This window comes from Rhodoflexus caldus, assembly GCF_021206925.1.
Lineage (GTDB): Bacteria > Bacteroidota > Bacteroidia > Cytophagales > Thermoflexibacteraceae > Rhodoflexus > Rhodoflexus caldus.
Genome location: NZ_JAJPRF010000010.1, coordinates 57,672 through 109,722, shown reverse-complemented (window position 1 = coordinate 109,722; position 52,051 = coordinate 57,672). Strand labels below are relative to the sequence as shown.

At 46.9% G+C, this 52,051-nt stretch carries 80 protein-coding genes (2 of these 80 only partly in view); 73 read left to right on the top strand and 7 right to left on the bottom strand.

Annotated features, from left to right (window positions below):
- The 21 genes from NDK19_RS11930 to NDK19_RS11830 form a co-directional block, all read left to right on the top strand.
- On the top strand, positions 1-266 hold the 3' portion of the coding sequence (locus NDK19_RS11930; RefSeq protein WP_250632118.1) for a hypothetical protein. Its footprint begins 142 nt before the window's first position; only the last 266 of its 408 coding nucleotides appear in the window; its start codon lies off the left edge, out of view; the stop codon is at positions 264-266.
- 4 nt (positions 267-270) lie between these two features.
- Positions 271-1,605, top strand: a complete 1,335-nt coding sequence (locus NDK19_RS11925; RefSeq protein WP_250632117.1) for a flagellar basal body-associated FliL family protein — start codon at positions 271-273, stop codon at positions 1,603-1,605.
- Positions 1,602-2,987, top strand: coding sequence for a hypothetical protein (locus tag NDK19_RS11920; RefSeq protein ID WP_250632116.1), 1,386 nt, complete (start codon positions 1,602-1,604; stop codon positions 2,985-2,987). The genes NDK19_RS11925 and NDK19_RS11920 overlap by 4 nt, the downstream gene beginning before the upstream one ends.
- On the top strand, positions 2,980-3,501 hold the full coding sequence (locus tag NDK19_RS11915) for a hypothetical protein (RefSeq protein WP_250632115.1): 522 nt from the start codon (positions 2,980-2,982) through the stop codon (positions 3,499-3,501). The genes NDK19_RS11920 and NDK19_RS11915 overlap by 8 nt, the downstream gene beginning before the upstream one ends.
- Positions 3,435-3,800, top strand: coding sequence for a hypothetical protein (locus tag NDK19_RS11910; RefSeq protein ID WP_250632114.1), 366 nt, complete (start codon positions 3,435-3,437; stop codon positions 3,798-3,800). The genes NDK19_RS11915 and NDK19_RS11910 overlap by 67 nt, the downstream gene beginning before the upstream one ends.
- The gene (locus tag NDK19_RS11905; RefSeq protein WP_250632113.1) at positions 3,800-4,699 is read left to right on the top strand and encodes a transglycosylase SLT domain-containing protein; all 900 of its coding nucleotides are present in this window, start codon (positions 3,800-3,802) and stop codon (positions 4,697-4,699) included. The genes NDK19_RS11910 and NDK19_RS11905 overlap by 1 nt, the downstream gene beginning before the upstream one ends.
- A gap of 5 nt (positions 4,700-4,704) precedes the next feature.
- Positions 4,705-5,127 (top strand): hypothetical protein, encoded by a 423-nt coding sequence (locus NDK19_RS11900; RefSeq protein ID WP_250632112.1) that lies wholly within the window; start codon positions 4,705-4,707, stop codon positions 5,125-5,127.
- On the top strand, positions 5,124-5,270 hold the full coding sequence (locus NDK19_RS11895) for a hypothetical protein (RefSeq protein WP_250632111.1): 147 nt from the start codon (positions 5,124-5,126) through the stop codon (positions 5,268-5,270). Before NDK19_RS11900 ends, NDK19_RS11895 begins: the two co-directional genes overlap by 4 nt.
- Positions 5,270-6,046: a DNA adenine methylase gene (locus NDK19_RS11890; protein ID WP_250632110.1), complete on the top strand. Its 777-nt coding sequence runs from the start codon at positions 5,270-5,272 to the stop codon at positions 6,044-6,046. Before NDK19_RS11895 ends, NDK19_RS11890 begins: the two co-directional genes overlap by 1 nt.
- A complete protein-coding gene (locus NDK19_RS11885) occupies positions 6,034-6,198 on the top strand; it encodes a hypothetical protein (RefSeq protein WP_250632109.1) in 165 nt (54 codons plus the stop codon). The genes NDK19_RS11890 and NDK19_RS11885 overlap by 13 nt, the downstream gene beginning before the upstream one ends.
- A gap of 2 nt (positions 6,199-6,200) precedes the next feature.
- Positions 6,201-6,977 carry a hypothetical protein gene (locus tag NDK19_RS11880; RefSeq protein ID WP_250632108.1) on the top strand — a complete coding sequence of 259 codons (777 nt, stop codon included), beginning with the start codon at positions 6,201-6,203 and terminating at the stop codon, positions 6,975-6,977.
- Positions 6,977-7,963, top strand: coding sequence for a hypothetical protein (locus NDK19_RS11875; RefSeq protein WP_250632107.1), 987 nt, complete (start codon positions 6,977-6,979; stop codon positions 7,961-7,963). The genes NDK19_RS11880 and NDK19_RS11875 overlap by 1 nt, the downstream gene beginning before the upstream one ends.
- The gene (locus NDK19_RS11870; protein WP_250632106.1) at positions 7,951-8,478 is read left to right on the top strand and encodes a D-Ala-D-Ala carboxypeptidase family metallohydrolase; all 528 of its coding nucleotides are present in this window, start codon (positions 7,951-7,953) and stop codon (positions 8,476-8,478) included. The genes NDK19_RS11875 and NDK19_RS11870 overlap by 13 nt, the downstream gene beginning before the upstream one ends.
- A gap of 83 nt (positions 8,479-8,561) precedes the next feature.
- Positions 8,562-8,765: a hypothetical protein gene (locus NDK19_RS11865; protein WP_250632105.1), complete on the top strand. Its 204-nt coding sequence runs from the start codon at positions 8,562-8,564 to the stop codon at positions 8,763-8,765.
- Positions 8,765-9,187, top strand: coding sequence for a hypothetical protein (locus NDK19_RS11860; RefSeq protein WP_250632104.1), 423 nt, complete (start codon positions 8,765-8,767; stop codon positions 9,185-9,187). Before NDK19_RS11865 ends, NDK19_RS11860 begins: the two co-directional genes overlap by 1 nt.
- Positions 9,184-9,705: a hypothetical protein gene (locus NDK19_RS11855; protein ID WP_250632103.1), complete on the top strand. Its 522-nt coding sequence runs from the start codon at positions 9,184-9,186 to the stop codon at positions 9,703-9,705. The genes NDK19_RS11860 and NDK19_RS11855 overlap by 4 nt, the downstream gene beginning before the upstream one ends.
- A 2-nt stretch (positions 9,706-9,707) precedes the next feature.
- On the top strand, positions 9,708-10,169 hold the full coding sequence (locus tag NDK19_RS11850; RefSeq protein ID WP_250632102.1) for a peptidoglycan-binding domain-containing protein: 462 nt from the start codon (positions 9,708-9,710) through the stop codon (positions 10,167-10,169).
- Between the two features lie 4 nt (positions 10,170-10,173).
- A complete protein-coding gene (locus NDK19_RS11845; protein ID WP_250632101.1) occupies positions 10,174-10,341 on the top strand; it encodes a hypothetical protein in 168 nt (55 codons plus the stop codon).
- Positions 10,342-10,431: 90 nt separating this feature from the next.
- Positions 10,432-10,854, top strand: coding sequence for a hypothetical protein (locus NDK19_RS11840; protein ID WP_250632100.1), 423 nt, complete (start codon positions 10,432-10,434; stop codon positions 10,852-10,854).
- The gene (locus NDK19_RS11835; protein ID WP_250632099.1) at positions 10,854-11,648 is read left to right on the top strand and encodes a LamG domain-containing protein; all 795 of its coding nucleotides are present in this window, start codon (positions 10,854-10,856) and stop codon (positions 11,646-11,648) included. Before NDK19_RS11840 ends, NDK19_RS11835 begins: the two co-directional genes overlap by 1 nt.
- On the top strand, positions 11,645-12,088 hold the full coding sequence (locus NDK19_RS11830; RefSeq protein WP_250632098.1) for a hypothetical protein: 444 nt from the start codon (positions 11,645-11,647) through the stop codon (positions 12,086-12,088). The genes NDK19_RS11835 and NDK19_RS11830 overlap by 4 nt, the downstream gene beginning before the upstream one ends.
- Here NDK19_RS11830 and NDK19_RS11825 read toward each other — a convergent pair.
- The 3 genes from NDK19_RS11825 to NDK19_RS11815 all read right to left on the bottom strand — a co-directional run bounded on the left by NDK19_RS11825 (position 12,078) and on the right by NDK19_RS11815 (position 13,937).
- Positions 12,078-12,287: a hypothetical protein gene (locus tag NDK19_RS11825; RefSeq protein ID WP_250632097.1), complete on the bottom strand. Its 210-nt coding sequence runs from the start codon at positions 12,285-12,287 to the stop codon at positions 12,078-12,080. The genes NDK19_RS11830 and NDK19_RS11825 overlap by 11 nt on opposite strands.
- A gap of 56 nt (positions 12,288-12,343) precedes the next feature.
- Complete coding sequence (locus NDK19_RS11820) at positions 12,344-12,772, bottom strand: hypothetical protein (protein ID WP_250632096.1); 429 nt, start codon at positions 12,770-12,772, stop codon at positions 12,344-12,346.
- 64 nt (positions 12,773-12,836) lie between these two features.
- Positions 12,837-13,937, bottom strand: a complete 1,101-nt coding sequence (locus NDK19_RS11815) for a phage integrase SAM-like domain-containing protein (protein ID WP_250632095.1) — start codon at positions 13,935-13,937, stop codon at positions 12,837-12,839.
- 49 nt (positions 13,938-13,986) lie between these two features.
- Here NDK19_RS11815 and NDK19_RS11810 point away from each other — a divergent pair, with 49 nt between their 5' ends.
- On the top strand, positions 13,987-14,217 hold the full coding sequence (locus NDK19_RS11810) for a hypothetical protein (protein ID WP_250632094.1): 231 nt from the start codon (positions 13,987-13,989) through the stop codon (positions 14,215-14,217).
- Here NDK19_RS11810 and NDK19_RS11805 read toward each other — a convergent pair.
- Entirely contained in the window at positions 14,196-14,594 is a 399-nt protein-coding gene (locus NDK19_RS11805; protein WP_250632093.1) for a helix-turn-helix domain-containing protein, read from the bottom strand. The genes NDK19_RS11810 and NDK19_RS11805 overlap by 22 nt on opposite strands.
- A gap of 118 nt (positions 14,595-14,712) precedes the next feature.
- Between NDK19_RS11805 and NDK19_RS11800 the strand changes: the two genes are divergently transcribed.
- From NDK19_RS11800 to NDK19_RS11685, 25 genes are all read left to right on the top strand, one after another.
- A complete protein-coding gene (locus NDK19_RS11800; protein WP_250632092.1) occupies positions 14,713-14,979 on the top strand; it encodes a hypothetical protein in 267 nt (88 codons plus the stop codon).
- Between the two features lie 2 nt (positions 14,980-14,981).
- Positions 14,982-15,146, top strand: coding sequence for a hypothetical protein (locus tag NDK19_RS11795; protein WP_250632091.1), 165 nt, complete (start codon positions 14,982-14,984; stop codon positions 15,144-15,146).
- Positions 15,146-15,391: a hypothetical protein gene (locus NDK19_RS11790; RefSeq protein WP_250632090.1), complete on the top strand. Its 246-nt coding sequence runs from the start codon at positions 15,146-15,148 to the stop codon at positions 15,389-15,391. The genes NDK19_RS11795 and NDK19_RS11790 overlap by 1 nt, the downstream gene beginning before the upstream one ends.
- Before the next feature lie 10 nt (positions 15,392-15,401).
- Positions 15,402-15,650, top strand: a complete 249-nt coding sequence (locus tag NDK19_RS11785; RefSeq protein ID WP_250632089.1) for a hypothetical protein — start codon at positions 15,402-15,404, stop codon at positions 15,648-15,650.
- Positions 15,651-15,789: 139 nt separating this feature from the next.
- On the top strand, positions 15,790-16,371 hold the full coding sequence (locus NDK19_RS11780; protein ID WP_250632088.1) for a hypothetical protein: 582 nt from the start codon (positions 15,790-15,792) through the stop codon (positions 16,369-16,371).
- A gap of 119 nt (positions 16,372-16,490) precedes the next feature.
- Complete coding sequence (locus NDK19_RS16905; RefSeq protein ID WP_262910319.1) at positions 16,491-16,619, top strand: hypothetical protein; 129 nt, start codon at positions 16,491-16,493, stop codon at positions 16,617-16,619.
- A gap of 117 nt (positions 16,620-16,736) precedes the next feature.
- Positions 16,737-16,919 (top strand): hypothetical protein, encoded by a 183-nt coding sequence (locus NDK19_RS11775; protein ID WP_250632087.1) that lies wholly within the window; start codon positions 16,737-16,739, stop codon positions 16,917-16,919.
- On the top strand, positions 16,916-17,254 hold the full coding sequence (locus tag NDK19_RS11770; protein ID WP_250632086.1) for a hypothetical protein: 339 nt from the start codon (positions 16,916-16,918) through the stop codon (positions 17,252-17,254). Before NDK19_RS11775 ends, NDK19_RS11770 begins: the two co-directional genes overlap by 4 nt.
- Positions 17,251-17,526, top strand: a complete 276-nt coding sequence (locus NDK19_RS11765) for a hypothetical protein (RefSeq protein WP_250632085.1) — start codon at positions 17,251-17,253, stop codon at positions 17,524-17,526. The genes NDK19_RS11770 and NDK19_RS11765 overlap by 4 nt, the downstream gene beginning before the upstream one ends.
- Before the next feature lie 527 nt (positions 17,527-18,053).
- A complete protein-coding gene (locus tag NDK19_RS11760) occupies positions 18,054-18,266 on the top strand; it encodes a hypothetical protein (RefSeq protein WP_250632084.1) in 213 nt (70 codons plus the stop codon).
- Positions 18,263-18,568, top strand: coding sequence for a hypothetical protein (locus tag NDK19_RS11755; RefSeq protein ID WP_250632083.1), 306 nt, complete (start codon positions 18,263-18,265; stop codon positions 18,566-18,568). The genes NDK19_RS11760 and NDK19_RS11755 overlap by 4 nt, the downstream gene beginning before the upstream one ends.
- The gene (gene dnaG / locus NDK19_RS11750; RefSeq protein WP_250632082.1) at positions 18,555-21,713 is read left to right on the top strand and encodes a DNA primase; all 3,159 of its coding nucleotides are present in this window, start codon (positions 18,555-18,557) and stop codon (positions 21,711-21,713) included. Before NDK19_RS11755 ends, dnaG begins: the two co-directional genes overlap by 14 nt.
- Positions 21,714-22,057: 344 nt before the next feature.
- Positions 22,058-22,564: a hypothetical protein gene (locus NDK19_RS11745; RefSeq protein WP_250632081.1), complete on the top strand. Its 507-nt coding sequence runs from the start codon at positions 22,058-22,060 to the stop codon at positions 22,562-22,564.
- Between the two features lie 54 nt (positions 22,565-22,618).
- Positions 22,619-22,975 (top strand): hypothetical protein, encoded by a 357-nt coding sequence (locus NDK19_RS11740; RefSeq protein ID WP_250632080.1) that lies wholly within the window; start codon positions 22,619-22,621, stop codon positions 22,973-22,975.
- A gap of 2 nt (positions 22,976-22,977) precedes the next feature.
- Positions 22,978-23,244, top strand: a complete 267-nt coding sequence (locus NDK19_RS11735) for a hypothetical protein (protein ID WP_250632079.1) — start codon at positions 22,978-22,980, stop codon at positions 23,242-23,244.
- Positions 23,245-23,472: 228 nt separating this feature from the next.
- Positions 23,473-23,943, top strand: coding sequence for a hypothetical protein (locus NDK19_RS11730; protein ID WP_250632078.1), 471 nt, complete (start codon positions 23,473-23,475; stop codon positions 23,941-23,943).
- Between the two features lie 29 nt (positions 23,944-23,972).
- The gene (locus NDK19_RS11725) at positions 23,973-25,211 is read left to right on the top strand and encodes a S49 family peptidase (RefSeq protein ID WP_250632077.1); all 1,239 of its coding nucleotides are present in this window, start codon (positions 23,973-23,975) and stop codon (positions 25,209-25,211) included.
- 33 nt (positions 25,212-25,244) lie between these two features.
- Positions 25,245-26,198, top strand: coding sequence for a hypothetical protein (locus NDK19_RS11720; protein ID WP_250632076.1), 954 nt, complete (start codon positions 25,245-25,247; stop codon positions 26,196-26,198).
- 2 nt (positions 26,199-26,200) lie between these two features.
- Positions 26,201-26,536, top strand: coding sequence for a hypothetical protein (locus NDK19_RS11715; protein ID WP_250632075.1), 336 nt, complete (start codon positions 26,201-26,203; stop codon positions 26,534-26,536).
- Entirely contained in the window at positions 26,529-27,113 is a 585-nt protein-coding gene (locus tag NDK19_RS11710; RefSeq protein ID WP_250632074.1) for a hypothetical protein, read from the top strand. Before NDK19_RS11715 ends, NDK19_RS11710 begins: the two co-directional genes overlap by 8 nt.
- 65 nt (positions 27,114-27,178) lie before the next feature.
- Positions 27,179-27,781 (top strand): hypothetical protein, encoded by a 603-nt coding sequence (locus tag NDK19_RS11705; protein ID WP_250632073.1) that lies wholly within the window; start codon positions 27,179-27,181, stop codon positions 27,779-27,781.
- A complete protein-coding gene (locus NDK19_RS11700; RefSeq protein ID WP_250632072.1) occupies positions 27,765-28,352 on the top strand; it encodes a hypothetical protein in 588 nt (195 codons plus the stop codon). The genes NDK19_RS11705 and NDK19_RS11700 overlap by 17 nt, the downstream gene beginning before the upstream one ends.
- Positions 28,339-28,626, top strand: a complete 288-nt coding sequence (locus NDK19_RS11695; RefSeq protein ID WP_250632071.1) for a hypothetical protein — start codon at positions 28,339-28,341, stop codon at positions 28,624-28,626. Before NDK19_RS11700 ends, NDK19_RS11695 begins: the two co-directional genes overlap by 14 nt.
- Before the next feature lie 52 nt (positions 28,627-28,678).
- The gene (locus tag NDK19_RS11690; protein WP_250632070.1) at positions 28,679-29,188 is read left to right on the top strand and encodes a hypothetical protein; all 510 of its coding nucleotides are present in this window, start codon (positions 28,679-28,681) and stop codon (positions 29,186-29,188) included.
- A 19-nt stretch (positions 29,189-29,207) separates the two neighbouring features.
- Complete coding sequence (locus NDK19_RS11685) at positions 29,208-30,713, top strand: hypothetical protein (RefSeq protein ID WP_250632069.1); 1,506 nt, start codon at positions 29,208-29,210, stop codon at positions 30,711-30,713.
- A gap of 27 nt (positions 30,714-30,740) precedes the next feature.
- Here NDK19_RS11685 and NDK19_RS16900 read toward each other — a convergent pair whose 3' ends face one another.
- Positions 30,741-30,875: a hypothetical protein gene (locus NDK19_RS16900; protein ID WP_262910318.1), complete on the bottom strand. Its 135-nt coding sequence runs from the start codon at positions 30,873-30,875 to the stop codon at positions 30,741-30,743.
- A 58-nt stretch (positions 30,876-30,933) separates the two neighbouring features.
- Positions 30,934-31,134 carry a hypothetical protein gene (locus NDK19_RS11680; protein WP_250632068.1) on the bottom strand — a complete coding sequence of 67 codons (201 nt, stop codon included), beginning with the start codon at positions 31,132-31,134 and terminating at the stop codon, positions 30,934-30,936.
- Positions 31,135-31,374: 240 nt separating this feature from the next.
- Between NDK19_RS11680 and NDK19_RS11675 the strand changes: the two genes are divergently transcribed.
- The 26 genes from NDK19_RS11675 to NDK19_RS11550 all read left to right on the top strand — a co-directional run bounded on the left by NDK19_RS11675 (position 31,375) and on the right by NDK19_RS11550 (position 51,759).
- A complete protein-coding gene (locus NDK19_RS11675; RefSeq protein ID WP_250632067.1) occupies positions 31,375-31,812 on the top strand; it encodes a hypothetical protein in 438 nt (145 codons plus the stop codon).
- A gap of 76 nt (positions 31,813-31,888) precedes the next feature.
- Complete coding sequence (locus tag NDK19_RS11670) at positions 31,889-32,791, top strand: ArdC family protein (RefSeq protein WP_250632066.1); 903 nt, start codon at positions 31,889-31,891, stop codon at positions 32,789-32,791.
- The gene (locus NDK19_RS11665) at positions 32,766-32,993 is read left to right on the top strand and encodes a hypothetical protein (protein WP_250632065.1); all 228 of its coding nucleotides are present in this window, start codon (positions 32,766-32,768) and stop codon (positions 32,991-32,993) included. The genes NDK19_RS11670 and NDK19_RS11665 overlap by 26 nt, the downstream gene beginning before the upstream one ends.
- The gene (locus tag NDK19_RS11660; protein ID WP_250632064.1) at positions 32,974-33,180 is read left to right on the top strand and encodes a hypothetical protein; all 207 of its coding nucleotides are present in this window, start codon (positions 32,974-32,976) and stop codon (positions 33,178-33,180) included. Before NDK19_RS11665 ends, NDK19_RS11660 begins: the two co-directional genes overlap by 20 nt.
- Positions 33,181-33,649: 469 nt before the next feature.
- Positions 33,650-34,351 carry a hypothetical protein gene (locus NDK19_RS11655; RefSeq protein WP_250632063.1) on the top strand — a complete coding sequence of 234 codons (702 nt, stop codon included), beginning with the start codon at positions 33,650-33,652 and terminating at the stop codon, positions 34,349-34,351.
- On the top strand, positions 34,348-34,494 hold the full coding sequence (locus NDK19_RS11650) for a hypothetical protein (RefSeq protein ID WP_250632062.1): 147 nt from the start codon (positions 34,348-34,350) through the stop codon (positions 34,492-34,494). Before NDK19_RS11655 ends, NDK19_RS11650 begins: the two co-directional genes overlap by 4 nt.
- 287 nt (positions 34,495-34,781) lie before the next feature.
- Complete coding sequence (locus NDK19_RS11645; protein ID WP_250632061.1) at positions 34,782-35,102, top strand: hypothetical protein; 321 nt, start codon at positions 34,782-34,784, stop codon at positions 35,100-35,102.
- The gene (locus NDK19_RS11640) at positions 35,099-36,415 is read left to right on the top strand and encodes a hypothetical protein (RefSeq protein ID WP_250632060.1); all 1,317 of its coding nucleotides are present in this window, start codon (positions 35,099-35,101) and stop codon (positions 36,413-36,415) included. The genes NDK19_RS11645 and NDK19_RS11640 overlap by 4 nt, the downstream gene beginning before the upstream one ends.
- On the top strand, positions 36,412-37,371 hold the full coding sequence (locus NDK19_RS11635) for a DUF6712 family protein (protein ID WP_250632059.1): 960 nt from the start codon (positions 36,412-36,414) through the stop codon (positions 37,369-37,371). The genes NDK19_RS11640 and NDK19_RS11635 overlap by 4 nt, the downstream gene beginning before the upstream one ends.
- Entirely contained in the window at positions 37,368-38,078 is a 711-nt protein-coding gene (locus NDK19_RS11630) for a hypothetical protein (protein ID WP_250632058.1), read from the top strand. The genes NDK19_RS11635 and NDK19_RS11630 overlap by 4 nt, the downstream gene beginning before the upstream one ends.
- A complete protein-coding gene (locus NDK19_RS11625) occupies positions 38,071-38,499 on the top strand; it encodes a hypothetical protein (protein ID WP_250632057.1) in 429 nt (142 codons plus the stop codon). Before NDK19_RS11630 ends, NDK19_RS11625 begins: the two co-directional genes overlap by 8 nt.
- A 68-nt stretch (positions 38,500-38,567) precedes the next feature.
- Positions 38,568-38,741 (top strand): hypothetical protein, encoded by a 174-nt coding sequence (locus tag NDK19_RS11620; protein WP_250632056.1) that lies wholly within the window; start codon positions 38,568-38,570, stop codon positions 38,739-38,741.
- Entirely contained in the window at positions 38,741-39,127 is a 387-nt protein-coding gene (locus NDK19_RS11615; RefSeq protein ID WP_250632055.1) for a hypothetical protein, read from the top strand. Before NDK19_RS11620 ends, NDK19_RS11615 begins: the two co-directional genes overlap by 1 nt.
- Positions 39,127-42,657, top strand: coding sequence for a hypothetical protein (locus NDK19_RS11610; RefSeq protein ID WP_250632054.1), 3,531 nt, complete (start codon positions 39,127-39,129; stop codon positions 42,655-42,657). Before NDK19_RS11615 ends, NDK19_RS11610 begins: the two co-directional genes overlap by 1 nt.
- Complete coding sequence (locus NDK19_RS11605; RefSeq protein ID WP_250632053.1) at positions 42,654-43,079, top strand: hypothetical protein; 426 nt, start codon at positions 42,654-42,656, stop codon at positions 43,077-43,079. Before NDK19_RS11610 ends, NDK19_RS11605 begins: the two co-directional genes overlap by 4 nt.
- Complete coding sequence (locus tag NDK19_RS11600; RefSeq protein ID WP_250632052.1) at positions 43,076-44,113, top strand: hypothetical protein; 1,038 nt, start codon at positions 43,076-43,078, stop codon at positions 44,111-44,113. The genes NDK19_RS11605 and NDK19_RS11600 overlap by 4 nt, the downstream gene beginning before the upstream one ends.
- 44 nt (positions 44,114-44,157) lie before the next feature.
- Positions 44,158-46,440: a hypothetical protein gene (locus tag NDK19_RS11595; protein ID WP_250632051.1), complete on the top strand. Its 2,283-nt coding sequence runs from the start codon at positions 44,158-44,160 to the stop codon at positions 46,438-46,440.
- A complete protein-coding gene (locus tag NDK19_RS11590; RefSeq protein ID WP_250632050.1) occupies positions 46,437-46,892 on the top strand; it encodes a DUF5675 family protein in 456 nt (151 codons plus the stop codon). The genes NDK19_RS11595 and NDK19_RS11590 overlap by 4 nt, the downstream gene beginning before the upstream one ends.
- Positions 46,892-47,383: a hypothetical protein gene (locus tag NDK19_RS11585; protein WP_250632049.1), complete on the top strand. Its 492-nt coding sequence runs from the start codon at positions 46,892-46,894 to the stop codon at positions 47,381-47,383. Before NDK19_RS11590 ends, NDK19_RS11585 begins: the two co-directional genes overlap by 1 nt.
- Positions 47,383-48,102 carry a hypothetical protein gene (locus tag NDK19_RS11580; protein ID WP_250632048.1) on the top strand — a complete coding sequence of 240 codons (720 nt, stop codon included), beginning with the start codon at positions 47,383-47,385 and terminating at the stop codon, positions 48,100-48,102. Before NDK19_RS11585 ends, NDK19_RS11580 begins: the two co-directional genes overlap by 1 nt.
- 15 nt (positions 48,103-48,117) lie before the next feature.
- The gene (locus NDK19_RS11575) at positions 48,118-48,510 is read left to right on the top strand and encodes a hypothetical protein (RefSeq protein WP_250632047.1); all 393 of its coding nucleotides are present in this window, start codon (positions 48,118-48,120) and stop codon (positions 48,508-48,510) included.
- 34 nt (positions 48,511-48,544) lie between these two features.
- Complete coding sequence (locus tag NDK19_RS11570) at positions 48,545-50,017, top strand: hypothetical protein (protein WP_250632046.1); 1,473 nt, start codon at positions 48,545-48,547, stop codon at positions 50,015-50,017.
- 54 nt (positions 50,018-50,071) lie between these two features.
- Complete coding sequence (locus tag NDK19_RS11565) at positions 50,072-50,647, top strand: hypothetical protein (protein WP_250632045.1); 576 nt, start codon at positions 50,072-50,074, stop codon at positions 50,645-50,647.
- Positions 50,647-51,168 carry a hypothetical protein gene (locus NDK19_RS11560; protein ID WP_250632044.1) on the top strand — a complete coding sequence of 174 codons (522 nt, stop codon included), beginning with the start codon at positions 50,647-50,649 and terminating at the stop codon, positions 51,166-51,168. Before NDK19_RS11565 ends, NDK19_RS11560 begins: the two co-directional genes overlap by 1 nt.
- Entirely contained in the window at positions 51,165-51,404 is a 240-nt protein-coding gene (locus tag NDK19_RS11555) for a hypothetical protein (RefSeq protein WP_250632043.1), read from the top strand. Before NDK19_RS11560 ends, NDK19_RS11555 begins: the two co-directional genes overlap by 4 nt.
- Positions 51,405-51,471: 67 nt before the next feature.
- Complete coding sequence (locus NDK19_RS11550; protein WP_250632042.1) at positions 51,472-51,759, top strand: hypothetical protein; 288 nt, start codon at positions 51,472-51,474, stop codon at positions 51,757-51,759.
- Between the two features lie 39 nt (positions 51,760-51,798).
- Here the strand turns inward: NDK19_RS11550 and NDK19_RS11545 are convergent, their stop codons facing one another.
- On the bottom strand, positions 51,799-52,051 hold the final stretch of the coding sequence (locus NDK19_RS11545) for a hypothetical protein (protein ID WP_250632041.1). It continues 377 nt past the right edge of the window; 253 of the gene's 630 nt are visible here — the last part of the coding sequence; its start codon lies beyond the right edge, outside the window; it ends in the stop codon at positions 51,799-51,801.

Here is a 52,051-nt window from a genome sequence, read left to right as displayed (position 1 = left end):
TGTCAAATAGCACTGTAACTGCTACAATTCAGGCGACATCTCCGCAAATACAACCTGTTATGTCATCTGGTAGGTTGGAGGATGCAGGTGCAGACTTGCGCACTACTACTTCAACAGCACCTATCATTAACGATACATCGGCAACTCCAAACAATAGAGGTTCAGAGGCAGATAACGACAAAACCTTGCTTTATGCAGGCTTTGCCGGAGGTGCGCTGTTGTTGCTATTAGTTCTCGTTTTGGCTTTGAAAAAGAAGAAAAAATAATCATATGTCAAGATTTGCCTTGCCCGTCCGCAACGGACAGGCCATTGAAGCCGGTTCTATCCGCAGCCACTTCCACCAGCCTATCGGTGAGGAGTATCTGGTAATGACAAAAGCACAAATGCTCACCCATTATCAGCAAATTTTGAATTACATGGGGGATGTTTTTGAAGGCAATCGCAGCGAGCGATTCCCGTTGGTCATTCAAACGCAGGACATCGAGCGCTGCTTGGATGTGCTTTGCGACAGATATGAGCATTACACAAATTGCCGCATAGTCGTTGAGCCAACTGTTATTGCCGGCGGTCAAGCAATTAACCCTTTCAACGCATCTGTGCCCGTTGGCGCTGAAGGCATTGCTTTTTTTGTGCGACTGCAAGGTATTCTTGTCAGTACTAACGAGCGCCCATCTATTACGGGTGGTTCAATGCAAACTATTGATGGAGCTGGTTTTATTTACGCAGGCATCAATGTTCGTCAATCTACTCGTGAATTGGTGCAAAACATATTGATGAAGTTGCGGCCTTATCAGCGCCATACTTCAACGCAAGTTGTGATTAATCCGAGCACACCTATCAGCAGCACTGCGGGCAGCGCAGGCACGGCTGGCAATACAACAATCAACGAAGAAGAAATTAGGCGACAATTGGCAGCATCCCTCGCTGCCGAACAAGAGCGAGCGCGGCAGCAAGCAGAGCGCATGAGGCTCGAGGCAGCAGCAGCAGAGGCAGCAGCACAGGCAGAAAGACAGCGACTTGCAATAATTGCCGAAGAAAACGAGCGCCGGCGAATTGAGGAAGAGCAACGCCGTCTGCGCGATGCGGCAACGCAAATACAGCAGCAAGCTCAACAGACATATCAAGCGCAGTTGCAGGCACAGCGTGCAGCGCAAGAGCAGCAGGCAAGGCAACAACTCCAGCAGCAAGCTACAATTGCAGCCATGCAGCGTGCTGTTCAGGAAGAGCAGGCACGTATTCAGGCGCTGCTCAATCCGGCAACTGCAAACAGAAATGTACAAATTCAGACAATGCCAGGTAATCCAAACCTGCTGAATCAATTGCCGGCAGGTTTAAAGCCTGAACAAAGCAATACAGTAGCTGAAGCAACCCCTGAAATTTTAGACAGGGATACGTTTTCTAACGCCCGAAATGAAGGCGCTGGTGAAGGATCGTCATCTGGAATCAAAACCCCAATATGGAAAAAATGGTGGTTTTGGCTGGTTATCGTGCTATTGTTGGCCGCTATTGGTGGTGGTGCATGGTTCTGGTACAAAAAGAAAAAAGCCGGTGGGAAGGCTGGCAAAGGAAAAGAAGTAAAAACTCAAAATACTGATAAGAAATGACAACATTCAGAACGCCCTTAGATGATTTTCAACAGCAGATAGACGCTATCAGTCAAAGACTGATTAAAGAAGTGAACACTCCTTCGCAGGAGATTTATAATAGGATGCTTTTGGCTGAAAGCAGATACAATGCCTTTTTTAGCGCCAATCCCTCACTGAAAGAATGGCTGTCAGCAGGCAATAGCCTGACTGCTGCAAACGTGCCTTTTTCTGAAGCAATCAGAAATGCGGCAATTTCAATACTTAGTGAATTGGAAAGAGCCAGAGCGGAAAACGCTACCATGCAAACAATCTTCCAACAGCAGGCTCAAAGTTTACGTGAGCAAATTGCGAGGATTCGAGACTCGGCACAATTTAAAGATGCGCAGCGCCTACAAGATTATATCCTTAAATGGAGATATGATCCTACCCCTGTTTTGAATGGTATTTTGGACGGATATTCAGGTAGTCGTTGGCGTGAATTTCTGAAATATTACGATTTGCTCAGGTCTGAAAACCGGCCTGTATCTGCTGCCGTTCAGCGCTATCATTCCTTTGCAAAAAGAGCAGCCGAATTGCTGGAAAGCACAAGTGTGTCTCCGTTGGAGAAATTTCAGTTTTTAATGACTTGGGAAACAGAGATTAGCAATCCGAATTTTCCGCATCTGCGCAGATTGATTATTGAGGGAGCAAACCTTCCACAAGAAATAGGCGCAGTAATTACCATCGGTAGAGCGATTGAAGAAAGAAAGGCTATTGAGGCACGTCTTGCAGCCGAGGCTGAGGCAGCTAAACAAGCCGCTTTACTGGCTGCGGCACAGCAACCTCCTGTCAGAACTGCTGATCCTGCGGGTAGTATTATCGTGCCTACACCCGCGCCGCAAATTTTAGGCGCACCGGATGCTCCAGCATTGGACACGCCAGCACCAGTCATTGCACCGGCTGTTCAGGTAACAATTCAGCAGGCTGCAACTGCTATCCATCAGCAACCCAAAGCGGCGGACGGACTTACCAAAGCCGATTTGCAGGTGGCTATTACGCAGGCAGTTGCGGCTGCGGAAGCATCTCGTCCGGCAGGCGCAACGCCAGAACAGGTGCAAGCCGCTATTGCTCAGGCCGTTGCTGCTGTAAAATCCGAGGCAGAAGCAGCTAACAAAGCGTCAAAACCTGCGCTTACAGTGGAGGACATTCAGGCGGTTGTGGCATCTGCCGTGAGCCGTGCGAATGAAAAAACCGCATCGGAAGTAGCAGCAACGCCAACTATCAGCGATTTGACTGTCCCTGATAACTGGTTTATTCAAAAAAATGCAGGTCTGCCTAATTGGGCGTGGGTAGCAATTGGCATAGTGGCTTTTGCAGGCATTGGTGGAGGTATCTGGTACACAACGAAAGCCAATGATTAGCCTGCTGAACGTAGAATGTCGTGCAGACGGTAACTGCTATGGCACTGAACGCCTGCCCAGCGGCAGCGGTCGCACGCATTCTTTTACACGCAGCCAAATCGGGCAGTACAATATTCAAACATGGTCGCCAAACACAGTTTGGCAACCGCAAAATGCGACTACAACCATGAATAATACAGTAGCTAATACAGTTATCAGACCACTGCCAACTTTGCAGGCAGGTGTTGGTAATTTGGCACTCCCGACCATAGACATCGGGCAGCATTATGCGCAGCGCCAAACTGAAATCAAGCAAAGCATGACCGATGCCCAAAAACGGATAAATGCTGAAACAGCCTCCATTTTTGAGCAGTCTTTAAAAGCACAAATTGCGGCTGCTAATGCACCTAATTTAGGTGGTGGTGTACTTCCATCTAATCCAGGTATCACTCAGCAAGGGCTGCCTTCATGGGCAATTTATGCCGCTGGCGCACTGGTTCTATTAATAGCATTATTTTTCCTGATGAAAAAATGAGCGACCGCAGCAAAATAGGGACTTTCCTTTTTGAAGGGGGAGCCAACAAAATTTTAGGAACAGCAGGAACTGTTCTTGGGGCTGTTCAACAAATAGACAGCATGTATCGCACACAGCCGATCAATCAGCAGGACGGTGGAGAGCAGGCTAAGTTTGCCGCAGAATTGCAACGCCTGCAGGCAGAAGCTGCAAGAGAAGAGGAGGAAAAACGCCGCAGAAAACAGCAACAAATGCTCATGTACGGTGGTGTAGCAGTCGTTGTCCTGATTCTGTTTTTTGTCATAACCAAGAAAAAATAATGGCATACGCAAAAAGTACTATCGCTACCATATCTCAGGTGGCTGCAAGGCCAGCCATGAGAGAACAGGGCTTTTTACAAGGTGTAGAAGACATCGCAAAGCAGTATAACATCCCTGCTGACTGGATATTAATGGTTATGCTCGGCGAGAGTGGGCTAAGTCCGGCAGAGCGAAGCTCATCCGGAGCCGTCGGCCTGATGCAATGGCTGGAAAAAACCGCATTTGCCGAAATCGCACAGAAAGTCGGACGCACGTACACCGCAGCGCAGGTACAACGCATGACAGCTGTACAGCAGCTGGCAGTAGTACGCGATTGGATTCGTGTGCTTTCTAATATTGCCGGTGGCCGTATTCAGTCGTTTTGGCATTTGTACTTGCTGAACTTTCTGCCGTACCAGGCACACAAATGGAATAGTGATTTTTCGATAGCTAACCAAGGAACGGTGAGTTGTCAGGGGCAGACACACATGCTTACGCGATGGAGAGCTTTTATTGAATTTAAAACCTGTCGCCTGCGCGATGCTTACAGAGTAACAGCACCTTTACCACCAGCATTTATGACTGCTGCAGCACCATCTGTTGGCAATCCTGTCAGTAGTGCGCCGGTCGGTAATATTCGCCCTGTTAGCCTTACTGCTGCTATTGTTCCTTTACCAACGTTAAATCCTGTTCCTTTGCCGGTTGTGGCTGTTTCAGCTACTCCTTTGCAACAGCGTAGCGGGTTTTTTAGCTGGTTTAGCAATTTGTTCTCTTCACGCCGCAGCACTATGAGCGCTTTTGCAGGCGAACCACCCAATAATAACCCTAACCAAGAAACAACCAGAACATGCTTTATTTTATTGACCTTCTGCTTCTCAGCATTATTACTGTTTGCAGTTTTGTCCAAAGAATCCCGCTAAATCTTATGTTCAAATTTGAAGCACTACCCATTGTTGTCATCGGGCTAATAAGTGCAATAAGCGCCTATGTATTGGCTATTATTGCCGACATAGATGCAACAGCTTTGAAGGGGATTAATGAATTAGGAGTTACTGCCCTGCTTGGTTTTTTCGCTATTCAGTTTTTCAGAGCAAACAAAGAACTGATGACAACCTTCTCTACCTCAATTAAAGAGGTGGTGGCCTCGTTTGATAATCGGATTGAAAAAATGCGCGATGAGCACGCAAAAGAGCGCAAAGAACTCATAGAGCAAATGAACAAAGAGCTGGCAGAAGAGCGCCTTCACAGCATCAAAATCACGGCAGCAATCATGGGCGTAAGCGGCAAAAAGTTTGCGCAAGCATACAAAGAGACAGAAGTAGACACCTTTAACGAACTAAAAAAATGATTGAAATTCAAGACGAACAATGGCGGTGGGTAGGCCGGCTGGCAATGGTGCTGGGCATCGTTACTGCTATTTTTTCAATTATGAATTACTTTGAAGAAAAAGCCTATCGTCGCAAAATGGAAAATAAAAAAATTATCATCTGATGAAAACGCCGATAACTTACTATGGTGGTAAGCAAAAGCTGGCGCGTGAAATTGTCAGCATGATGCCTAAGCATGAACAATATGTTGAACCTTTCTTTGGGGGGGGCGCAGTATTTTTTGCCAAACCTCCATCAAATCATGAAGTAATCAACGACCTCAACGGCGATGTAATCAATTTTTGGCAGGTGCTGAAAACCGATTTTTCAAAACTCAAAACTAAAATTGATGCCACGCTGCACAGTGAATCGCAGCACCGATTGGCAAAAGAAATATTGAAAACTGTCAAAGGAGATAAAGTTGCCCGTGCGTGGGCATTTTGGGTGCAAACGAATATGAGTTTCACTGCCAAAATAGGCGGAGGATTCGCTTTTGATAATTTAGGGCAAACAACTAAGAGAATTAAAAATAAGTCGGAAAATTTCACAAAAGAATTATCCGACCGACTGCGTCGCGTGGAAATATTTTGTCGCGATGCGGTTGATTTAATCAAACTGAAAGACAGCAAAACAACCTTTTTTTATTGCGACCCTCCGTATGTTTCATCTGAACAAGGACATTACAAAGGCTACACGGAAGCAGACTTTAAAAATCTATTAGATGCGCTGGCACGCATCAAAGGTAAATTTTTACTGTCTTCTTATAACGAAACCATCCTGCGCAAGTACAAGGCCAAGTACGGCTGGAAGCAAAAGAAAAAAACGCAGATTATCTCTGCGCACAAAGACAGGCTCAAAAATGTAAAATACAAAGTGGAGGTACTGACATGGAATTATTAAAATTTGATTACGAATGGGAATATTCCTTTGGCAATAAGCCCTTTCCGGTTTTGACCGACAAGACAGAAAAAATTGCGGGCATTGCATGGCCGCAGTTTTTTGCCCTTGCCATTGGCTTTGTTTCAGTTATCATACTGTTTGTAAAACAATAGCTATGCAGCAGTTTGTCGTACAAACTCCTCCACTCAGTCATAAAGCAGTTTTCACGGCAGATGCACCAGCACCTGCCGTTTTGCATATCACTTGCAGTTCAGGTGGTAATACCTATATGCGCAGGGATTTGCGGTTGCAGGCAGGGCAGCACGATTTTACCGTGCCCTTGTCCTATTTGCCAACAAAATATCACATTAGCATTGAGCGAAAAGAGGGACTTCCTGTGCTTCTGCGCAGCTACGATGTGCAGCCTGTTTTGTTTGAAAGCAATAAACCAATAAGCGAGCAAGACAAAAAATTCATTGGCTTTGCTCTTTGGATGGCAGAAAATATGCCTAAACTTGGTTACAAAACCTATCAAGACGGCAACGGCAACTGCATTCATTACATGCCCAAGGTGCGAGACCTGCATACAGGGCAAATCATAGAAACGCCTGCCCGCGTGGACAGAAGCACAGGTGAGATATTTGTTTCGGCAGATGATTTATTGCCTGCTACCGTACCGATGCGAATTTTCGTACTGCTCCATGAGTACGTGCATTATCGCAATCAAACCACTAACGAGTTTGAATGCGACAGGGAGGCTGCTAACCTATATCGTGCGCAAGGATGGCCAAAAATTGAAGCACTCTACGCCCTCACAAAGTTTTTTTCAAAACCGATGGCAGATAGTCGCTTTTCAGAAATTATGTCCTTGCCTTTGGCAGGTATTGAAGGCACAACCGAGCAAGAACGCAGAGTGATTGAACTCAAAAACCATATTGAGCGCAACCTGTAATGGAGTTTGTTTATCCGATAGTAAATCCTACCGACCAGCCGCATGTAATTCGTGTGGGTGGCGGTGGTTTGATACCGGTTGAAGATGGCAACTTCATATCTGTAAACTTTACCAGAGAGCCGGAAGGCAGCGCAACAGGTTACATGCCTGCTGCCGATTTGCCCGATGGCATACTACTCAGCACACATTTCACTTTTACTAAACATACATGCCCAGAACTGCAAGCGCAGTTTGTTACTCAGATTCCGCAGCCTTCGCTGCCGTCCGGATGGCGCTTTGGAATTGCTATTGCTGATGCCGATACAACGGTCAGTATATCCGATTTTGAGCAGGTACAATCGGCTGTTTTGCCTTATCAAATAGTTTCAAACGGCTCGGAAGTTTACGAATACAGCCGACTTTCTGCCAGCCCCAAATTGCTGACAAATGCAATCAATTATGCTTATTTTATCCGCTTTCCTTTGCTCGCGGAAAGAGAAAATTTGGAAGACGGGAAGACATATCGGCTGTATTTTTTTGCAGTTGGAGAATGGCAGATGACGCTTTTTTCAAATCCGGCCTTCCCAAATTATCCATTGTTTGTCAATCCTGATGCGGTATTGCCACCTGCTGTTTCCGAGCAAATCGGGCGAGATGCAAAAGGCTGCTTCGGTGCAAACGCAAGGTTGATTGAAGAGTTAATTATCAAAGCAGATAACTATCGCGATATGCCGATTATCCGTGTTATCCGCGACAATACCGATGGCAGCAGCACGGTAAGGCAGATTCATTTACCTCCGAGCAATGACGGTGCGCAAGTTGCTTCCGTAGAATTACATCCCGAAGAAGCTGTTCTTAACATTGGGTATCGCATAGAGTTCATAGCACCTCCTAACAGTTCTTTTCAAATTCAAGGCAAGGCATCGGCCAGCCTTGCAGAATGTCTGTTGTGCATCATGCGTCAAATGTCCAAACTTCAAAAACAAGGTAAGTTATGTATCAATTAACCGATTTTGATTCACCCGATGCGCAAGGTTCGGGCGAGCGCTACATGGACAGAAATCACGTAGCAATGCTTAACCGTGCCGGAAAAGCAGCAGGTTTTTATCCAAAAATAAATTCCGGATACAGGACACCGGCGCACAATGCAAAAGTAGGAGGAGCAGAAAGCTCATGTCATATGGAAGGCAAGGCAAGCGATTTGAGCGTGCGCACTCGTTCGGATTTCGACCGTATAGCACCTGCGCTGGTGGCAGTTGGTTTCAGGCGCTTTGGTGTTGCTTCTACCTTTTTGCATGTGGACAATTGCTCGCGGTCAGAGGCAGTTTGGACATACGGCGGCGGTGCTGAAATAGACTATCGCAATAAACGCATACGTGAACTGCTTGGGCAGCAGTGGTACTTGGCTGACATGCTTGGAGAAGAGGAACGTGGCGACCGGCCTTGGCTGCGGGTAATCCTTCTCGTGTTGTTTGCCGCTATGCTTTATTACTACTTTTTTGTGCTGAAAGGCCGTTTTTAGACCTTTTACGCAGCCAATTTTGCGCAATTTTCCCTTGCCTGCCGGATGCGCGGCCAATACTTTTGTCAGTAAAAAGTTCAGCTATGAAACCTCTTTTATTGGCAGCAGTTAATGTTGGTCTTTCGGCACTTGCGAGCTTGATTCGCGATGCAAAAAACCCGCGTGTACGTGAATTTTTGATGTCTGAAAAAACACAGCGAACAATTGGCGATGTCTTTCAGGCATACACCAATTTGGTGGCAGAATTGGACGACGACCCCAACACTAACCCAACTCCTTTGCGCTAATGAGCAGCAGTGTGATGGCCATACCTGCTTTTGACTCGTCTTCTGCGCGCTGGATTGAATGGCACAAAGCCTTAAAGAAAGCCGTCGGTAAAGATGAGGCTAATGCTTTGTTTATTGAAGCGTGGGAGCTTCGAGTAGGCAAGCAGGCAGGCAATGCTGATAGCGATTTGCGTGGTTATATGCGCAGCCAAGGTGTGGAAATGGCAGCAACACGATGGGAAAAGCTCTATGATTCAGCCAGCACAGGTTTTGATTTTTTGGCAAAAATAGGGATTACAGTAGGCACGGGAGTCCTGATTTTTCGAGTCGTCATACCTGCAATTTTATCGCTTGTGTTTACCTATTTAGCCATCCGCACAAGTTTCCGTTTTGACAGCATTTCTGCTGCATTTGAAAGCGAAGTAAACCGCAGATTGAAATGAACCTGAAAAAAGTAAGCAAGCAGGAAGCATGGCTAATTGGTGGTATCGTCGCAATTATTGTTGCGTGGGTAGCAGCTATGATTGTCAGAAATCAGCGTGAAAAGCTGGTAGCTGATATTCGTGCAGCCATACGTGCAGGCGTAGGCGATAGCGGCATTTCAGGAACAATAGGAAGCAATCCGGTTACTTTTGAAAATGTAAACAATGCCGAGCGAGATAAATATGCAGCCAAAGCTGCCGCAGATGCGCTGGCACTATGGATGTGCGACGGAGATAACCGACCTCCTGCTTCTCCCTTCCCGTTAGGTGGCTTGTTGCCTAATTTGGATGACGATGCAAGAGCTTTTGAAATATTGAGCAGGCAGACCAAAACCTCCCTCCGATGGCTCGATTTCGCTTTCAATAACTTATACAAAATGAGCATAGATACTTTCCTTCGCACACGTCTGTTCAACGATTTTGGGGACTCGTCTAAGCTCCAGCGTGCTTATGAAATTGTAAGAAATTTACCTGATTAGCAATGAAAAAAGATAATAAAAAAACCCTTGTCCTGATAGCAATCATTGTTTTGTTAATCTTGGCAGGATATACGGCTTTGGCTTCAAAAAAACAAACGCATCCTAACGAAAGCCCTTTTAATCCATCGCCCACACCATCTCCTTATCCTTTCCCTTCGGGCGGCGGCGGAAGCAGCAGTGGTGGTGGAATTAGTAGCGGTGGCGGCGGGAATACAAATTGGACTGCGTCGGGCTGTCAAAACAATTTCAGTTCTCGTACCGAATACGTCAAAGCGCTACAAACTTACCTAAACACCGATGCAAGATTTTACGGCAGCCAAAAGTTAGCTGTTGATGGCATATACGGTGCAAAAACAGATGCAGCCAGCCGCAGAGCAATGGATGTACTTAAAATTGATGCCGGACAGTTGGCTTGCAAAGTTGCCTTCCATGCCGGACGTATAACCTTACCTTTACCTTACTGATAAAATGGAACAACTGCAAAACATCCTCGGCGTAATTGATAAAAACGGCATTAAAACAAACGTAACCGTACAGCTAACGCCTGAAACATATCGCAATTTGGCAGGAGCAATAGTTTTCGCTTTTTTGCTTTGTGTAATGATTTGGTTTGCCTTTAAAAAGCTGGCAAAATGAGAATTTACGAAAAAAATACACAGGTAATTGAAACCCTGTATTCACCTTGCAGCAACATTACATACTAAGTTGCAAACCTGATTTTCAACAATGGCAGATTTACAATTTTACAGCAACATCAATCTCAATAAACAGCAAGTTAAAGGGCAGCGTATAGAAAACGTTACTGCTGCCGAGGAAACAGCCCTTGCAGGAACGCTGGGCACAAACGACAAAGGTCTCGTTGTTTTCAATACTACCAGCAATACCTTCAAAATTTGGAACGGGGCAGCATTTACCACCACCTCAGTGGCAGGCTTGCTGCTTTTCTCCACTACCGTAAACCTGACGGCGAACACCCCGCTAAGTATAACGCCTACCGGAATTGTGCGCCCTTATCAGGTAGAAGTAAGGAACTCGGCAGGCGAAGCCGTATTCCTGAGCGTTGTGGAAAACAACGACAATACACTGACGCTGCGCAGCAACGTATCGGTGAATAATTTGTCGGTTCGTGTAATTGGTAATGCAGCCTAATGAATAAATATCTGTCTTATCCCGAACTTCCACAAGTTAGCGGCGTGGACAACCCAGCTGCCGGCTTTGCACGCTTGTACATGCACGAAGATGGCACTGTGCGCAGGCGTAATCCGGATGGTAGTGAGGTGATTTACAGGCCGTTCACAGTCGGTCTTGATGGCAATTCACTGCAACGACTGGCAGAGGTCTTTCAGGATTACGGAACTTTCGTAACGCAGTCTGCGCCGTTAGGTTCTACAACTTCATCTAATACTTTCAGCACAGTTAAAGAGAATGGTATTTATGGCGTGCGCCAGTTGGCTACATCCGGTACTTTTACCTCAGGTAGTATCACGTTTTCTTCAGGAGCAGAAATAACAGATTCGGATGGATATGTAATTTTTAGATTTCGCATCCGATTTGTTAATAACGGCTTAAAAAAAACAAGCATTTTCGGTTTCTCGACCACAGGTGTAACCTACAGCAATACAAGCATACTCCCGACTAATGCAGCAGGCTTTTGGTTTAATTTTGACAATCCTGCTGCACCTGTTGTAGAAATTATGACTGCTGCTGCAAATATCAGAACCCGAACAGCGATTTTATGTAATCCTTACAACTGGAATACATATGAAATAAGAACAAAGGCTGGTGGAATTGATTTTTATTTGAATGATGTATTGGTAGGCACAATTACTACCAATATTCCTACTGTAGCGCTACAAATTGCTCATTTTGGGCATCAGGAGAATCCATCTGCCGGTACAGCTATTCTAAGGATAGATTATTATTACATAGCACCAAACTTATGAGAGTAGAGTATTTGCATATTGATAGGCAGGAAGTATATTCTTTCAATCGTGAAGCAAATGAGCAGGAACTTGATGCTTTCCAAAGTTCATCTGATCCTTTGGTATTAGGTTTTAATTTTGAAAGAGTACATGTTTCTCCTACCCCTCCGGCTTTTGAGCCGATGCCTTCTACTGCAGAACGAATCAACTTTCTGCGCGACCTGAAGGCACGCATTTTGGATATTACTACCGAATTAAACCTGACACCAACAGAGGTGATGGCACTTGCGCAAACGATGACACCTATCACTGCGCTGGTAGATATTGGTGCGGACGAGACGTTGTTCCATGCCATCAGCAACCTGCCACCGGATGACCCGATTATCAACGGCAGCCTGCGCGATATGATTCTGACCGAATTGCAGGCATATATTAGCCGATACAAGGCATTTAATCCGTAATTGTATTATATTTGCCTACCTGATTTGAACCATTGAAGGGCGTGTAGGATATTTGTCTGATGACCACTTTCAGTACCATGTGTCCAATGATGAGGCATGACGGTCGGGAAACCTGAGCGTGCGAGGGCAGAAAAAGTAAGCGCCAATACAGCGAAGATAGCAGGGGCAGTTCCGAAAGGGGCTGCCTTCTGCGTTTCATCAGATACCAACAAAAAAAGGCTGCCCGAAAGAGCAGCCTTTTTTTCGTGGGTATGTTTAGACGCGTCTTAAAATGAAAAAGTAACGGGTATTGCCGTCAAGCTCTACATAACTTAACAGGCCGTCGGTGATTTTTACTTCTGTGAGAATCACCTGGTCTCCTCCGCCACTAATTACTAACGTTGTCGGGTCGGTTAAGCGCCAGTCGGCTTCAATCACATTCTGTGCAGTAGTCCAAGTTAATTTGCCCGATGTTTTGTTTGTACCTAAACGATACGTGTAACGCATTGCACGGTCTTGATTGGTTAAAACTTGCAGCTGGCCGTTGATTTGTAAGGTGCTGATTTGCCACGTGCCTTGCACCAATTGCGCAGCAAGCTGTTCAGCCGGACTCGGCGGCGCTGGGTCGCTTTCTTTGCTACAGCCGAAGGCAAAGAAACTTAACAGGGCGATTAATAATACTTGGTTTCTCAATAACTGTTTCATTTTTTCTGAAAGGTTTAAAGGTTGGTGATTTGTTAGGCAATATTACACAATTAAACAGACATTCCTATACTGCCAGCCGCAGCCTCGCGTAATATTGCCGCGTGGTTTCAATTTTTGAATGCCCCAGCCGGAAGGCCACCTGCTCATAGCTCAGGCCGGATGCCAGCCACAAGTGCCCTGCCGTTTTTCGGGCAAGGTGCGTGGTGAGCTTTTGCCCGATACCGACAATCTCCCCTACTTCTTTCAGGTAGCTGTTGTATTTGGCCAGACTGATAACGGGCAGCAGGTTGGCGTATTTAGTGAGTAGCCCAAGGGTACGCTCGCACAGCGGAACCACGGCGGCATCAGTCGGGGACTTTTGGCGTGGCATATACAGGTAAACCTCCCCCCCTGCCCTTTTCAGGTGTATATCGGCATTGAATTTGGCCATATCGCAATAGGCCAGCCCCGTGCCTATTTGGAACAAAAACAAGTCTGCTACCTGTTGCAAGCGCTCTGAAGCGAAACGATGCGTCGCTATGCGCTCTACCTCTTCCGCAGTCAAAAAGGCAGGCGGTGCAGGTTTTCGGCGCGAGTAAGTGAATCCTTGCAGTGGCACATCCTGATGCGGACGGACGGCTGCCCGCAGTATTTCCATTTCTTTGGCTATGGTATTACGGCTGTTCCCGACCTTATCTCGCAGGTGCAAAGCGTATCTTTCCGCAAAGTCTTTGCCCACCTGTGCTGCCGGCAGTGCTTCCTGCCGCGTTTGGCGGATAAAAGCCTGAATTTTTCTTACGCCTGTTTCGTATTTGCGCTTTGTCCGCTCTGCAAGCTCATTGTTTGTTTCTACGCTATCCAGCAATTGCTCCAGCACTTCGCTGATGGTAGGCAGGCTGCGCTCTCCTTTGTTCAAAAAGGTATCTCGCAGGCTTTGGGCATTCGGTTGTTCGCCTGCGTACAGCATACGGTTGAGAACGGCACGAACATCCTGCGCAATTTGCCGCAGCACCTCATTGGCAGGTTCGTTACCACGAACACGCTGCTTTTGCTGCTCCCATTCGTTTTTCTGGCACGTAATGCCCGTAAAAAACTCCGATGCTCGCTCTGAATTGAGCGTGATACGGCAGTAAATACTCACTTTGCCGAATTGTCTTGCGCGTGCACGAAAAAGCACGTAAAGCATTTTTTTTGGATAAAAGATTTTTGAAACATTCGCTAATAAGGGATTGATAGTGCCCCTCAAAATCAATATTGCACCTGACGGTGCACCTGCGCTGCGGGAGCTAACCGCCGAGAAAACACAAAAAAACCATCAGGATGGCTTCCTGATGGCTTGGGTACATGGTTTCGTAGCGAGGGCAGGACGTATAAAAATGGCTTCCCATTTATGCCTACCCACTTTTTTCGCCGACAGTGAGCAAAATGTACACCCGAACCAAAGCTATACGGCTTTGGCAGGCTGATAATCAGCAGCCCTATTCATCGGAATAATGACCGCCTCGGGTTGACTATCAGCCGCGAGCTTTAGATAAGACATCTGGTCGGATAGCAACCCCTTGAGAAACTCTACTTCCTTTTCCAGAAATGCAATGTATCTGTCTTTGTCATAGTCTGTCAAATTGAAACTGTCAGTTTCAATTTTGATATGAGTACCTAATAGTCTTTCAGGCGTAACCCCTAATGCAACAGCGAGCTTTTGAATGATTCTTTGCTGTCCGTTGCCTCTTCTCATTACATGAAATAGCGTGCTATGCGCTATACCTGCCTTCTTTCCAAGCTCTGTAAGGCTTATTCCTTGAGCGTTACAAAGCGTCCTGATGTTGTTCTCTAATGTATTCATGATTCATTTATAAAATTTTCAGTACAAAAACAGTTTCATTTATTGGATAATTGAAACTGTTTAGTTTCCTTTGCAGTACAAAGTTATCCAAAACTATCCAAAGTTATCCAAAAAAAGTATGAAAGTAGCATTCAAAACATTATCCACCCAAGATGCGCTTGAGACCCCTTACTCAAAAGATTTAGGCATCCGAAATATTCATCAACTGATTTTTATCGGACTCGACCAAATCCGCCGCGAGAGAAAATTTAATACCGTTAGCCACACAGTACGAATTGTGCTGGAAGAGGCGCTACAAGAGTTTTGGAAGGCCAATCCTCACCTGGAAGAGGAAGCCCTCCAAGAGTTCAATTCAATTATTAACAACCCTCAAAACCCTGAGTAATCATGGAAAATCTGATTTATGCGTTTTTCGCGCTGTGTGCAACCCTTGCCCTCATTTTTGGTGTTTGGGCGATGCAAAAGGAGAAACCCTCTAACCATCCACCCTACAAACCACACCACCAGAAAGATAAGCCCATGTCGGTAACCCATAAAAAATGGAATGAGTAATGAGTTGCCAAAAAAATTACCTGTTCGCGGGTAATCTGTTTATCAACCTGAGCCAGATTACTTATGCCCGCCTGTCGCCTCACAATGAGGCAATTGAAATTTACTTCGGTGCGCAATTCCTGCACATCACACCCGGTAGCACAAAGCACTATGATTTGCTCAAAAGCGCTTTGTTTCCCAACAAAAAAGGCGATGCCGCCGAAGCAACATCGCCTGAGAGTACGCAAAATATTAGGTTCAACTAAAATTTACGCAATGCAAAAGTACGCAAAAATTATTGCTGTTAGCATCCTCTGCCTGATGTTAGCAAGCTGTTCGCAGCGCATTAAGCCGCTGCGCCCCTACCCGCTCCCCAATGGGCTTGCCATAGAAGCCACGCACATGGATTTCCTGTTCCTGTACGACCCTGTAAACAAGCGCATTATTAAAGTCATTACCACGCCCGGCAAAGAGCGCGTGTATGTGATTGATTCAACCCTCACCATGAGAGGAGGTGCGCAATGAAACGCAAATTCAAAAAGGAACACAGGCCGGAGACTCACAAGTCCCCCGACCCTTTCAAAGTGAAGCATCCAGCCAAGCCAATAAGCCGCGAAGAAGCGGCAGCAACTATCCGTGAAACCCGTCTAAAATATTCTGCCAAATGAAAGCATTTATTGAAACCATCAAAAACGAGACAGGCCTGTCTATTCTGTTAGTGTTTTTCCTTCTCGTTGAGGGAAGCAATTTTGAAAGCATGTTCTTTAAGTTCATGCTCCAGTTTCGCCCCGACTGGGGAGCGTTTAACCATGTCGCCGCAACTTTCCTTTCTGCCGGCATCCTTTCGGCAATTGTTATTTATGGCTTACGGGAAGAAGCCTTGATTTCGTGGGGCCTTGCTTTTCTGGCCGTGGCTATCAGCCTGGGCGTTTATTCTCAAATCAATACCATTTCATGGACTTGGGGCAGCTGGGGCATGGAAAATATCGCCGTTGTCATATTGGGGGTGATCATACCATTGATGGTAGCACATACTACCCACAGCATTGTCAGATGTCGCAAAAAGCGTAAACAGGCAAGTGTGCACCTAATAAACGCACAAATCGCGATGCTGGAAGAGCAAGCCGCCAAGATGTCTGCCCCACCCCTGCAACGCTACGCCAATCCCCCTGTAACGCCGCAAGCCACACCCGTTGCACCGCCGCCGATAACCGAGCAGGAGCAGGAGCAGGATTTTTTTCAGTAAGCCGCCCCGCGCCTGAGGGCGGCGAAGAAACCCGAAACTGTCTGCATTGCGGTACAGCGTTTACGGTACGAACCCCGCAGGCGAAACGCATTAAAAAATATTGTTCGGACGAGTGCCGCATGGAAGCGGCCAGCATCCGCAACGGCAGAGACTTTACAAAATTCATCAACAAGTATGGCAAAGAAACGGAAATGCAGCTGGTTCAACCGATCAGTAACCACGCAGACGCTGGCGATTTGGGCGATTAACTATGCCGCCAGATTTAAGAACTAAAAGTGAGGTTTTTTTTCACACGTAGCAAAAGGGCGGTGGTATCCGCCGCCCCTTTCTGTTTCTCTGCCATACACGATTAATCGTGTACGAAAATGCAACCAGAAACCTATCATGTAACCATCACGGCAGCCCCATACCAGGGGTTTGAGGGCATCGCCGAACGAGTACGCGACACGGATATATACTTCGTCCGTTTTTTGAACCGCCCTTGCGACTGCATACAGGGCGATATTTTCAGAGCCAATCAATTCACCATTAACCATGTAGTGTCATGATTACATTCAGAATTTCATTTGACCAGTATAAAGAGCCTGCACTAATAGAAGCTGCAATTCACTTCACACAAGAAGAGGTATCATTAAAATTTTTAGAGGCTTACCAATTCACTAAAATTTACAAGGATTCCAAGATTGAGCAATCAAACTATTATAGTGTGCATCCATATACTCTGATTGTAACAGAGTTTATTGCTGAAGGTGAACATCCTACATTTAAAGAACTTTTAGACAATTTCCACATTTATTGTGAGAGCCTTTACTTATCTATCAAAGAGGAGTATCAGCGCTTCAGGCTTTATGAATTAGCTATGAAGAAAGGGGGTGCGCAATGAGCGACCTTCTTTTAAAGCGCTATGAAATCGCATATGGAAAAAGCAACAGGCTCTTCCAAAGACCCGACGGCACGAAGTATATAAAGTTTGCGGGTATGCGCAAATGCGTAGAGTGTCCGCCTGATAGTGCAAAGCTGATAGAGCTGACAACACCGGAAGGAATAGCCGTATATGAGCTTGGTGAAGCAATCACAGCTATAGACGTGATGATTGCCAACAAAAGCGTAATCGCTGTAAAAGCGATTGATGTACCGGAAGGAGGTGCGCAATGAAACTTACCGTAAGCAAAGTAATATTTGAATTTGCCGACATAGGCAATTGTCAAATCGTTTACATCAGGTTCGCAGAGCTTGGCCGCTACGCAAAAGACATTTGCCAGCATAGCGGAAACCCCAATAAACGTAGATGGTTTGTAGGTTGGAAAACAGCTAATCAATCAGCTATCTACCCGCTTGGTTGGACAGACAGCAATCCCAATCAAACCAACGCATCCGGGTGGATTGAGGAGTTATACACAAAGGCCAAAACTTTAAAGGAGGTGCGCAATGATAATTAGCAGACGAAAAGCCAGAACAAAAATTCGTGCTATTGCATGCAATGTATATGATGAAATAAAATTGCTTGCCGAATCAGGAAAGGCTTACACATGTCTTTACGCCATTCCAAATGGAAGGCGGCTTGCAAGATATTCAAGAGCAGCAGGCTACAGGCTTGAAGTTCATTCTATGTTTGGTAGGGTAATAGGGTTTGTTCTCTTGGGAAAGAGAATCCGTAAAGTAGAAATGGAAGGGGGTGTGCAATGACCATCACCTTAGCACGCCAAACAGCCCAGGAAGCCAAACAATTTGAAGCCTTCCTGCGGCAGGATTCAAAAGCCTATCCGGGCAAGTATCATTACGAGGTACAAAAGCACTATTCCAGTGGCGGAGCAGTCTTCCGCATTCACTTCCACAACGCATCTGATGTTTACTTTTTCGCGCGACGCGAAGAAAAATCACACCACGGCATATGACACTACGCGACATACACCCTGACCAGTTCATCATTGATTATGAGCTGATAGATGGACAGATGCAATTTACCATTGCAGAGCGGGCGCATCCTGATAGCAAACAACCACTTCTGGCAGTCATTAGGCGCATTTTTGCAGGTTCTGCGCTTCTGAAAGCGGCAGAAGAAATGCGCACAGCGCAGAAAAATTACTTCGCCGCAAAGGAACAATTGGGCAAAAAGCAATGGCTGATTGAGGCGAAAAACAAAGAGTTCAAGTTTGATTCACTCTTAGCGCTCACCAAGGATTATGAAAATAGCTGATGCAACCATAGACGCGGTGCGGCAACTGCCCGCCGATACGGTCATCGGCTACTACCAGACAATCAAAAAACAGTCCGGTGGCAGGTACACCGGACTGTGCCAGTTCCACGATGACCACAACGAAGGTAGTTTCTATGTATTTGAGCGCACCAACTCTTACAAGTGCTTTGCCTGCGGAGAGGGCGGCGACCCGATAAAATACGTCATGCAGCTAAAACGCATGAGCTTCTACGAAGCAATCGCCGACATAGCAAGCAATGCGGGCATCGCGGTAGAGTATGAGCAACGACCAAACGGCACCAGCCCGGAAGAGTATAAGAAGCAGCAGCAGGTACGCGCCAAAGCCGAAAAGGCACTTGCATATGCGCAAGAGTATTTTACCAAGCACAAAGCAGCTGCCGCCGAGTACCTGAAAGGGCGTGATTTTACCGATGAAACGATTGACTTTTTCGGTATCGGCTATGCGCCCGAAGGCAGCTTTTTTACAGACCTCAAAAAAGAAGTTCTGAAAAAGGTTGATTTGGTGCGCGAAAAAGAGGGTAGGAGCTACGACACCTTGCGCAACCGCGTAACTATTCCGTTGCACGACCGCAACGGAATGTTAATCGGTTTTTCGGGTAGAGCGATTGCGCCAGACGCAAAGGCAAAGTATATCAACCCGACCGATACCCTGCTGTATCGGAAAAGCTACACGCTGTACAACCTCAACCGCGCAGAAAAAGCCATCCGCGAAAAGGACGCTGTCTATATTGTAGAGGGCTACCCCAACGTGTGGCGCGCACATCAGGAAGGCATACACAATGTTGTAGCAACCTGCGGCACTGCCCTCACCGACGAGCAAATCAAACTGCTGTTGCGCTACACCAAAAAGATTGTACTGGTGTACGACGGCGACGAGGCAGGCGCAAAAGCCTTTGAGCGTTCGCTCAATCTGCTGCTTGCAGCCGGTGCCAATGTGCGCATGATTCCAATGCCTGCGGGTATGGATTTAGACGACGTACTACGCAATCCGCTTGCCGTAGAAGGTTGGAATACCGTGCTTGCCCAGAACGAAATCACCTGGTACGATTACTACATCAGGCGATGGAAAGCAAACCAAGCCAACGGCGAAGACGTAACCGCAAACATTGAGTTCATCAATCACCTGGCAAATTTGCTGTTACTCGTCCCTGATCTGACAGCGGCCAACGCCTATGCCGACAAACTGTCGCAGGAAATCAAAGGTCTGAAAACGACCTACCGCGCGCGAATCAAGGAGAAAGAAGAGCAGCAAAAGAAGCAGGCAAAAAACGATGCGGAAGAAAACCGCCGCGTTATCAGCTCCGAACTCGGCACATGGATTATGAACAGCAGAGGCAACATGCAAAAGGTGTCTGACTTCAAAATCAGCCTGCTTTATCAGCTTGTCATCCCGAACACGGAAGATTGCGATTGGGTACTGGAAGTAAAGCGGCAGAATCAGGAAGCTGAAATCGTGGTTATCAACAACAAGGATATTATTTCCACGATTGCGATTGAAACCGCCTTTTACGCCAAGCGCTACGCGATTGATATTGACGCGAAACAAGCACGCTACCTGCGTGCATACCTCTTGGAACAGGGTTTAAAAGTTGCCCTTCGGGTAGATAAGTTAGGCTATGACCCAACATCAGGCTTTTTCTTCTATTCCAATGTTGCGTATGATCCGGTGAACCGCAAGCTGTTAGCGCCCAATGCGCTCAACATCATCGACACGCCGAAACAGGGCTATTTTATGCCCTATACAGACGAGGAAAAGGCAGGCAAAGACAAGGTGATTATCCGCCACGAGGACAGCGCCCTGGCATTTGACGACATCGCACGATTTATCGTGGAGAGCTGGAGCCGCACAGAGTCACTGGCGCTTTGCTTCTATGTGGCTACTGTCTATATGGACATTATCATCAAACGGCTGCGCAACTTCCCGATTCTGTTTTTGAAAGGCCCTGGCGGTTCGGGAAAGTCAGAGCTTTCAAAGCTGCTCATGGACTTTGCAGGCCGTGGGGTAGGTGATAAGCTGTCTGTCGGTGCAAACTCTTCTACCGCAGCAATGAAAGAACTCTTCGCCGCTTACAGTAACATCTGCGTGCATTTGGAGGACTACTCACGCGCAAGTAACATCGGCGAGCTGTCGGACTTTCTTGTACTGCTGTTTGACCGGAATTTCCGCAAAACCATGGACATGGAAAACCGCAAGTCCGTAAAGCTAATGGAGCCGGCAGCAAGCTGCGTAGTATCGTCAAACAAGCCGCCGCTCGAGGATGGTTCAGAGGCCTTGCAAAGCCGCCTGATTTACATTCAAATGAAGCAGAACGTCCGCGACCCTGAAAGCAAGTTGAAGTTTATCAAGCGCCGCGAAGACTTGAAATCAAAATCATGGACAACGGTTAATAACTACCTGCTGAATCATAGGGCAGTTGTAGAAAAGGAGTTTGACAAACTCTACCGCCACTTTGTAGACATGATGTCCAAGCACTTTAAGCGCAAGGATATGGCCGTTAATGACCGCGTGATTGCTTCGTATGCTACTATTCTTTCACCGATTTCTGCGCTGGAGTCTGCGGGGTTAGTGCCCAACTTTTTGGGCGGCCACACCCTCACCGAAGAGCTGTTTTACATCGCGCTTGAGAACGTAGAAAAGCAATATACCAGCCTGATGGAGCAATCGCCGCTGCAAATTTTCTGGGAAACCGTGCAGCAGTTGGTGGAAGAGTACCGCACCGCAGAGCGGCAGGCGGCCACGTGGAAGGACAAAGACGGCAACGAGCGCACCAACAAAGTGCCTTACAATGTGGCTCTTATCTATCCGGGTAGTCATTACCAGATTTGGAGCTGGCACGAAGTGAAAGGCGAACGCCTGATTGATGAGGAAGTTTTGCGCTTCAACATCAACATTCTGCACTCAAAGTACGAGCAGCGGATGAAAGCCCTGGGCAAAGTGCCTGCCACGAAAAACCAACTCAAAGACATGCTGCGCGAGCACAAAAGTTACGTGCCGGACGTATCGGAGCACTACATTAAGTACAAGAAGCTGCCCGAAGAAGGCGGCGGCGATGCGTCGCTGATGTCGTACATCCTGAAATACAAGGACTTACAAGAAGACTTCGGGCTTGACCTGGGGTACTAAAAAGGCGATTCAAACCGCCTTTTTTTAAAAAGCTTTCAAAAGTGAAAGCTAAAAAACAACCGAAAAAAACCACAACCTGACAACCTGAGTACCTTGATATATATATTATATTGATAATCAAGTAGTTATATATATATAGTAGGTTGTAAAAGAGGTTGTTTGAGGTTGTTTGAGGTTGTGAGGTTGTGAAATACAACCAAATACAACCTCGGACAACCTGAATACAACCGACCAACAACCGCATAAGCGGCTGTTAATCAGTTGGTTACGCGAAAAAGTTGTGAGGTTGTGATTTTCCCGCTGAATTTTTCACGATTGAACAAAAACAAAAAAATTTCTAAGCCATGGAAAGGACTCTTTTTAAAGGAAAACTCAAATCAATTCCGAACGACAAAGACAAAAAAGTCATGTTCGAGCAGTGCTTTTGTGTGATGATTCGCGAGTGTTTCGCGATTTACAAAAAGCGCTTCGGCACTATGCCCAAAGGCTTAAGCAATATCCATAGGGGTATGCCTAAAGTGTACGCTTCGCCTGATATTGTCGCGCTTGCTACGTCTTTGCTGGCCGCTTCGCTACGCGATGTAACTCCTGCAGAGCTGCACCCGCGCCTGTTTACGATTCTGTTTGCGTGCTTTGGTGAATTAGTCAAGCATAGCAACGTGTACACTACCGGCTATGCGCACAAGGGTATCGGTTACCTTGCCGACCATTTTGTCAGCAAGTATGCCCGCGGCAAAGACGAACAGGAGTTCGACGAAATCCTGTATGAAAACTTCTCCATTTTCGGCAACCTGGTACGGGGCTACGTGGAAGGAGACTATATAGAAGTAATCAGCGCACCTGCGCAGTAATGTTTTTACCACTAAATCCAATTTCCAAATTTTAGTATGACACGGATTATTCATATGAGCATTGACATTAAAGGCATACTTAGCCTTTATCAAGGAAAGGAAATCAACTTTTTACTTGATGCTGACGGCAAAGAGTATAGCGACAAAGAAGCACGCCAAATATTAGCCGACCTATTAGCGAAAGGTCATAAACTAATTCCAATGACCCAATGCGAAGGCTTTGACCCTTTTGGTGGCGGCTGTCCCGGCCATCCTATTGATGAAGATGAAGCTAAATCTGATAAGTTCAACCTAAAAAAGGCATTAAAGCAACAGAAGCGAAGTAGGGACAGAGTTAAACAGATTGCTTCTTACTTGAAAGAAAATGCTCCTGCGCTGCCCAAAAAACCTGAAAACTTAAACCTTTTTTAACTATGGATCATACCGAAGTAATAAGGTGCCCCCGCGAAAATGCCAATTTAGTAGTCGCAGAACTTGCATTGTTGTTAGCCTTTGAGGCTGGCAGATTAGCCGGGCAAGTTGACTTAGAAGAATCTTACGATTTAAGCCAAATGGCTGATTGTGTAATTGAAGTTGCATACAGTCAAAAAAATGCGATGCCATTAAAATCAGCATCAGTAGGAAGGACTGTTACAGTTAACTTAAGGTCAGACACTTGGCGGCAAGAGCAAGGAAATTGAATTTTATTCAGAAGCCTTTTTTAGAGCTGACATGCTAAATGAATTGTCAAGTAAAACTCAGAAGAAATAGTTTATTACATTATCATCCCCCACAGCCGCCCCAATCGGGCGGCTTTTTTATTGCCTGACAGTTCAAATATTTATACTGATTGGTTCAAAAAATTAAACTGTTTGACCTTAAACCGATAACTTTATGCTTTGGAAATTACCTCAAACATACGTCTGATTATGAGCAAGATAGAGGAAATACCTTTGAGCATGAGCAAGAGAGAAACCAAATCCGTAAAAAGCTACATCAACACTTTCATTCGCACCGTTTTTGGCAAAAAATACCGCATACAAATAGACACGCGCAACGAGGTTGGGCTTGATCTGTTTGAGGACGCGATGATTGATGTTACCATCTCCGACAATGCAGAGCCGCTGTACGAGCGCTACGGCCTTGACAACAGCCTGTATCAGCGCATTTTTGTACGCATGATGCTGGGCTTTGTAGCCGGGTATCTGTTGGCGGCCAATCGCCGCGGCGGCTGTACGCTGATAGAAGCGATTGAAGCCTACTACCAATTTTGCGGCATCAACGAGCTGCAATACCCCACGGACAACGCGCTGAAAATGTGGTATCGGCACGCGCCCAAAGAGCGCTTAGACATGCTTTTGCACAAAAAGCAAACGAATCAAAACCAATTGTCCTTTTAGTTCAAAAATTTAGTATATGTATTTGCAGCATGATTCAACTCATGCGCGATATAGCTTCGGCAGAATGGGCGATAGAACCGCACTTTGCCGAGCAAATACTAAATCAGCTCATGGCAGAGCAATACACATTTGAGCCTCTTGCCGACGAGTCCCGCGATACTGTTCGCCTGGGTGCGCACCTGGCAAAAGTTCGCGCCAAATCCTTTTATCAGTGCGAAAGCACGGCTATCATCAGCATCAAAGATGTCATCAGTTATGAAGACGACTGGTGCGGAAAGCCGGGCAGCCAAACCATGTGCGGCTACATTGCTGAAGCGGTAGAAGATGCTTCGGTAGAAACAATCCTTTTGTTGTTAGACACTCCGGGCGGCATGGTCAAGGGTACTCAAACCCTTGCCGAAGCCGTCGCAGAAGCGCGTAAGACAAAGCCTGTCAAAGCGCTTGTTACAGGGATGGCCGCATCGGCAGGCTATTTCATTGCTTCGGCTGCTTCTGAAATCATGGTCGCCGAGCCAAGCTCACAGCTGGGCAGTATCGGGGTAATGGTAACGCTTGCTGATTATACCAAAATGCAGGCGGAAAACGGCATTAAGGTTCACCGCATTTACGCAGAGCAATCACCTGATAAGGGTAAGTCTTATGAAGATGCGCTCAAGGGCAGGTACAAGGCCTTACAGGAAGAAACCCTCAACCCGATGGCGCAGAATTTCATTGACTTCGTGCGCCGCATGCGTCCACAGGTCAGTGAGGAAGCCCTGACCGGGCGTTTGTTCGTCGCAAATGCCGCTATGCAAATGGGCCTTGCCGATGGCTACGCCACGCTTGACAGTATTTTAAAATCCACAAATAAATCATCGTCAAATTTCAAATCAACTACCATGACCTGGAAGTCAATTACCTCTGTATTCGGCTGGGAGCCGAAGGCAGACCAAAACGGCGCGACCATCCCAAACAGTGAGCTGGACAGGATGGACGCAAAAGCCGCAGAGTTGCTGCAATTGCAGAACAATATTGCCCAAGCGCAGGAGCGCATTGCCGCGCAAGATGCTGAAATCGCAGCCTTGCAGGAGCAACTGGCACAGGCTAATGCAGCCGCTGCAAGTGCTAAAAACGAGCTTGAAAACGTCCGCAGAGAGGTTGCCACGCAGATTGTGGGCAGGGAAGCCGCTACTGAATCCGCGCCAGTGGTTACCGCCGCCGATGTGATGGAGCAAGAGCCAAAGCATGAGTATGCAGGCAGCGACTGGGCAAAAAACATGATGCAGTAAAAACTTAAAACTTAAACTTTATCACATCTTTTTATGATTAACATCATGCAGTTGATTGCGGACTTTGGCGCATACTACCGCCCGGGGACGCAGAACGAGCGGAATCTGATTGCGCGTTTGTATCGCAGTCAGAAGAGTATGTCGCAGGTGCTGTCGCAAATGACGACAGAATTTACCCGTTTCGAAGTTGCAAACGTGGCTATGAGCGAAGTATTGCAAGGCTATCAGGATCAGTTTACCCCGAAAGGCCAAGCGACCTTTACGCCACATGTAATTGATTTGGACAACCTGAAAATTGACTATCAAATCAATCCGAATACGCTCAAGTACTCTTGGCTGGCATTTATGGAGCAAAACAACAGAAATCCAGATGATTACCCGATTGTGGCCTATGTGGTTGAAGAGCATTTGATTCCGAAAATGGAGGAAGAGCTGGACAACGCACTGTATGCGGGAGCGAAAGTTACACCTGTGGCAGGTACGCCAACCACTTCGCTGGGCAGCATGAACGGATTGCGCCGCAAAATCAATCAGGCAATCACGGCGGGAAAAATCACGCCGATTGCTACTGGTGCGCCTGATGCTACACCTGAGGGATTTGTTGAGCAGATTGAAGCCTTCGCGCGTTCGGTAGATAAACGCTACTGGATGCAAACAATGACTTTAAATATGAATGAAGACTTAGCGATGCGCTTTGCGACTGGTATGCGTTTGAAGTACAACCAACAGTATTTTCAAGAAAGCGATTTGTACCGACTGCCGCAATTCAATATTACTGTACGTGGTCAAAAAGCCATGCTGAACAGCAATAAAATCTGGATGACTCCGACAGGCAACGCGGTAGAGCTGACCAAGAAGCCAGCAGGACTTTCAGGCTTCAACGTGCAGGTATTTGACCGCTTTGTAAAGTTCCTGACTGACTTCTACAAAGGTGTAGGTTTCCTTGATGAGAGCATTGTATTCACAAACGACCAAGACTTAGTGTAATCATGGCAAAGTCACAGAAAAACATAATCAATACAGCCGATTTCAAAACACTGGAAGAGGCGCAGGCGGCACTGGCAGAACTTTCAAAGCTCTATGCAGATGTGCAGGAAGAAAACGCAAAGCTGAAGGCTTCCATAGAAGCGGCCAAGCAAACGGGCGTTGCTATGCCTACGGCAGAGGTCGGCGGCAAAATGTACCGTGTCCGCTCAGGCATTTATCATGAGGGCAAGTCGTACAGTGCGCAGCAAATTGCTGAAGATGACGCACTGTTGCAATGGCTTATCAGCAAAGGCAGTGGCATTGTAGAGCTGGCAGAGGAAGGAGGCAACGATGCTTAACTTTTTGAAAAGCTATGAGGGGATGGAGGGGAAGGAGAACATTTCTGGCGTTGCCCCGCGGATCTGGATTGCTCCACTTACGTGGATGACTACTGTTGCCGATACGCTTTGGTTTACGCCCCCTGTAACGCCCGGCAATCCGCCTGTGCAGCCGCCTATTGGCGACTTGAACCGCATCACGGGGGATCACATTTTTGCAACCGGTAAAGGATTCATTGAAATCCAGACGACGTACGATACAGGCGTTATCAACTGGGAGCAGATGACCAACCGCGACCAAAGCGGCGGCACATTCGTTGCGGAGTTTTTCTACCCCGGTACCAACAATGCTTTCAATGAGTTTATCCGTTTCGGCAAAACCCTGAATGTGATTGCCTTGCTGGAAGATACCAATCGCAAACCGGAAGACGGCAAGTATCCTGTTTATCAGGTTGGTAGCCGTCAGCATCCTGCGCAGATTACTGCGAATTTCAGCACAAGCAACATTACAGGCGACCGCAAGGGTTACTCTTGCACGCTAAATGCGTTCAGCCCCGGTATTATTATGTATGAGGGCCTGATTACGCTACACCCATAGATTTCGTTTTCCTAATTGGTGAATTGTTAAAGCCCGGTAAATCTTTTATCGGGCTTTTTTGAAAGATGGATAAAGCAAGCATTATTTGGGTTTTGCAGCACTTTGATTACGCCAAAGCGCTCGAATTGTACCTTGCCAGCGGACACGCAAGCAAGGTAAAGGCAATGGTATTACAGCAACGCTCACCGCACCACGAGAGGGTACTGCGCGAAGAGCTGCAACGCATTGCAGAGCTTGAAGCGGCACCGGAGCAAGCGTACCAGGTCAAAGAAAAGCTGGCGGACTTTTACACGCTACCGCATGAGCTGCAAGCGCTCATTGCACGACGCAACGAGCTTCGCAAAGACAATGATTTTGACTTTATCCGTATGGTGAATGTGCCGGAAGATGAGAATTGCCCCGAACTTTCCCAGGCCATTGTTCGCCGCCACAAAGAGATTACCTCTTTGCAGGAGGTGATTGATTATTTCTACACACATGGCAAAATGCCTGAACGTAAAGAACCTGTCAAACCAAAGGTTGACAGTCTTTCACAGGCAGAATTACTCAAGCGTCGTAACACACTGCGCACGTACATCAGCCGAACAAAGGACGAAGCACGGCGCAAAGCTTTTGCGGATGAACTTGCCAAAATTGAAGAGTTATTGAAAAATGCTGTTGCAGCCTGAACATATCGCTATACCTGCGCCTGATGCAGATTTGCAGCGTTTGCAACGTCTGCAAAGAAGCTATTTGCTGGAAATGGATAGTGAAGAGATGCAAGCGGCTATCAGCAGGGCACAGGAAGGCGATTTGATACGCTACTGGACACGTGGCAGGTATTCAACACACAACCTGATTGCGCTTTGTGCGCAACGCCTGGGCAAGTGCGATTTGTACTTTTCAACATGGGCGCTGTCGCTACCGGCTGTGGAAAGAATCGCAGCTATGCAGAGTAGCGGGATGATTGATAAGGTTGTTTGCCTGCTTGACTATCGCACGAAAACGAATGCACCAGACGCTGTGCAGCTGCTTGAAGGAATTGCAGAAAGAATTACGTATCGCAGGACACATGCGAAATGTTACGTGTTGCAAAATGAACATTTCGGATGTGCAATTATTTCATCATCCAACCTGACGACTAACCGCCGCACTGAAGGCGGTGTAATTCTATTTTGTAAAGAATCTGCAACCCTTGATGCACAGTTTATTTATGGTAACTCAAATTCAACTAACGACCGAACAGATGGAAGCTGTTGAAAAGTACGCAGCTCACGGATTTAACTTGATTGAAATTGCAATTGCAATTGATGTAAACGCTTATGAATTTCTGATTGCTTGCGGCGTAGATGAAGCCAAAGCACGAGTTAAGACAAAAGAAATCAGCAAGATGTCTGATTTGAAAAAAGCATTTTGGAAAGGTATGCTCACGGCTGAATATCAGTTGCGGGCAAGTATTTTCAAACAAGCAACAATGGGCAGTACGCCTGCGCAATCGGAAATGCGTAAGATTTTGCAAAATCAGAAATTGTAAAATGGGCAACAGGGTAACGCAGAAATCAAATCACAAAAAACTATTAAGAGTGATGAAAACAGGCATAGGCGAAGTGTCAGAGTCGGCAAAAAGTAAGTTTGAAAAAATGGACTTTTGCCGCAAACTGATTCAGCAATTTGAACCGAAAAACGAAGTTCTGAAATCACTTATGGAAGAGTATGGCGTTACCCTGCCTACTGCGTACAAAATCTACAACCGCACTGTTCAGTTATTTGATTTGAAGACATTGCACATTGAGGCAGTTCTACAGGAGATTTATAAGACGAAACAGGACGCACACGACAGCAAAGTCAAAGCGCTTTGCGATAAAAACTTAGTGCTGGCAGTATCTCAATTGCACAGCATAGAAAACAAAGTAAAAGAGATTCAGCCGCCGCCTGTAGAATTGGGATTCTTCCCTGAAATCTTAGAAATAGACCTACCGTCAGAAGACAAAATAGAAGAGTTCAAAAAGCAGATTTACGCTGCCATTGAAAAGGACGCAATAGATACAGACTTTATCGTCGTGGATGAAAAGCAAGCTGATTCAGAAAGGGAATAGGGTCGTTTCCAGAATACACTTGAACCCGGCACAGCTTTATAATAAAGCGGTTGATGCGCGTATATCCGTAAATGTCTGCGGACGGGGGACAGGCAAAACAGAAGGCATTACAGGGCCTTGGCTGTTGGATAGATTAACAGCTATGCCCGGTTGCGTCGGCGGTCTGATGATTCCCGACTACAAGGTCGAGGAAAAGATACTCTCAGGCGTTTACTTATGCTTTGAGCAATTTGGGTTCAAGCGCGGAGTGCACTACAACGTGGGTACCACGCCGCCCGCGCACTTCAAACGTGGCCGCCGATTTCCTGAAAAAGATTTCGCGCATTTCGTCAGTTTCTACAATGGCTCGGGGTTTTATATCCTAAGTGCCAGAGCGAAGCACAATGGTAGCAATTTGGACTTTTTGGCCGTTGAAGAAGGGAAGCTCATACCCGAACAGCGATTCAGAGAAACAGTACTTGCCGTTCGCGGCAATGAAGATGTATTCGGTAAGCTTTATCAGCACAAATCAATATTGATTGTATCAGACATGCCCCGTCCCTGGGAGAAAGAGCATGACTGGTTTTTGCAGTTTCGCCCGAAATCTACACCCAACATCTGCAAACAGATATTGCAGATACAGGCGATTCTGCAGCAGGACGAGCGTAGAGCCGACGCAGAAGAGTTGCGCAACATGGTAAAGGAGTTGCGCAAACGTGCTGTTTCTTTCAACACAGCAAGTACACTGGATAATATACATGCGCTTGGGCTAAACTATATCCGCACGATGATTGCATCCATGAGTAAAGCGGATATCGCTACAAGTGTACTGAACTTAGAAGCAAGACAGGGCGGTAATGCTTTCTATCCGTTATGGTCAGAAAAGAAGCACGGCTACCGGATAGGCTACCATTTGCCGCACGATGACCGAAACTGGCTAACCGACAAAGATTATTTCGCAACCGAACCAATCCATATAGCCGCCGACTACAACCAGTCAATTAACTGTTTGACGATTGGTCAACTACAGTTAGGTAATCTTAAAATCATCAACAGCTTGTATGTGCTTGCGCCCTTAGATTTGAAAGACTTAGCGCGAAAGTTTGATGACTATTACAAGAACTCCCCATGCCGAATCGTCTATTATCACTTTGACCGGACAGCAAGGCAGGGCAGATCTGCCATCAGTGCAATGCGCTTTCACGAGTCATTTACTCAAGAGCTGCAATCGCTGGGCTGGACAGTGATAGAGCAGATGTTCTATAACCAATTTACCTATCAGGACAAATACCGCCTTTGGGCATTGCTACTGCGCATGGGTAAAATATCCTTCAATATAGAGAATTGTCACTATCTCAACCTGAGCATACAGAATACCCGATGTTATCAGGACGAGAGCGGCGCACTTAAAAAAGACAAGTCAGGCGAAAAGAAACCGCAGCTTGACCAACGCTTACAGACTCATTTCGGAGAGGCAGCAGACAGCTTGATAGAAGGGTTGTTTGCGGAAGTAATAACCGACACAGCAACAACAGACGTACCGTAGATGCCCGCATCAAAGGTCTGCTAAATTTTAACGGCCTACCACGCAGGGCACACCCCGTGCCAAATCGTATCGCGCCGCCCCCTCATATATCCGTATTTTTTGCGCAATTGCAACCACGCGAGAGCGCGACAGGTCGGGGTCAATCGTTGCGCCGTTCGGCAAAAGGCAAAAAAAATCAGCCGTTTTAGGCTGATTTTGAGAGCGTTAAAATCCTGTTTTTTTAAAGGCTTTTACCTTCTAATAGCATGAAATAGTAAAAAATTGCCGCTTTTGCGGGATTGCTTATGGTTTCGCCCGCCAGCCACTTGCGTAAAAGCCCACCATTGCCAGCGCACAGCGCATCGGCTGCTCTTTGTTGCGTCAGACTATGCGCTTTCATTTTTTGCGATAAATAAGCCGAATCAATTTTTAAGTAATCCATAGTTTTTGTTTTTTTTCAAAATTAGCTAATAAAGAGCTAAATATTACATTTGCCACTCTTTTATCATTTGTAAATCACTGATAATCAATAAGTTAATTTTAATATTTTTTCTTTGATGTAAGTAAATCGTTAATATAAATTAGCTCATTATGAGCTAATTTAGTACTTTTGTAATGTGGGAAACGAACAAAAAAAGCCCACAGAATCAATAATTAATTAACCTTTTAACTTTCAAAAAAAATGAAAAAGACACCAAAAGTTCAGACCGCAGAGCAAGAAGCTTTTAGCCCTGAAATCGCATCCGCAGCAAGCGAAATGCAAGACAACAGCGCACCATGTGCAAGCATCTTGACAGAGTACGAGCAGGATTTTCCGCCCTACGATGACACGCCCGAACCACAACCAAACAAAGCCCCGACAATTTTAGACAAGAAATTTGCGGCTGAAAACTATTTGCAAAAGATGCAAAAACTTGACAGGATGGAAAGTTCAAAGTTTGAGTTAATCTCCGCAGGGAATAGCATGGGCAGCAATGACAAGTTTACACTTGAGTGCGCAGGTAAGCCATTCAATACTACCAACAGCCATTTTATTAAGTTGGTATATGATACGCTTTTGCAATTCATTGAAGAGCAAATAAACGAACTGAAAAAAGACCTTGAATCTTTCAAAATCTGATTTTTCTGGACAAAAAACACACCACGCCCGGCAGTAATGCCGGGTAATTCCCAACCTTTTTAACCTCAAAAATTTTATGGAAAAACCTAAAACAGACCTCTATCAAGAGGTTACAGATAAGATATTGTCTTTGTTAGAACAGGGAGTAGCCCCATGGCGTCAAACTTGGAAAACATCAGATGTTCCCCGCAATTTCGCCAACAAAAAGCCCTACACAGGTATAAATGTTTGGTTGCTTGCCATGCTACCCTATGAACGCCCATTATTTTTAACCTATAAACAAGCCCTACAAATGGGCGGACAGGTACGCAAAGGAGAAAAAGGCCATAAGGTTATTTTTTGGAAAGTTACCGAAGCCAAAGACCCCCAAACTGGAGAAATGAAGCAGGTATTTTTGTTGCGTTACTACACTGTTTTCAATGTGGCACAGGTTGCAGGCATCAAAGAGCTACTGCCAGCACTGCCAGAGCCACCCAGCGAAACGCAAAAAACAGCGAATTGCAAAGCAATTATTAACAATATGCCAAACCCCCCGAAGTTGCAACACGGAGGAGCGCAGGCATATTATATGCCCCTGACTGACTTAGTACAAATGCCCCCCTTAACTTCGTTTGAAAGCAAAGAAGCCTATTTTTCAACTTTGTTTCATGAGTATGCACACGCCACAGGACACCCGAAGCGATTAAACCGCTTAGAGATTGCAACGTCAGGAAAGAGTTTTTTCGGTTCAGAAGATTACAGCAAAGAAGAGTTAACCGCAGAACTGACAGCTTCTTTTCTCTGCAATATTGCAGGCATTGAAAACGCCCGACTAATAGAAAACTCTGCCGCTTATATCGCTAATTGGCTGCAAAAATTGCGCAATGACAAGCGCATGATTATTACAGCCGCACAGCAAGCCAAGCGAGCCACAGAATACATTTTAGCCAACAATATAACCCCAACCGCAGACGATGCCAGCCCCGACGAGAGTAATTAATGTGATTGACGAACAGCGCAATATTTTGCCAGCTATTCACATAGAAGGAAGCATTTTAAACGCTTTCAATTTTCAGGCAGGAGACGAACTCCAACTATATTGGAATAACGGCAGCCTGTTTATTAAAAATATTTCGATTGCCGAACGAGCAACCGACCAACAACCAAAACCCAACCGAAGCCATGAAGCCGACAGTTTTTAAAACAGTGATTGAGTCAAACAAAGGATTTTACACACTTGCAGAGTTTGACAGCAAAGGAGAGTACATCAGCTTGCAAGCTATTACAGTAGGACAGGCAAAGCGCTTACTTGATACGCAAGAGTTTGTACATACCGTAATTGCAAAAGACAAAGGGAAATGGGAACGCACCCACACCTGCAAGAAGTAACTTTTTAATTACGCCGTTTTTTTGCCGACCTGCTAAGTGTAAGAAATACACTGTGTTCGGTCAGGCGCGGCGCTCGAAGCGGCTGCAAAAAATGACGCAAAAAACCCCTCTGCTATTTTACCATCCCTGCTATTGCGTCATTTTTTGCGAGCTTGTTAACTTTTTGTTTTCTTGCCGCAGGCGCAACACAAGAAAACAAAAATCATTTTCATAAGGCAAAGGCTTGTTTCCTTTTTGTTAAGTCGCCGCAGGCGCAACACAACTTAACAAAAAGAGCCGCCTCATCAATCAGCCGAAGCAGCTCCGCTTTTTAGCTTGGCTGATTGATTCCGTTGCGGCAGCCTTCGGCAGATAGGGAGGAATCACTTACCAAAAAAATATTTCAAAAAAATTGCGTTCCAAATTTGGAACTTTGGATAATATGTTCTAATTTTGGAACATCAAACAAAAACAAAAAACACCTAACACCATGAAAAAGCAATTAGAAATTTCCCAAAAAAACTTCGTAATACCAATGTCTAAACTCCGCACATACCTCCAACAAATAAGTCCTGCCCTCTCTCTCTCTTACATAGAGAGGGAGGCAGGTCTCCCAGAAAACACGCTGCGCCCCTTCGTGCGCGGCGACCGTTCATTGGCAAACAATCATGTATTTCCCCTAATGAAGTGCCTGATCCGCATCTTCGGCGTTGTCCAGATAGACGGATGGCGCTATACATCAGACGAATGGGACGCCGTCATCCTTGCCTCCAAAGACGTGGACGCACCCACATCAGAAGAGGTAGAAAGCGGTGGTTTCATCTACCATCAGAAGCAATACAGAAAGTTTCACGATTCCATTGGAATCGCAGAAATGCTGAATGACGGAGGTAGTAGCGCCGCTGAGTTTTTGGCGAATTGTAAAAACACTATGAAAAAAGCATACCGATTAGATAATTACAAGTCCAACATGGGCAATTTTGAAGGCTTTTTTGAGTCTTTTGAAGAGGCCGTTTCAGAAATACCTGCTGGCCATATCCAGTCAGATGAGCCTGAACATGGCACTATGTGGCAGGTAATTGAATTTGAATACTCAGGTAGTGATATTTGTTCCCTACCAAAATCACAAGCAATGAAGATTTGGGAAGATTGCAAAGTACTGAACACCTATTACTTTACTATGCAGTCATGAAAGTCTACGACGTAGAAAAAGACGGGTTGCACGACAAAAACGACCCGTCTTTAGTTGGGCGTATTGCCTTTATTTTTGACGGCAAAATCGTATCCGTTGGGTACTGGATAGGCAATTGGGAGGCAAACTCCGACGAAAGATAGAAAGTGTATCATTTTTTCTTGATGACAGTTGGAGCGATTGATTTTTTTATTAATCAGAATTAATTCAATATATTTACAAAACAAATCCGAACCATTGAAAGGGGTGTAGGATAAGCAGCGCTTACAGAAAGGAGTACCTTACGTGTCTTGGAAAACCTCTTTTCTCAGTTGCCCAAAGTAAGCCCCTCATATACAGCCCCAAGCCCTGCCCGATAACGGCAGGGCTTTTTTTATCCCCAAAAGTCATTGTCCTTTTACTTTTTGCCTGCCTGCCTGAGGTTTGCAGCATGGAATTCATACGGCGAACTGAGCTTATTGCCATCATCGAACAGAGCGTTGCCGGGCAGCCGGTGCCCTTTTCTATCGCTTTTCGCAGCGAGCGCAGCGGCAAGCTGCACCGCTACGAAAACTGTGTACTGGCCAAAAATGCAAAAGTGCTGCCCCAGTGGGTGCGCGGCAGCATCACCCGCGAGCAAAAGAAGCAGCACACCGCCAAAAAAGCCCCTGATTTTGCCGTGCAGAAATTCTATTGCCGAAACACAGGCGATATTTTCTCTTGCCATTTCGTGCTGATTGTAGAAATAAATAACAAACCCGTACGCCCATGATGGAATTTCACATTTCCACATTTGCCAATGCGGTAGTGGCGTGGAATATGCCGCTGCCGAAAGCAGCACAAATCCCCGAGCGCCCCGACTTTCGCGGCAGCTCTCTGAAGATAGAATATTGGGGCGGCGACAATCTATACCCGCAATGGGTATATGAGCAGGCGCGCCAAAATTCCATTATACCCCAAACCATCCAGAAGCAAATTGATTGGGCGGCTGCGATTGAAATTCGCTACGGCATTCCTGATTACGATGCCCAAGGCAAGAAAACCTACCGCTTTCGCCGCAATCCTGCGCTAGAGAATTTCTTGCGGCAACTCAATTTTGAAGCCTATAAAAACGAGGCCCTGACCGATTATTTTTGGTTCAACAATATTTTCCCGACCATGCACCGCAGCCGCAAGACGGGAAAAATTGAACACATCTTCACAAATGAGGCGATGTTCAGTCGGTACAGCAAGCCGCACGAAAACGGCAGCCTGTACCCGCGGCGCTTGTATGTGTGTGCCGATTGGTCACGCGAATACAGCGACGACAGCAACTATATCAAATCGTTCCCTATCATTGACCGCTATTCAAACCCGAAAATCTGGCTTGACTTGGCAGCCCCTGAAATATTCGTTTATCCGTTATTTAAATCTTCGCCCGGGGCAAGTCAATATCAGGAGGCGCCATGGCACTCTATTTTCCCATCTAATTGGTTTAGCGTCGCGCAAAGCATTCCCCTGCTCAAAAAAGCAATCATGAGCAACGGCATGTTGCCTTTGTACAAAGTGACGATTATGGATGAATATTGGCTGCGCCGCTTCCCTGAGTTCAATCAGCTTTCCAAAGACGAAAAAATCAACCTGATGGACAAAGAGCGCGCGCGAATTGAGCAGTTTTTGTCAGGTTCGCAGAATGCAGGCAAAGCATTTTTTCTACCCGGAAAGATGTCCAAACTGGCTGGCGAAGAAGTAGAGTACATCAAAATAGAACTCATCAAAGCCAATACCCTTTCCGGCGAGCTGATACCCGAATCGCAGGAATCTGCTTCGCATATCCTGTACGCGATTGGCGTCCCGCAGTCGCTGATTGGTAACGGGATCGGCAAAAATGGCATCGGAGCCGGTAGCGGTTCAGACGTATTTGAGCATTTGCGCAACTACCTGTTGCTCATGCGCTCAAGCCTGAACCTGATTCTAGAGCCCTTCAACCGTCTTGCCCTGCCCTACAACGGATGGGAAGATGAATTATACTTTGCAATGCCTGCCCTGGATGCCCGTGCCGACATTGCCCCCGACCTTCGCAACCTTAACAATGCAGCCGAATGACATTATTCAAAACAGATGAGGAGTTGCAACAGGTATTCCCTGCCGCAACATCCGGATTAAGCGTTACAACCGTACAGCCGTATCTGGACGATGCAGTCATTACCCACATCTTGCCAATCGTTGATGCCAAACAGTTTCTCAAACTGCTTGAGCTGTACGAGTCAGACAAGTTGAGCAATGTACAAAAAACAGCGTGGGCACATATCCAATCTGCCGCAGCGAAGTTTGCCGCTATCAGCTATATGCCATTTGCCGCAATGCAGATTTCCGACGGCGGCGCTGTTGCTGTTGAAACAGGCGAACGCCGCAGCCTTTTCAAATACGAAAAAGCCCAGGCGATTGAGGAGACGGAGCGCCTTGCATACAGCGCACTAAACCTGCTGCTGTTGCACATGGAGCAGCACGAGGCTGTATTTGACATTTGGCGCGATTCACCCGCCTACAATGTTATCAAAAACAGCCTGTTGCCCAATGCCGACGTTTTCAGCAAGCATGCCGACATCCGCAACAGTCGTACCCTGTTCTTTCGTCTGCGCGTTGTTATCCAACGCCGCGAAATGCAGCTTTTGCGCGCCGCTGTTGGTGCCAAACTGGCCAAAGTTGTGCAAGAAAATGTTTCTGCCCCATCGCCCGCACGCGAAATCAAAGCGCTGTTTGACTACCTGCGCACCTACCTTGCCAACCGCATACTGGCCGACAGTATGAATGTTTTGCAGGTTGATTTTGTCAGAGCCGGCCTCCTGAGCTTTGCTGCCAACAGCTCCGACCAATCGTCCGAACTAAAAGCCGCCGACCCGCGTGTGTTGCAAAACGTCTACGACGAATTGCACGAAACTTCGCAGGCTGCGCTGGCCGATTTGCACAACTACATAGCCGACAATCAGGACGATTACCCGCTTTACAAAATCGGCGCTGAAATGTCCGAAGACAACCGAAAAACCTTTTGGATGATATGACAAACGGTATCTCTTTCAAAATCTGGCGATGGAAAATCATCGTGAATATTATCCGCAACCCCGATTTGCTACCCGTACAGGTGCGCAAAATCGTCTATGAGCATTTTTGCGGATACGACATCAGCCTTGCAGCTTTTTTGCAATTGCTGGCAGAGCCGCGCAGTTGGCTGACTAATGCGGTGATTTACTACACCGCCCGCAACTATCCGCTGGAAGCCCGAGAGCTGATCAGCAAAATTGCCCTTGCCGACAATTTTGTTATTAGCCCCGAAGGTGAAGTCATCCGCAAACAGCCCTTTTATTTCATCCGCTTTGTTCGGTTGAGTGAATTGCTGCCGCTCCTGCAAGACAATATTGTCTATGCAGATACGGCGCTTGCTTTTTTCTTTCAGTCGTCAGAAACCTACTCCGACGACGAAACAGACCGTGTAGAAGCTGTATTGCGCTACTACACACGCGCACAGAAGTTGCGCCTGTTGGAGCCAATCATGCAGGAATACAAAGAGTATCGCAAGCTGATGCAGCAGATACGCCCACGCAAAAGCAAGGGCAAACAGCGCATCAGTTCTGCCAAGCAAGACTGGTACGACATCCTGCACCTACTCGCTGGCGAGCAAGTCGTACAATATGAGAAAGTTGCCAATTTACCCGCCGCTACTGTACTTCTTTCCCTTGTTAAAACTGCCAACAACCTACCCAATGATTGACGATTATTTCAAAACAGTAGCCACGCGCTTAGGCTTGCAATTCGCCCTGATGGACGTGGAAGAGGAAATGCTTGCCGTGCGCGGCAAGATAAACAGCAAGCAGCCTACACTGCTTTTTGGCGAAGAGCAAAGCGAAATTCGCGACCTGCTGGCAGACGACTTGCGCCGCCATCACACGGTACACATGCTGTTGGTAAAAGACGCGCCGAGCGATGATGTAATCAAGATGGCGGAAACCTACGCGCTTTGCGTAGGCTTGTTTGAGGACATGCTCCGCATGATTCGCCGCGACGTGCGTACAGATTTCAAGCTGTCTTTCACCGCTGAAAAGGTTACGTACAAACGGCTCAACCGAATGCCAAACCCCAACAGTGTAGGCATTTATGTAGTGCTCACTGTGATTACGCGCATTAGAAACTAATTGTCCTTTTTGCTGTCTGCTGATGTGCAAATATTTGCGCTCCTGATGTTTCACAAAATCGCATAATCATGTTTGCAAAATTTCTCATTGTACAAGGGCTGGAACTGCTCTCCAAAATCCTGCTGCAAAATCAGCGCGTAGCTGATTGGTTGTTTGACGACAAAACGCGCAATACCATCCGCGACGTGAGCAAGGCTTACGAAGCAGCCTATTTTGAGCGCACCGGAAACTTTCCCTGGTAATGAAAGCAGACTTCAACGAAATCACCCGCGAATGGTCGCGCAAAACGGCAAGCGAATTGCGCCGGGCGGCACGCAAGTTTAAGAAAGGCAAGACAACGCCTTTTCGGGACAAGGTCGTACACATCAAATCGCGAGGCATCGCTTTTGAGGCGAGGGAGATAAAGTTGAAAGACAGCATCAGCGCAAAGACCGATTCGCGCCGCGGACGGGTACAGTTTCAGATTGCCTACCACTCCAAATTTGTTGAGATAGGCGCAGGGCGTGGCAGACGAACGCCGCGCCCTGTGTTTTCGGCTATCCTGACACCGGCTGTTGACAAGTTGGCCGATGCAGCGGTGGCCGCCGAAGCCGACGTAGTTGTCAAAACCATTTTGCCCAACGACTGATGAAAACAGAGAACAGGCGGATAAATATTTACATCAATGCCGACGAAGCCGGAAGGTCAATGGACAAGCTGGCCAAGTCGTCTGACCTTGCACGCGCCAAGCTGCAAAAATTGCAAGAGGCAGGCAAGGCGCTTGATGCAGAAGGTTTGCCAACCGACGAAGCGCGCGCGCTGCAAGAGCAGCTGGAGAAAAACGCGCAGAAAGCGCAGCTACTGGCCGACCAGATAAACGGCAAAGTAGCTCCTTCCCTCAAGCAGCTCAAAACCCAATCAGGCATTTTGCGCCGCGAGTTGGAGCAGTTGCCCGAAGGCACACAGGAATTCATCGACAAAACAAAGCAGCTGCAACAGGTAGAGGCGCGCATTAAGGCCGTTACCGATGAGATAAAAGACACCCGCACCAACTGGCAAAAACTCAAGGAGGATTTTAAAACCTTCGGCCTGTTCGCAGGCGCAACAGTTGCAGGGGAAGTAATCAGCAACCTGTTTGCAAGCGTGCAGCAGTTTTTTGCAGGCGCCATAGACAACGCCGCAAAGCTTTCCGACGAGTTGGCCGACATCCGCAAAACAACCGGCATGACGCAGGAAGAGGTAGAAAAGCTGAACAGTGAATTAGGCAAGCTCAATACACGTACCTCATCTGCCGACTTGCGCGGCATTGCCCGTATCGGTGGACAATTGGGCATAGCCAATAAGGAGCTGTTAGGCTTTGTCGAGAATGTGGACAAAGCCGTTGTCGCCCTGGGTGATGAGTTCACAGGCGGCGCGGAAGAGGTGGCAAAGGAAATCGGCAGCTTGCAAAAGCTGTTCAAAGAAACCCGCAACATGAAAGCGGGTGATGCGATTAACGAAATCGGCAGCGCCCTGAATGAGTTAGGCAGCGCAGGCTCTGCCACTGCCCCCGTCGTTGCGGAGTTTACCAAGCGCATGGGCGCTTTGGGCGGCTTTGCCCCGAAAATAACAGAGACGTTGGGTTTAGGTGCGGCCCTGGAAGAGTTGGGCCTTTCGGCTGAAATCTCTTCCGGTGGCGTGAGTAATATCATCCTGACTATGGCCCGCAGCCCGCAGGCTTTCGGTAAGTTTATTGAGCAATCAGGCAAAGCAGGCATTTCAGCCAAGCAGTTTGCAGAGTTGGTAAAAAAGGACACCAACGGCGCACTGTTGGCGCTTGCCAAAACGCTGGCAGGAGAAGACAATGCAAGCGTTGCGAAAGCTCTTGAGGACTTGAAAATCGGTTCGCAGGAATCTGTTAAGGTGATGTCCTTGCTGGCCAACCAAACCGATTTTGTACGCGAGAAACAAGCGCTTGCCGCACAGGCAATGCGCGAAGCAAGTTCGCTTACCGACGAGTTTAATGTTAAAAATGAAAACTTTGCCGCAAGTCTTGAGAAAGCCGAGAAGTTTATTTCAAAGATTGTCGCAGGCCTGACAAAGCCTTTTGTTTTGGCTGTTGCAGGTGCGGCTGATATAGTCAATCAGTTCAATGAACTGACGACAGGCAAGCCGCAACAGGATTTTTCAAACGGCTTGCGTGAGCAAATCAGCTTACTGGAGAAGCGAAAACTGCAATTCAATGCTGAAATGCAGGTTTTGCGCGAGGGCAATCTGTCCAAAGCCGAGCGCGAAAAGTTGATGAAAAACATCAACGAGAAATACAAAGACCTGATAGATTTTCAGATTACAGATCAGACCAACGAGCGCGATTTAGCCCGACTGCAAGACCAGGTGAACGAGAAGCTGAAAGAGCGTATTGCTTTGCGTATGCGCGAAGCTGAAATCACCGAAAAGGTTACAAAGGTCATTGCGCTTGAAAAGCAGATACAGGAAGAACAGGCGCGCATTACCGACTTGCGAATCAAGGAAAAAACCTTGCCTGCAAGCTCCTCTCAAAAAGTTGTATCAGGACCGGGTTATGTATCTACCGCCGCCACGCAGTTGGCTGGCGTAGGTGATGCGCAGTTGTCCGAGCGCGACAACCTTACAAATAGTATCCGCGCAGGTCAAAGCCGTATTTCACAAGCGCAGAAAGAAATTGAAGCCCTGCAAAAGAGCATCAACAAAACCGATGAGATTTACCGAAAAGTCATAGGTAATATTACCAAACCTGTCTCTAACACTGCCGCTTCCTATAATAGCGGTACTGGATTACCTGAGATACCCGACGACAAGGAGTTGGAAAAAAAATTAGAGGAGCAGGCAAGAAAAATCAAAGAGGCAGCGGATGCAGAAATGCGCTTGCTGGAAGAAAATGCAAAGCGCCGCGTAGCACTTATTGAAAATGAATTTGCACGCAGGCGTGCAGAGGCAAATCGCCAGGCAGATGAAGACAGAAGGCGCATTGCAGAATCAGCCGCAACAGAAGAAACTAAAGCGGCAGCTATACGGCTGACTAATGAAAAATTATTGACTGACCTCCAGAGAATAGACAAGGAAGAAGTCAAAAGTAAAAAAGAAGCACAGGCCAAAAAATTTGCAGCAGTTCAGGAGAGAATACAGAAAGAGTTGCAAATTATTCAGCGCGAAGCAAAGTCTAAAGCAGAGTTAGACGTTGAGCTTGCGGAAGCGACAGGTAATACAGATGCGATTTTATCTGCAAAGCTTTTGCAGCTTGAAACCGAGAAGATGCTTGAGCTGCAAAACAAGGATCTGACCGAAAGCGAAAAACTACTGATTGAAGAGCGCTACCGGAAGAAAAGTATTGATCTGGTTCGGCAAGCCGAACTCCAAAAAGCCGAACTAATGCGACAGTATGCGATGCTGGGAGTCAATATCGCTACTGAATTTGTCGCACTTACATCTCAGTTAGAGATGAATCAGGCTGAAAAAACAAAGCAGGAAAGACTTGATGTGTTGAATGCTCAACTCGAGCAGGGGTTGCTTTCAACAGAACAGTATGAAGCGCAAAAAGCCAGCATTGAACAGGGCTTTGCGCTTGAAACGGCTGAAATAAAAACCCGTGCCGCGCGCGCAGAAAAGATGGCCAAAATTGCCGAAGCGGCTATCAATGGCGCATTGGCTGTTTTAAAGGCGGCACCGAATATACCGCTGCAAATCGCTACCGGTGCGCTGGCAGCGTTACAGATAGCTAAAATCGTTGCTACGCCAATACCTGATTTTGCGGCTGAAATCAAATCAGGCGGCAGTAGCCGCGCCCCCCGTGGTGGATACAAAGATGGTGGATTTACGGACGAAGCCCCAAGCGATAATGTAGTCGTTGGCGATGTCCACGCAAACGAGTACGTGGTGCCTGCGTGGTTGTTGGATGTTCCCGAAATCGCCGACATGGTGTCTGTGATTGAGGCTGCCCGCGTACAAGGCCGCGTATCGGACAGAAGTACCACGCCTGCCGCATCAGGCAGCAGCGCAACGCCGCATACAAGCGAATCTGCCGCAGCAATTATCGCAGAGCTTCGCGCAATGCGGGAAGAGTTGTCTACATGGCAAAGCAAATTAGAGGTTATTTTTGTTTACCGCGACTTCGAGGAGTTTCAGGCTAAACAGGTAACAATACAAAACCTGACAACCCTATGATTTATTTAAAGCCGCTTATTCCTGAAAATATAGCGGGCATATCACGCATCTGGATATTGCCGCACTACCTGCCAGAAGCTATCGCCTTTGACCCCGAGCAATGGGAGGAGCTGTATTTTACCTACCAAAGCGCTTCGCTTACGTTTGATGTGCAGGCAACAGAACAGGGCGAATTGAGCAGTATTGCAATAGAATGTCGCGTTCCTGCAACAGCCTTTTTGCAGCCGGATGCAAAAACCTATTTGATAACTCGCGCACAGGGGCGCGTAATGCTTGCAGTAGAAGATTTTAACCGTCAGCGATACATCGTCAATAATCCTCTTTACCCGATGCGACTTACTTATCGCTATGAATCAGGTGATAGCCCCAAAAGTGACGGCGCGTTTTATCAGCTTAATTTCAGCAATCAGCAACCACTATGATTATCATTCATCAGCCTGCCGAAATCGTCGGCGTATTGAATCCTGTTGCCCTGCATGTGCAAAGTGCCAACCCTGTTTTGTTGCTGAAAATTGAAATAGAATCAGCGTACGGAGCAGGCGATTTTGATGTTGTGCATATAGCTGACGGCAGCGCAGCACCTACGGGTGAATGTGTATTTTATTTGGATGCCATACTCCGCAGTAATTTAGAATATGATCTACCTTCTCTTGCCGCGCCTGTATTGTGTGTGAATTTATGCAAGCGCTATCGGCTATTTATCGCCGAGCTTGCTACCGACGACACACCCGATAATGCTGATTTTACGCAAGTCTTTGAAGGGTACGCCTTGCTGGCAGGTTTTGAGCCTGAGTGGTTTGTTCTGAATCAAATTCCCAGACGTGGCAATGTGCTTGGTGCTTATCCGCTCGCAAGAAGCGTAGAACGTGAATTTGTAAGTTTTATCACGCTCATATATCCTACTGAGGGCACACAGACAATAGAATTGTCTGCCCCAGGTTTTAATGAGACAATCTCCATAACAACAGGCAAATGGCAACCTGTGATTGTGCCTATTGACATCAGCAGTACAGATGCCCTTGCCGTGCTTGTGAACACAGTAGCCCCGATTGTCCTTTATCCCTTTACGAATATCATGCGTCCGAATGTAGTACGTATTGTATTCTACGACAGACAAGGCGCTTGCAACATACTGCCATGCGCGGGCGATACAACAATCACACACGAAGTAGAGCAAACTGAATTCAATCAATATGTGCCATACAACTACGGCAGTACAGAGCGCAAAAAATCAGCATTTAACAGGCAGGTGGCAAAAGTTTACAAAGTGAACAGCGGTTATTTACCACCTGACACGCTGCAAGCTGCATCACATGTTTTCGGCAGTGAAGACGGAGCATGGATGATTGCACCGGATAATCGCCTCATCCCTATTGTTGTGCGCAATGCAAGCCCTGTTATTTTGCAAAGCGACCTGCCGCTGGGCCTTGTTATTGAATTTGAAATAGCTCAGTAACTCGTTGTCCTTTTTTTCAAAGGACAAGCATTCCAGCTTTGCGCATGTTCGCACTGGAAGTCATACCGCCTTCGGGTATTGCATCTTTTCTTGATTTGGAAAAAGAGGTTGTGAGTATTTCTCGCAACCTCAGCCCCTTTGATTTTGACTTTCTCAAAGGCATCGCCACGCAACCGATAAGCCTGCGGGCGAGCAAAAAAAATGCCCGACTATTAAGACACCCTGACCTGCCGGCCAGTGCAGCGCCTGATTTATTTCGCCCCGTAGCCGCAAGGCTTTACCTAAATTCTGACATTATAGCGGGAACTTTTACATTAATAAAAGCCTCGCCAAAAGTATACGAAGGTGTATTCGCCGCAGATGTATCGTTGCTTGCCGAACACAAAGACAAGCAGCTTGCTGATTTGCTGGCAGCTTTGGAATATGAGATGCCGGGCAGAACGCTTGCCTCGCTCAATGCGCTGAATACAGGCGATCACCCGGTAGCTTTCCCTGAAGTCAAGTTCGCCAACCGCATTTACAATCGTTATATAAACGGGGCTTATGTCGTAGAGCAATCACAGGAAACGCTTGGCTTGATTCCATTCTTCAAACTGATGTATGTTTTTGAGGAAGCGGTAAAAGCTATTGGATGGACTGTTAATGCCAATTGGTTTGCGCCATTCCCTGACATTGGCAAACTGTTGCTGGGAAACGAGCGTGAAATAGTCGGCGCAACTGCGCAATACAGCGGCGAACCATTCCCGATTGACTACGGCGTTACCTTTGACGGTGTGCCCATCCCTACGATTCAGTTCCCTGCGCTTTCTGAAATAGAGTTGCCCGAAAGACTGCGTGTTGTGGATTACATCCCAAATATGACTTTTGGGGAGTTGCTCTTATCGCTGCGCAGTCTTGCAGGTTTGGTAATTGAAGCGGACGGCAAGTTCAAACGAATCAATATCAGCTTTGTAGAGCGCGTAACAGAATCTACACAAGTAGATGATATTACTGATGTTTGCGAACCTTTGCCCGAAGTATCGCCCGCCGATGGCGATTCTTACCGATTTTCCTTTGGCGATGAGGATGACCCTTTGACCAGAGATCAGCCAAAAGACGCATCAGGCTATACGATTGCAGGCGAAGTTATCAGCCCAGCCGAAATAGGCGAAGCGCAAAATGCAAACGACCTGCGATTTGTCGTTGCGCTCAATCGCTATTTTGCTGCGCTGTTTAATAGCGATACGCAAACACTGCAGTGGCAGAGTTTTGCACACGCAAATTGGCCACTTATTATCGGCAACGGGAAAAAAGAAGTTGCTACTGCTTTTAGTCCTTTCCACGCCGACTATGAACTTGACTTTCAAGGGCGCAACGGCGATATATCTGTTAATGGTGATACTGTTCGCATTATCCACCGCAATACAGTACAGTTTCGTCCGGCTCTCATCTTTTTGCGAAACAGCAAAATCTATCCCAATGACCGCCCTGCCAATGTTACCGCAGACGGTGCTCTATCGTTGGATACCAACTTGCAATTTCGCGGGCGCGAAACAGGTATTGAATGGACGCGCAGGGTTTACTACAACCGAATCATTCCGGAATCGGGTCGCGCAGCAATCGCGCCGTCTGAAACCGAAGCGACCGCTGCCAATCCGCGCCCGCGGATTTTGTTTTGGCATGGGCTACAACAGGGCTTTGACGGCACGCCCTACCCTTATGCTTCGCCATCCAACTACACCGCGACCGGGCAAAAGTTGGCGGAGTTTGCTATTCGCTGGGAAAATACCGAAGGCCTCGCGGAAACCTTTTACAGGAATGCGCTCAAAATTCTGGAAAGCGGACGCAAAGTAGAAATTCGTGCAAAGCTCGCTGCTAATCGCATACTCGCATGGCGAATCGGACAGAAGGTAAAGATTCGCGAAAACGTGTTCTTTGTTTTAGATGCAGAGTTTGAAGCATCTAAAAACGGAGTGAATATCGTGCGACTGACGCTTCTTAAAGCGTTTGCCCCCGTGTTGCCCCCCGTGTGCGAGCGCGTTGTGGCTATTGAAGAATGGATAGATTGCCGACCTGCGGATGGCATTATCCCCCCGCGCGATAATGCGCCTGTTTTCCCCGCAGCGGGCAAACTGCCGCTGGCAGTAACCTTTGAGGCAGACTGCGACACTACAGAGCTTACTGTTTCCCTGTTTGATTGCCCGGACGACGAGCCTCCGCCTGATGTGCCAGGGCGCGAAAATCTAACTGTACAATTCTTTGCTGACTGCGCACAGCAGGCTAATCTAACTGTAAATTTTCTTGCCGATTGTGTCCCAGTTTACACCATAACCATTATGCAAGTATGACAACATTTGACCTTTTAAGAACCTACCACCCAAAAACAACTATCGGAGAGATATGGCGCGGCAATACTATATTGTCTTACAGCATTGAGTTGCCATGGCAAAATAACAGCCGACAAATAAGTTGTATTCCCGAGGGAACGTATCGCCTTGTTTTCAGGCATTCGCCAAAATTTGGGCGACAAATGATTGCTCTTGAAACTGTACCCGGTCGCACAGGCATACTGCTTCATTCGGCTAATAATGCAGACAACACAAACGCACCTGCACAGTTGCAGGGTTGTATTGCCCCCGTTACTTGGGTTCGTTTCGGAAACGATACTGTACGTGGTCTCGAATCGCAACGCGCAACGGATGCGATTTATGACATCTTTGGACGCGCTATTAGAAGCGGCGGTGCAATGCTTCGAATTTCAAAAAAGATTGAAATCAATAATCAGTTTGGTAAAATCTAATGGCTACACTCATATCTTCTTTTGTTCGCCAGTTTGACACAGGCGAACCCGCATCCGAAACAATCATACCACCGCCGGGGCGAAAAATCAGAAAAATAGAAATGCGAATCGGCACAGGCCCATTTACAGAAGTGCCTGTTACAAATCCTTTCGGGCAAACGATCACCTGGGCGTCATTTGACCAGCCTGTACTAATAAATGTCTGTACAGTAGCTGCGCCTGCCCTGCCTGAGTTTAACATCGAAGTGATTATGGGCGTTGGCGGGCAAATTATTGATGGAAACACAGGCACGAACCTGATTCGCCAAGGCGCGGATTTCAGACCGCGCTTTGTGCCTTTCAGCAATCACGAAATCGCATCTATCTGGATTACAGACGCAGACGGCGCAAATGCAGTACAGGAAGCTGTTATAAATCCTCAAAATCACACTGTTGTAATTGACAACATAACTGCGCCGAAGCGCATTTATGTTGCCTTTCGCCGCATCTGATGGAAGTTTTTAACGTCTTAGAGGGGGATAGTTTTTCCCGTGAAATTATTGCGCCTGATGGTAAACGGTTTACATCGTTTACCATTAATAGTATTCCACAGGTTATCACCAATCCGCGCAGGTTGCTGATAAATCTGAGTAATATCATACAGGATTTCACAATCACGTACAGCCTCGAAGACATCCCCCCACCCGACCCGACAGACCCTACCGAGCGCACTTTTTACAAGTCCTGTAATGTGCGCTTTGAGTTTGAAGGCGACGGCTCTGCGCTTGCTTTCACTATTCAGCACGACCTCAACACGCTCCACCTCACCGCGCAGGTGTGGGATTTGCAGACCGACGATGATGTAATTGTAAACCTCATCCGGCTGGATGAGAACAGGCTGGCGGTAACTTTTGCCGCGCCCCCCGATTTGGGTGAGCGCTACGAGGTACTGATTACTGCCTTCTACGAAGCGACGATTACGACAACAGCACCCTGTGCAGACGATTGCTGCGGCTCTGCGGCATACACCGCAACGCTGGAAGGCGACGGCGCAACAACAGATTTTGACGTGCTACACGAGCTTTCGCGCCGCGTCCGTGCGACGCTTTGGGACACCGACGACGGGCAGGAGGTCATTGTCCTTTTTACTCGTCTCTCACCTGATGAACTTCGCGTTACGTTCACCGAAGCCCCCGAAGCGGGCAAAGTGTACGACCTGATTATTTATTAAACCTTTCAAATCACCATGAAGAAGTCAAAATCAACAACCCCGAAACAGGCTGCCAAGCCTACCCCGACTGTCTATGAGCTTACATTAGCCCTTGAGGGTCTGAAGGAAATTCAAGCCGCGAAAATGCCTGCCACAAAGGCTTATGAGGTATTCAAAGCGGTGCGTACCCTTCAACCTGTCGCCGAAGCAGCAGCGGAAGCAGAGCGCGGACTGTTTCAAAAATTTGGGAAGGAGCAAGACGGAAAGTTGGTAATAGCCCCCGAAAATGTCCAGGCATTCATCGCCGAAAAAACAGCGCTATTCAACCGCCATGAACCGATTGCCCTGCCCGCGTTTGATTGCGATTTCTTTAATGACTTGGAGGTTTCGCCTGCTTTTTTTGCAAAAATCGCAGTGCTAATCGGGTAGTAATTCATTATTCACAATTTTAACCGATTGTAAAATGTCAAATAAAAAAGTTTTATCCTCTCTTGATTTTGAGCGTAAGGCACGGTTAGTAGCTCCTGTTGTGAGCACAGAAGCGCGTAGCGGCATTACCGTTGCGCCGGACGGCTCGCTGATTTACGACGCAACCATGAACAGCAACCCCATGCTGGCGCAGGGTTTTTACGGCAGAATCGGTGATAATTTTCGCAAATTACTTACATCTGCAGACATTAGCACCGATACAAATTTTAACAACGAAGGCGGCTTGCTGGCCAATCGCGATACCATTCGACAATACGTTGAATCTATGCTGACCACTGTCGGCGGCAGCTTCAAAGGTGCTTGGGACCCTACGGGCGGTATTGTGCCTAATAGCCCCAACATCAAGGCAGGCGATTCTTGGCGCGTCAGCGTAGCTGCCGAGATACCCGGCTTGCCCGGCGGTGTTACCAGCGTAGAAGTTGGCGATTTGTTGATTGCTTCTGTAGATGACCCAGCCAATGCTTCGCAATTTTTTGTTTTACAAACCAATATTGCCGATGCTTCTAACGTGCTGCTAGGCGGCGCAAGCCCTACTACCCCGCTTACAGGCGACCTGCAAGGCACGGACAGCGTACAAGCAGCCATCAGAAAGCTGTTTAATAAAATCCAAAATTCATCGGAAAATATTGATTGGGAATTGCTGGCAGGACGCGGTATTGTTTGGGATATTTCAGGCGGTGCACACCGCTTCAACGTCGATATTGCCACCAACGGCGGTTTGGAATTTGAAGGCGGTACAGGTCCGACGGCGCAGTTACGTCTCAAAGGATTAGCTGATTATTCTGCCGTAGCCGCTGCCAACCGCGTAGCGCTGGGTGTAGATGCCAACGGCAATTTGGTTGTGGATAAGTCGTTGTTTGCTCAAAATTTAAGTGGTGCTTTTAGTGCGCTTGCGGGCAAAGCACTTACTTATAATCCCATAACGCAAAAAATAGACTTAGGCGGCAGCTTTGACAGCTCTATATTTATACAATCATATGATGGTTCGTCATTTCAAATATCTTCGCTGATACCCACAGTTGTTACTACACAATTACAACTAAACCCCAATTTCATACAACTGTACAGTATTATGGGCGAATCACCATATACCCGTACGGAAATCAAACTGTACAACGACGGAATTTACGTAGATTCAACACACGAGGATTATCAACTTCCAGGTACAGGAGTAAAAAACGTGGTTGTTGCCGCAGACGGTAAATTGCGGTTCGAAGACTTTAACAGTCCTACAAAATTCTCCGCAACCATCACAGGCAACGGCAGCGCTGCTTCTTTCACCGTTACCCACAACAAAGACAGCAAGGACGTAATTGTCCAGGTGTTTGACGTGGCGACAGACGACGAGGTAGAAGTAACAATCAGCCGCACAACTGTAAACGCTGTGGATATCATTTTTGCCGTAGCGCCGCCAAGCGGTCAGGCTTTCCGTGTAGTAGTTATCTAAACTTCCCAACCTGACGGGTTTACAAAACCCGTCGGGTTTTACCCATTTAAACCTATGGCAGATAAAATTTTACATCAGGTCATCCGCTATGCGGCAGGCATCGGTGAAAGTAACTTCAACGAACCGGGCGACATTGTGCATAAAGGTTATGTGGATAGCCGTTTGCCGCAGAAATGGCGAGCAACGGCAACGGCAGCAACGGCAACGCTAAACTTGACCTTGCCGCAAGCCTTGCCCATCGGTTTGTATAAAATAACGGTATTCGTTCGCAATGCCATTAATGCCGCAAGAACCATCCAAGCCCGATTTAACAACAACAGCGGTAACGTATATCTCCGCGCAGGCACGGCAGCCAATTACTATGAGTTGTTTAATGGTACGATTGCTTCGCTTGACAGCGGTTTTGCACAAAGCCTTTTTTTGATAAACGACCAGAATATGGTAAAAGGCCAAATCGGGCAAGTGGTTAGAGGAACAGGTGTCAATAGTGCGGCTGCAACTGCTGTTCAGGCGTGGGGTACTGCAATAGGTGCCAACGTAGGTGCAGTTATTTCTGTTCAACTTTTTAACACCTCTGCCGACAATGCCATCGGCGCAGATTCTTTTGTCGAAATTGAGCGAATTGGTTAATGCCAAAAATCAGCAGCGATATTATCCGAGTGCCTTGTGGCGCGCCTTTTACGCGCGAAATAACCGCGCCCGCAGGCTACCGCATCGCTTCGCTTGCGGTGGACGGCGTGGCTGTGGCTGCTGCTGTCGGGCAGGTGAGTTATGTGCTTGAGCTACCGCCAGTTAACAGGCTTACGCGCAATCGCGTAAAGGTTTGTTTAGAAGAGATTCCGCTCGGTGGAGGCTCTGTCGGCGGCGGGCAAGCGCCTGACGGGTTTTCTATCTGGACGCAAATTATTACCACAGCGCCAACAGGAGAAATAGGCGGCATTGTGGCTCCGCCTTATTATAATGGACTTGGAGGCGAAGATGTACAGATGTTTGTGCAGCCCAATACCGGCTATCGAATTGTCCGAATTGAGTTGCGCGACAATAACTGGACAGATTCACCAACAATCATTCCGATTTCAGGCAACCCTACTACATTCAATATCAATATCAATCAAAACAAATACTTAACTGTAATCTTTGATTTATTATGAGCAATTTCCCTATTTCAAAATCGCGGCAGTGGTTAACCAACTTCGGCACGCACATCAAAGCGACTGTGAATTACGCAGACCGCACCTATACTATTCTTACGGCAGATGACAAGCCCATCCGAGAGGAACAATACGCAGTGGCAAGGCTGGCAGAGCTTAATTCTATCCGGGCTGAAATAGCCACATGGATAGATGCAGAGCTTGCTACGCTTACCCCTCCTACCCCAACGCCGTAAAACTTACATCTTACTGTTGTCTTAGTTTGCGCAGCTTGCTTGCAGGACTTTTGCAAAAAATAATCCTATGCAGCAACTCGAAAACAGCAACGTAAGTATCGGCTCAGTGAAGGCAATCATCGGCTTTGTCATCAGTACGATGGTGAGCGGGTTTAGTGTTTACTCAGCGATGACCGAAAAGGTCAGCAGACTTGAAACGCGCATCGAGCACATAGAAAAAGCTAACGCGGTTTTTCTGCAGGATAACAACGATTTCAAACGGACGATTAACGCCGACATTGCGGAAATCAAAAAAGCCCAGGTAGAAATTCTGTTGAATCTGACCAAACTCACAGCCGATGTTGAACGCAAGTAATGCAGAACAAAAAAGCCCCTGATTGAGGGGCTTTTTTGTTTAGTCGTCTTCCGAAGAATATAATTCACTGTCTGCGGGTGTGTTAAGCTTGTAAGAGAATCGCTCAGGGGCATTTTTAGATAACCTAAATACCGACTTTTTGAATCTCAGTTTCAAAAAAGCAATCACATGCTCTTTGTTGTATTCTTCTGCATTCATGCTGCTTTTGAACGTTGTGCCTGCAAACTCTATCACCTCATTATCTTTACCGCTCACGCTGCAATAAACATCGTATGTTGAAAGGATTTTTCCC

Excerpts from the sequence above, each read along its gene's own strand:
- NDK19_RS11550 (WP_250632042.1), top strand. The coding sequence starts at position 51,472 with ATGCAGCAACTCGAAAACAGCAACGTAAGTATCGGCTCAGTGAAGGCA.
- NDK19_RS11765 (WP_250632085.1), top strand. The coding sequence starts at position 17,251 with ATGAGCGACCTTCTTTTAAAGCGCTATGAAATCGCATATGGAAAAAGC.
- NDK19_RS11860 (WP_250632104.1), top strand. The coding sequence starts at position 8,765 with ATGAGCAGCAGTGTGATGGCCATACCTGCTTTTGACTCGTCTTCTGCG.
- NDK19_RS11740 (WP_250632080.1), top strand. The coding sequence starts at position 22,619 with ATGAGCATTGACATTAAAGGCATACTTAGCCTTTATCAAGGAAAGGAA.
- NDK19_RS11845 (WP_250632101.1), top strand. The coding sequence starts at position 10,174 with ATGGAACAACTGCAAAACATCCTCGGCGTAATTGATAAAAACGGCATT.
- NDK19_RS11865 (WP_250632105.1), top strand. The coding sequence starts at position 8,562 with ATGAAACCTCTTTTATTGGCAGCAGTTAATGTTGGTCTTTCGGCACTT.
- NDK19_RS11625 (WP_250632057.1), top strand. The coding sequence starts at position 38,071 with ATGATTGACGATTATTTCAAAACAGTAGCCACGCGCTTAGGCTTGCAA.
- NDK19_RS11660 (WP_250632064.1), top strand. The coding sequence starts at position 32,974 with ATGAAGCCGACAGTTTTTAAAACAGTGATTGAGTCAAACAAAGGATTT.
- NDK19_RS11600 (WP_250632052.1), top strand. The coding sequence starts at position 43,076 with ATGATTATCATTCATCAGCCTGCCGAAATCGTCGGCGTATTGAATCCT.
- NDK19_RS11675 (WP_250632067.1), top strand. The coding sequence starts at position 31,375 with ATGAAAAAGACACCAAAAGTTCAGACCGCAGAGCAAGAAGCTTTTAGC.
- NDK19_RS11570 (WP_250632046.1), top strand. The coding sequence starts at position 48,545 with ATGTCAAATAAAAAAGTTTTATCCTCTCTTGATTTTGAGCGTAAGGCA.
- NDK19_RS11610 (WP_250632054.1), top strand. The coding sequence starts at position 39,127 with ATGAAAACAGAGAACAGGCGGATAAATATTTACATCAATGCCGACGAA.
- NDK19_RS11715 (WP_250632075.1), top strand. The coding sequence starts at position 26,201 with ATGGCAAAGTCACAGAAAAACATAATCAATACAGCCGATTTCAAAACA.
- NDK19_RS11815 (WP_250632095.1), bottom strand. The coding sequence starts at position 13,937 with ATGCTTTACGTGCTTTTTCGTGCACGCGCAAGACAATTCGGCAAAGTG.
- NDK19_RS11720 (WP_250632076.1), top strand. The coding sequence starts at position 25,245 with ATGATTAACATCATGCAGTTGATTGCGGACTTTGGCGCATACTACCGC.
- NDK19_RS11695 (WP_250632071.1), top strand. The coding sequence starts at position 28,339 with ATGGAAGCTGTTGAAAAGTACGCAGCTCACGGATTTAACTTGATTGAA.
- NDK19_RS11760 (WP_250632084.1), top strand. The coding sequence starts at position 18,054 with ATGACCATCACCTTAGCACGCCAAACAGCCCAGGAAGCCAAACAATTT.
- NDK19_RS11565 (WP_250632045.1), top strand. The coding sequence starts at position 50,072 with ATGGCAGATAAAATTTTACATCAGGTCATCCGCTATGCGGCAGGCATC.
- NDK19_RS11730 (WP_250632078.1), top strand. The coding sequence starts at position 23,473 with ATGAGCAAGATAGAGGAAATACCTTTGAGCATGAGCAAGAGAGAAACC.
- NDK19_RS11850 (WP_250632102.1), top strand. The coding sequence starts at position 9,708 with ATGAAAAAAGATAATAAAAAAACCCTTGTCCTGATAGCAATCATTGTT.
- NDK19_RS11700 (WP_250632072.1), top strand. The coding sequence starts at position 27,765 with ATGCTGTTGCAGCCTGAACATATCGCTATACCTGCGCCTGATGCAGAT.
- NDK19_RS11585 (WP_250632049.1), top strand. The coding sequence starts at position 46,892 with ATGGCTACACTCATATCTTCTTTTGTTCGCCAGTTTGACACAGGCGAA.
- NDK19_RS11885 (WP_250632109.1), top strand. The coding sequence starts at position 6,034 with ATGGAATTATTAAAATTTGATTACGAATGGGAATATTCCTTTGGCAAT.
- NDK19_RS11910 (WP_250632114.1), top strand. The coding sequence starts at position 3,435 with ATGGGCAATTTATGCCGCTGGCGCACTGGTTCTATTAATAGCATTATT.
- NDK19_RS11580 (WP_250632048.1), top strand. The coding sequence starts at position 47,383 with ATGGAAGTTTTTAACGTCTTAGAGGGGGATAGTTTTTCCCGTGAAATT.
- dnaG (WP_250632082.1), top strand. The coding sequence starts at position 18,555 with ATGAAAATAGCTGATGCAACCATAGACGCGGTGCGGCAACTGCCCGCC.
- NDK19_RS11920 (WP_250632116.1), top strand. The coding sequence starts at position 1,602 with ATGACAACATTCAGAACGCCCTTAGATGATTTTCAACAGCAGATAGAC.
- NDK19_RS11670 (WP_250632066.1), top strand. The coding sequence starts at position 31,889 with ATGGAAAAACCTAAAACAGACCTCTATCAAGAGGTTACAGATAAGATA.
- NDK19_RS11710 (WP_250632074.1), top strand. The coding sequence starts at position 26,529 with ATGCTTAACTTTTTGAAAAGCTATGAGGGGATGGAGGGGAAGGAGAAC.
- NDK19_RS11835 (WP_250632099.1), top strand. The coding sequence starts at position 10,854 with ATGAATAAATATCTGTCTTATCCCGAACTTCCACAAGTTAGCGGCGTG.
- NDK19_RS11640 (WP_250632060.1), top strand. The coding sequence starts at position 35,099 with ATGATGGAATTTCACATTTCCACATTTGCCAATGCGGTAGTGGCGTGG.
- NDK19_RS11895 (WP_250632111.1), top strand. The coding sequence starts at position 5,124 with ATGATTGAAATTCAAGACGAACAATGGCGGTGGGTAGGCCGGCTGGCA.
- NDK19_RS11615 (WP_250632055.1), top strand. The coding sequence starts at position 38,741 with ATGAAAGCAGACTTCAACGAAATCACCCGCGAATGGTCGCGCAAAACG.
- NDK19_RS11560 (WP_250632044.1), top strand. The coding sequence starts at position 50,647 with ATGCCAAAAATCAGCAGCGATATTATCCGAGTGCCTTGTGGCGCGCCT.
- NDK19_RS11650 (WP_250632062.1), top strand. The coding sequence starts at position 34,348 with ATGAAAGTCTACGACGTAGAAAAAGACGGGTTGCACGACAAAAACGAC.
- NDK19_RS11870 (WP_250632106.1), top strand. The coding sequence starts at position 7,951 with ATGTATCAATTAACCGATTTTGATTCACCCGATGCGCAAGGTTCGGGC.
- NDK19_RS11645 (WP_250632061.1), top strand. The coding sequence starts at position 34,782 with ATGGAATTCATACGGCGAACTGAGCTTATTGCCATCATCGAACAGAGC.
- NDK19_RS11890 (WP_250632110.1), top strand. The coding sequence starts at position 5,270 with ATGAAAACGCCGATAACTTACTATGGTGGTAAGCAAAAGCTGGCGCGT.
- NDK19_RS11900 (WP_250632112.1), top strand. The coding sequence starts at position 4,705 with ATGTTCAAATTTGAAGCACTACCCATTGTTGTCATCGGGCTAATAAGT.
- NDK19_RS11620 (WP_250632056.1), top strand. The coding sequence starts at position 38,568 with ATGTTTGCAAAATTTCTCATTGTACAAGGGCTGGAACTGCTCTCCAAA.
- NDK19_RS11630 (WP_250632058.1), top strand. The coding sequence starts at position 37,368 with ATGACAAACGGTATCTCTTTCAAAATCTGGCGATGGAAAATCATCGTG.
- NDK19_RS11655 (WP_250632063.1), top strand. The coding sequence starts at position 33,650 with ATGAAAAAGCAATTAGAAATTTCCCAAAAAAACTTCGTAATACCAATG.
- NDK19_RS11795 (WP_250632091.1), top strand. The coding sequence starts at position 14,982 with ATGGAAAATCTGATTTATGCGTTTTTCGCGCTGTGTGCAACCCTTGCC.
- NDK19_RS11790 (WP_250632090.1), top strand. The coding sequence starts at position 15,146 with ATGAGTTGCCAAAAAAATTACCTGTTCGCGGGTAATCTGTTTATCAAC.
- NDK19_RS11770 (WP_250632086.1), top strand. The coding sequence starts at position 16,916 with ATGATTACATTCAGAATTTCATTTGACCAGTATAAAGAGCCTGCACTA.
- NDK19_RS11925 (WP_250632117.1), top strand. The coding sequence starts at position 271 with ATGTCAAGATTTGCCTTGCCCGTCCGCAACGGACAGGCCATTGAAGCC.
- NDK19_RS11840 (WP_250632100.1), top strand. The coding sequence starts at position 10,432 with ATGGCAGATTTACAATTTTACAGCAACATCAATCTCAATAAACAGCAA.
- NDK19_RS11665 (WP_250632065.1), top strand. The coding sequence starts at position 32,766 with ATGCCAGCCCCGACGAGAGTAATTAATGTGATTGACGAACAGCGCAAT.
- NDK19_RS11820 (WP_250632096.1), bottom strand. The coding sequence starts at position 12,772 with ATGAAACAGTTATTGAGAAACCAAGTATTATTAATCGCCCTGTTAAGT.
- NDK19_RS11780 (WP_250632088.1), top strand. The coding sequence starts at position 15,790 with ATGAAAGCATTTATTGAAACCATCAAAAACGAGACAGGCCTGTCTATT.
- NDK19_RS11745 (WP_250632081.1), top strand. The coding sequence starts at position 22,058 with ATGGAAAGGACTCTTTTTAAAGGAAAACTCAAATCAATTCCGAACGAC.
- NDK19_RS11755 (WP_250632083.1), top strand. The coding sequence starts at position 18,263 with ATGACACTACGCGACATACACCCTGACCAGTTCATCATTGATTATGAG.
- NDK19_RS11825 (WP_250632097.1), bottom strand. The coding sequence starts at position 12,287 with ATGAAACGCAGAAGGCAGCCCCTTTCGGAACTGCCCCTGCTATCTTCG.
- NDK19_RS11680 (WP_250632068.1), bottom strand. The coding sequence starts at position 31,134 with ATGGATTACTTAAAAATTGATTCGGCTTATTTATCGCAAAAAATGAAA.
- NDK19_RS11875 (WP_250632107.1), top strand. The coding sequence starts at position 6,977 with ATGGAGTTTGTTTATCCGATAGTAAATCCTACCGACCAGCCGCATGTA.
- NDK19_RS11705 (WP_250632073.1), top strand. The coding sequence starts at position 27,179 with ATGGATAAAGCAAGCATTATTTGGGTTTTGCAGCACTTTGATTACGCC.
- NDK19_RS11735 (WP_250632079.1), top strand. The coding sequence starts at position 22,978 with ATGGATCATACCGAAGTAATAAGGTGCCCCCGCGAAAATGCCAATTTA.
- NDK19_RS11635 (WP_250632059.1), top strand. The coding sequence starts at position 36,412 with ATGACATTATTCAAAACAGATGAGGAGTTGCAACAGGTATTCCCTGCC.
- NDK19_RS11725 (WP_250632077.1), top strand. The coding sequence starts at position 23,973 with ATGATTCAACTCATGCGCGATATAGCTTCGGCAGAATGGGCGATAGAA.
- NDK19_RS11915 (WP_250632115.1), top strand. The coding sequence starts at position 2,980 with ATGATTAGCCTGCTGAACGTAGAATGTCGTGCAGACGGTAACTGCTAT.
- NDK19_RS11690 (WP_250632070.1), top strand. The coding sequence starts at position 28,679 with ATGAAAACAGGCATAGGCGAAGTGTCAGAGTCGGCAAAAAGTAAGTTT.
- NDK19_RS11775 (WP_250632087.1), top strand. The coding sequence starts at position 16,737 with ATGCAACCAGAAACCTATCATGTAACCATCACGGCAGCCCCATACCAG.
- NDK19_RS11800 (WP_250632092.1), top strand. The coding sequence starts at position 14,713 with ATGAAAGTAGCATTCAAAACATTATCCACCCAAGATGCGCTTGAGACC.
- NDK19_RS16905 (WP_262910319.1), top strand. The coding sequence starts at position 16,491 with ATGGAAGCGGCCAGCATCCGCAACGGCAGAGACTTTACAAAATTCATC.
- NDK19_RS11595 (WP_250632051.1), top strand. The coding sequence starts at position 44,158 with ATGTTCGCACTGGAAGTCATACCGCCTTCGGGTATTGCATCTTTTCTT.
- NDK19_RS11785 (WP_250632089.1), top strand. The coding sequence starts at position 15,402 with ATGCAAAAGTACGCAAAAATTATTGCTGTTAGCATCCTCTGCCTGATG.
- NDK19_RS11555 (WP_250632043.1), top strand. The coding sequence starts at position 51,165 with ATGAGCAATTTCCCTATTTCAAAATCGCGGCAGTGGTTAACCAACTTC.
- NDK19_RS11805 (WP_250632093.1), bottom strand. The coding sequence starts at position 14,594 with ATGAATACATTAGAGAACAACATCAGGACGCTTTGTAACGCTCAAGGA.
- NDK19_RS11575 (WP_250632047.1), top strand. The coding sequence starts at position 48,118 with ATGAAGAAGTCAAAATCAACAACCCCGAAACAGGCTGCCAAGCCTACC.
- NDK19_RS11590 (WP_250632050.1), top strand. The coding sequence starts at position 46,437 with ATGACAACATTTGACCTTTTAAGAACCTACCACCCAAAAACAACTATC.
- NDK19_RS11830 (WP_250632098.1), top strand. The coding sequence starts at position 11,645 with ATGAGAGTAGAGTATTTGCATATTGATAGGCAGGAAGTATATTCTTTC.
- NDK19_RS11880 (WP_250632108.1), top strand. The coding sequence starts at position 6,201 with ATGCAGCAGTTTGTCGTACAAACTCCTCCACTCAGTCATAAAGCAGTT.
- NDK19_RS11855 (WP_250632103.1), top strand. The coding sequence starts at position 9,184 with ATGAACCTGAAAAAAGTAAGCAAGCAGGAAGCATGGCTAATTGGTGGT.
- NDK19_RS11605 (WP_250632053.1), top strand. The coding sequence starts at position 42,654 with ATGATTTATTTAAAGCCGCTTATTCCTGAAAATATAGCGGGCATATCA.
- NDK19_RS11905 (WP_250632113.1), top strand. The coding sequence starts at position 3,800 with ATGGCATACGCAAAAAGTACTATCGCTACCATATCTCAGGTGGCTGCA.